Raw genomic sequence first — 51,806 nt, forward strand, 5'->3', positions numbered from 1 at the left:
CCGCTAAAAGCCAGTAAACCAACCAAAATAAGAAAGGCAGCATGGAATGGTGATTTTAGGAGCGAGATTTTCTTTGGTTAAGAGATTTAACAAAGCTTAATCCCGCCCTGGTAAATATTGGGGATTTTCTGGAAAATGAATCAACCCTTGAGCCTGGTGAATATCAATTTTAAGAGCACTCGCCCAAGCTTTGTGTATTCGGTTATACATATTAGCTCGACCCAATTCAAACTTTCCTAAACTTTTATACGCATTACCATTGAAGAACAAACAGACATGGTAATGACACTTATCCCTTCCACTCATCTCTTTAACCCAAATATAAAATAGTTCACTGGCGTGGACCTGACATAAGTCAGTATTTCGTAATTTTGCCAGAAAACCTGCTTTTAACTGGGCTTTTAATGAGTCTAAGAATCGGGTAATTACTGCAGTATCATCCGATTCAAACGTATCAGCAAATCGTAGGTCAACTTATGCTTGAGAGTTTGAGCGTTCTCTGTTGCCGCTTTTAATTTGTTTTCAACTTTAAGTAATTGGGGGTCGATGCCTTCGGCCAAATGTTTTCGCGCTTCAAGTGCTTTATCTCGCGCCTCAGCTAAGGATACGTCAGGGTATGAGCCTAAACCAAAATAGGTGGGTTTGCTGGTGGAGGGGCGTATATATCGAAATTCCCATGTTTTCCCTGCTGTGCGCACATAGAGATAGAGATTGCCACCATCAGACAATCTATAGGGCTTTGCTTCCGCTTTAGCATTGAGCACAGCTTTTGCAGTCAGCTTATTTGTACTTCTTCCCATACCGTTCTCCTCCCTCAAATTAAGCCCCAAAGTAATGCTTGATTTTGGCATTATTTCGCACTCTAAAATCAAGCATTACTTATCACTGAATAAATTCAGATAAATCAGGATATTGCCAAGTTAAATCTGGGCTATAAAATCGAGAAAATCAAGTAAAAAAACGGCATAAAAAATGGGTATTTTTTGAAGTCAAAAGTAATGCCAAAATTTACCAAATTTCCTTGGCATTACTTTTGGCATTACTAAAGATTTCGGATGCTGTAGGATGGTATTAAACAATATAGGATTGTAAGTTATTGATTTTTATAAAAAACAGGTAAGAAAAAAGACGCCCTAGGACGTCTTTAAACTTGAATTTGGCGGTGAGAGAGGGAGTCGAACCCTCGAATCACATCCTTTTCTAACAACCCCTATAAAATCATAGTGTTGTGCACCTTGATTTTTTTAGATTGTACCAGCTTTTTGTACCAGTTAAAACTATAGAGGAGTCAACCCAGCAGAGCGACTCCTCTTGGAGAGTACGCATTGTCGATTAAGACATAATATGAAATTTTTTAAATATTTCAGCCAAAAAATTTAATCTTTCCCTCGCACTTTGGCTGCTCCTGCTTTCTTTATCACTACAAATATCATCAGATGTACAATACTGAGCACATTCCTCTTCCGAACCTTCATAACAAATAGAAAACAGGTCGTATTCATTTTGACTTGTTGACCCTGTATACTCTTCTTTATGAACTAAACCAGAAAAATATGGCCATTCCTGTGGAGATTGACGTAACTGCCTCATAAGCTTATTTTCTATTTGTGTTCGCTCTTCGTAAGTGTCTTTGAAAGATTTAGCAAAGTTTATATAATCTCTATCGATTATAGTGTATAGCACACCTATATTTTTTTCTTTATATTTGATAATAGCAACAGCTTGTTGAACTCCATTATTACTTTCAAGACCATTATTAAATCTAAGCCTTCCGAGGACTTGACCTTCTACTTTAAGGTAAGTTTTTCTCTGAGTTTCTGCTTTTAACTTTTTATGCTCGCTTTCATAATACTTCTTTAATTCTGAATAAGAATTTTTCTCATCAGCATTAAGGCGAACAGCCACTTTGTCAATATCATCAACTGAAATAACCTTATCATTCAATAAAGATAATAGAAATGCATCACCAACACTTTCGGTATAACGAGTAAGAGTATCAGTATCTAGTATATAGAAACCTCTTGAGCTTTTGATACACTGCAAAATATCTTCTTTTTTGATAAACTGATCGCAGAAATTAGATGCACTGAAATGAGGACCATAATCGATGCTACCCATCTTCAGAAGCTCACTTAAACCATTGAAAAAATTATCTATATTTTTTTCAACAAATGCAATTTCTACTATTTTTTTTTGATTTTCAAGTCGTTTTTCCTTACTGTAAGAATCAAAACTTTGCAATAAAAACAGCACTAAAAGAGCTATTGCAGAGCCAATAACAAGATACCATAAATCCTTTTTTACATTAGGGTTATCTAATTTCATTTTCTACACCATTAGAATCCATTAGTTATAATTATCAAGTTTATTTTAAGTATAAGAATACGAGCATAACAGTCACAATAAGCCCTTACATCCATTATCTACCATGAAAAATATATGTATCATAATTAGTTAAGAGAAATCTGTGACTAAGTTCGCCCACAGAACGTAATGCTGAACTAACATTTCCTTAAAACCATAATATCTTGGTATAAACATTCGTTTCGATCACCGTACATCATTGCTCAGGTTCTCTTGATGACTTGGTTTTACATACAGAGACACATATAGAAAGTCTGTAAGTTCCGTGCCATTTACTCAATCACTGCTCTTGCAAGCAAGAAAAACACAGTTCCAGCAAGTGCATAAAGATAACAACATCTTTGGGTTCCCCATATTTCCTCCAAAAAAAAAGCCATCAATTTGCTTGATGGCCTTAGATATTATTTATCGAGATCTACTTGAGCAGACGGTGAGGATTCTTGTGAAGAATTACGACTGCTTTCTAGTTCTTTCTGTTGCTCCATCGTATGGATACATCCCCAAACACCAGCAATAGTGGCAATAAATATCCCCCAACCTGAAAATAAACCAAAGAACCGCTCAATTAGCTCAGCTCCACTTGTCTTATTTAGATGCAAAACAGCCATGAAACTGATAACGCCATAGGCTCCTATAACAGCATAACTAGCAAGAATAGTTTGTAGCTTAAGCTTCTTGCTCCGATATTCTGCTTGTTGTGGGCTTAGATTTGGCGGTGTTTCTTCAAGCCATTTGCGTTTGACAGAAATATTCCACATACCGATTGGAGCAAAGAGTGCCATAGACATAATAATGGCTCCAAAAATAGTCGACCAACCGAATAAGATAGTGGTTGCTATAGGATTCAACGCCATCATTCGCCCACTTTCGCCTACATACAGACACCATGCTAACAACACTAAAGTGCTGATAGCCGACATTCCAGCAAATACCGCATAGTAGGTCTTTAGCTGTTTCTTTGTTTTCTCGCTCATAACTTATCCTTAGATGTTAATTGTTTTGCTATCCGTTGAACGCTGGACAAGCTGATATTCAACCTCTTAGCCACTTCTGGCTTAGGCAAACCTTCCGCAAGCAATGGGGCTGCTTCTTTCGCCTTAGTGATTGCCGTGGGTTTACGTCCTTTATATTTTCCCCGCTGTTTTGCGAGAGCTATCCCTTCTGCTTGCCGCTCTAGCATCAGCTCTCGCTCAAATGTTGCGATGGCACCAACCATAGTCAGCATGAGCTTGCCTGTTGGGGTTGCTGTATCTATGCCTAGATTCTGGATTTGCAGTGAAACCTGTTTCTTGGCCAAGAATTCAGCTATCTCCAACAAGTGACGAGTGTTACGAGCAAGCCTGTCGAGCTTTGTGACAATCACAATGTCACCCTCTCTAACAAACTCGAGCATGAGTTGCAGTTGCGGACGGTCATCCTTTGCACCACTTACCTTTTCTTGGAACACTTTGTCGCAGCTCATCAATGCCTTTAGTTGGGCATCGAGGCTTTGTCCCGTGGTCGAGACTCGGGCATATCCTATCTCTGCCATGTATGACTCCTGTTCAATAGAGCAAGGTATACTGACCAAGCCCTTCAAAAGGTCGAAAACAACCCATGTGACATGGTTTATGAGTCAATCCTCAACGTGTCACACGGGCTTGGTTTATTGACTATGAATACAATGAGTTACTCAGCTTCTTGATCTGAGTCACTCTCCTTGTTTTCCCATCGTTCTTCATCTGCTAAATACCGCTCGACAAAGGCTTGGATGAGGATCGGCACTATGGTCAGTAGTGCGGCTTTAGCGACCTTCTTGAGTAACTCGCTAATGTTGTTTCTCCTGTAGGGTTGGCATTCAGGCAGCCGAAAGCTCACCACATGAACCCATGTAGTGATTTTCTAGTTAATGCTGAATGGAATGGTGTGGTGGGATCAGTCCCAACTGATGGTTATCTGATAGAGATCATCAACCACATAACTTCTGAAGTTGGCTTCCCATAACCGATAAAGACCACTGAAATGGCTTAGCGGGTGAAATCCAACATAAGCCTGATACCCTGAACCCTCTGCGAAGTTGAAGTCGATATCCTTTTCGAGTTCATGGAAGTAACGTCCTTGGTAGGCAAAGTCGGTGATATAGCAAACTTGCCACATGCTGGTGGCCTGTGAGTATTCCAAACGGATTTCGACTGGATGAAAGCCACCAGCATCGGCAGAGTAACTCGGGTCACGAAAGTTAATAGTCACACCATTACTCACAATAGGCGGCAGATTATTGAGCAGCAACCGCCGAATGATTTGCGTCAAACTTAGCGTCATCGGCAATAAGCTTCTCGCGGCTTTGAGGTCAATCTGAATTGTTGTGGTCATATCCAGCCCCTCTCAGCAAAAGACACAACTTCATGGTGACCAATCACAAAATGATCTAAGGCTGCTACATCAATAGTTGCTAATGCTGTTTTTAAACGCTCTGTAATGCGTTTATCGGCCTGTGATGGTTCAGGTATGCCAGAGGGATGGTTATGGGCAAATATCGCGGCAGCGGCGTTTCTATGAAGGACCAATTTTACCACCTCTCGTGGATAAACTGAGGCGGCATCAATGGTGCCAAAGAACAGTTCTTCATAGGCTATCAAACGGTGCTGACTATCAAGCAATAGTACTGCAAAGACCTCCCGTTCATAGGCAGCCATCCTTAGCCTAAGGTAGTCCTTAACAATTTGTGGCGAAGTAAATACCTCATGATTAACTCCGAGGCTATAGCGAGTTTCCAAGATAGCTATCGCCTCCCGGATAACAGAGTCTTGCTCATTATCATGAAGGGGATTGTTGAGTGTTCGAATAGACATATTCTCTCCTGTGTATTTGATTTACATCAGGTTTCTTATGCCTTAGTTCATGGTGAAAAATGACGGTATAAGGGAGTTGAAACGGTTACCCACAGATTAAAATAGAAATATGGGGGTGACATATTATGCCCCACTTAACTTCCATAGGAGAAAAACATGCATAACGAACAAGCTCTACCGTATACAGCATTACTTGTAGAAGGCCGTTTTACCCCCGAAACCAGAGAGCATCAGATTCGAGAAGCCATCAAGAATCAAAGCCCCTTCTTTTCCGTCGAGATAGTCCCTGATAAACGTGGCACCAATCAGAAGATGATGCATCTTCAAGGGGAAGTGGCTATGGGGAACGGTGTCTTTAGGGAACCAGAGGCGATCAGGGCATTTCTAATTGAGCAAGGTTTTATCCCTGAGTCTATCTCAATCACTAAGGGCGGCAATCTCTATGCGACTCATCCTAGAGAACATCTGCCGTATATGCACTGGATTGTCAGGCTGTTAGTCCATTTTCAGGCTTTTGGGGAATGGCTTGCTGTAAAGTACTGGTACGGCGATTACCCTGACAAATAAGCAGATTGGGTGCTTCGCGGGGCAAACAAAAAGGTAGCCGTATAGGCTACCTTTACACAACTCATTGAATACCATTACCGCATTGCAGCGGCTCGTTTCATCACTTTTCGTTGTTTGGTGGAAGTTACTCAACAACCGTGTACATGGTAACGAGTCCCTTTACAGGATCATGTGTTGGGATTTTCTTGAAACCGTGTAGTTCATAATGCTGAATTAATCGGACAACATCTTCACATTCAAGGATTATCACCCGCCCCCCCACTAATGCCCTAGCCTCATCAATCACGGCATAAACTTCATTCAGGATGGTCTCTAGGTCGACAGGATTGTCATCGATTGCTAAGTTTTTCCCAATCTGTCCAATCAAATATGCCTAAACCCGTTCGGCCCGCTTATCGAAGCCATCAAGTTTTTTTATGGCAGTAAGCGAAAGCCCTCTGTCGATCAGCTCTATTTCTTTGAATGATAAAGAAAAATAAGCAAGAATCTGCCCGATATCATCAAGCATCAGGTAGGTTCTGGCAGTATCCCTAACTTCGAATTCAACGGCTTTACTATGCAGGAAAAGTTCAACGTCTTGATTTTTGGGGCAGGTAAATGAACGAAGGAGCTGTGAGATATCCTCTCTAGACAGCTCTTCGTCATTCAATAGGTCACTGATTTTGACAAGCGTCGTTTTAATAGCTTTATTCCTTTCTCGGCATCTTTGCGATGATCACGTTGAGCAACAGTCACTTTCCTTGGTGCTCGTATATCATGCTTGATGTTGGAAATTGCTACGCTATCTTCAACAATAAAGGCTCGGTCAAATGATGCTGTAGACATTTGGCACCTCCTTAGATTAATGACGGCACATCATATAGCAACGACTGATTAATGACCAGACCGTCACTACAATAGTTTTAGCATATAGCACAAACCCAACACCCACAATCACTAACTTCTCAATTCTCGCCCTAGCCCTTTAAGCAAGATATCCAGCAGAATATTTTGAATAGCTTTGGCCGCTTCGGGGCGAGCAAGATAATCCATCGACATCCCATGTTGAATGTCCATTCGTTCAATCACAGCTTGATCGGCCGCTTTAGGGAAGTCCCCCTGCATAATCGATTTACGGTCATTGTTGTGGATCTGGTCCATCACGACCTTATCTTCAGCAATTTTACTCGCCATACCATGGAGCCAATCTAGCTTGTCGCCATCGGTAATGCCTTCGCCAAACAGATCATTCATCTTGGCGAGGATTTCAGAGAGAAAGTCCTTTTTGTCTTTCTTAGGCGTCGCACTACCCAGCCCTGTAATCCCATCAAGTCCTTCACCTCTGCCTTCCCTAAGTTCTAGATCTTGAGTCCGTTTCTCCTTCAACTGGTAATGGCTAAGGACCAATCCATCAAGGTCAATCTCATCATCTTCCAACGCCTCTTCTCGCAGCAATGGCAGTAGATGTTTAGCAAAGGTACTGAGCTGCTCTAAGTCGATAGCATCAAACTGGGTTATCTGTGAGGCAAACTCATAGAAGCGGATATAGCTGTTAAGGTCCTTCTTGAACATCACCAACTGATTTCTAGCCTCTTCCGCTTCAGCAACACGTTTCTCGGCATTCGCTTTATCAACGTCTGTCCCTGCCAGCTTTATCTGCTTGAGTTGCTGCTTAGCGGTTCTCAAGGCATCGGTGGCCAGCAGATAGCGTTTACGGAAACGGTCTCTCGCCGGAGCAAGATAATGCAGCATATAATCGGTGCCCCGTTTGGGGTCGAAGTAACACCCTGCAAAGGCTTCGACTTCACTCCACAGGAATATGCCTTCATTCACCAGCTTGTGCTTCAGGTCATACACCAAGTTAGGATCAGAGACTGTCTCAAGCTCTGCCGTTTCGTAATACTTTTGGAACTCTTCCAACACTTCCTGCGGCTCATTCACAAAGTCGAGTACAAAGGTACGATCCTTGCCCGGATAAGTCCGGTTAAGCCGCGAGAGTGTCTGAATACAATCCACACCGGTTAACTTTTTGTCCACGTACATAGCACAGAGTTTTGGCTGGTCGAAGCCCGTTTGGAACTTATTCGCCACCAGCATCAGTTGGTAGCCATCGGTGTCGAATGCTTTACGCATATCTTGACCATTAAGATTCGGATTCATGCTCCGCTCGGTATGTCCAACAGTAGTCTCAGGGTCAATCACTTCACCCGAAAAAGCCACCATTGCCTTTATCTGGTGATAACCTTGTTCCTTAACGTATTTATCAAATGCGAGCTTATACTTGACGGCCTCAAGGCGACTGCTCGTTACCACCATCGCTTTGGCTTGATGATTGAGTAAATGAGCCACATTTGCCTTAAAGTGCTCAACTATCACTTGCACCTTTTGGCCAATGTTATGTGGATGCAACCTCATCCAACGGTTAAGTGTTTTCTTGGCTTTTTTGCTATCGACTTCCTGTTCGGCATTACCACCTGCCATCGCCATCCGATAAGCCAAGCTGTAACTGGTGTAGTTACGTAGCACATCGAGGATATAGTTCTCCTCAATCGCCTGCCGCATACTGTACACATCAAAAGGCTTAGGTTTGTTGTCATCACTAAGCGGCATCATTGGGTTTTCTGGTCGCCCAAATAACTCTAACGTCTTACCCTTTGGGGTCGCCGTAAAGGCAAAGTAGCTGATGTTTTTGCTGCCACCACGGGCGGCTAGCGTCATGTTCATCACATCTTCAGCACTGAGTTCTTCATTGTCCTCAAGCTGCTCGGCCATCAACACTTCACGCAGTTGTCTTGCCGTGCTGCCGCTTTGGCTCGAATGGGCCTCATCTGCAATTACCGCAAAGGTACAATCCTTTAAGCTGGTGGCTTCCTGAATCGCCTTTAGCACATAAGGGAAGGTCTGAATCGTCACCACAATAATCGGTGTACCACTTGTCAACGAAGCGGCTAACTGTGCCGATTTACTGCCATCACCTTCATCGCGGTTAATCCGGCTAATCACGCCTTCAGCATGCTCAAATTGCGAGATGGTTTCTTGTAGCTGGCTATCGAGCACTGTACGGTCAGTAATCACAATCACCGACTTAAAGATTTTATTGCCATCATGGTCGTATAACGAGGCGAGCTGGTGGGTTAGCCAAGCAATAGAGTTAGACTTACCCGAACCTGCTGAATGCTGAATAAGGTACTTTTGGCCAGTCCCTTCTTGCTCAACCTGTGACAATAGCTTTTGCACTACATGCCACTGGTGATAGCGGGGAAATATCATGGTTTCTTTTTTAGTGACTCGGCCTAAGGCATCTTCTTCCCGCTTCACTTCGAGGTGAATATAACGCCCTAAAATTCGCAACCAGTTATCCGGTGAAAATATTTCACCCCATAAATATTCAGTGGCAAATCCTTGGCCATTTTCGGGCTGTTCGTTGCCCGCACCACCTGCTTTCGTCCCCTTGTTAAAGGGCAAAAAGTACGTGTTTTCGCCAGCCAGCTTGGTCGTCATCGCGACTTCAAACTGATTCACAGCAAAGTGCACTAACGCCCCACGGCGAAACTTCAGTAGCGGCTCATCTTTGTTACCAGTTTTAACTTGGCGATCTTTACGGTACTGCTGCTTGGCATTTTCAAGGCTTTGCTTAAAGCACGACTTGAGCTCTAAGGTCGCAACGGGTAAGCCATTAACAAATAAGGTGAGGTCTAAGCGACCATCATAACCATTAGGGCTGTACACCAGCTCAGGCACCACCCGCAAACGATTGGCGTGATAACGGCTCAGTAACTCAGGGTTCAGCCCATGATCAGGCATAAAGGTGGCTAAACGGAGTCTGGCACCACGGTCTTCAAGGTAATTACGTAACAGCCAAAGCGTACCTTTATCGGCATGGTCTAAATGCCTAACCACCGCATTGAGTAGATGTTTTTCGGTTTCTTGCGGATAAATCTTGGCGTATTTATCCCATGCTTCCGGTTGGCTTTGCAGCACATAAGCGAATACATCTTCAGGGTAGAGAGCACGTTCACGGTCGTAATGGGCAGAATCCCCCAGTAACCATCCCTGCTTTAGCAATGCTTGAATGATATAGTCCTGAAAAGCTTTCTCACGGGCTTTCGCATCCATACTCATCAGTCTTCCTCAAAATCTCTTTTTCATAACGGCTTGGTTTTTCAAGCCAGATAGTAATAAGGGTGCATGTAATCTCTAGCTGATTTCATCTGCTACATTGCTAAACCCTTCAAATCCATGATCTGTGAGCAATTGCTTAAAGGTTATCATCTGTTCTACAACGCAGGCTTTGTCCCTGAGCTGACTAAAATCAAACCTCTGACGATAGACTTGCCAGTCGTCATTACGGTGAAGTCCTAAAGTTAAGTTTGGGACAGACTTAATTCGGTTCTTAGTTACAGACCAATCATTGCCCCAATCATCCCCTTCTGTACGTTGAACCTGATATACAGTGATCTCTAGATAAGTAGCACTCTGAGTGACTTGAGGCATAGACATAGGTGATGGGTCATACCCTTTACCGTGGACGATAAATACATCGTCAGTGATCAGACGGATTTCGACCATCTGTGCCACAGATTGCTTACTGCTCCAATTACCATCCTTTGTATGGCTAAACACTACATCTGCCATGGGTAACGCATCCCAGCTCCAGCGTTGAGGGTGTACGAGATCGTTAGCAGATGTGCCCGGCATACTGAACTGCATCGTGCCCCAGTAGCAATGTTCAACGCCAAGTTCGGTTCGCATCAATAGAATGATATCTTTCACCCGCTGATAGAATGCCACCAGCACCCGCTGGGCCTGACGCACCTCCGCCAGAGCCTTATCTATTGCTATTTTTTCCATCTGCCGAATTCCTTGATTGCCCCACCGCTACTTACCTTGAATCCCTGCTCAACACTGTTTGCCAGCCAATCAACAAACCCCGGCATGTCCCGATAAGGCGTCACGCCATTGGCTGTCATGGCATCGCACAGATCCCTTATCAGGATGGCTTCACCGGCATGTGCAACATCGGTAAACGCGACGATAACTTGATAAAACTGCTGCCAACTCATCCCTTGCACAGGAATTGACTGAAGTGAGGGAGGTAACTTCTGCTTAAGACGAATAACTTCCTGCTCAGGACGTTGCCCTAAGCCACCTATAGCAAACAGGGCTAGTTGCTTATCTGGATAACGCTCCTTGGCGGCATCCAACTCGCCACGCCACTGGCTTGAAGATTGCCAGTTATCTTCATTAACCCGCTTGGCCTCAACCACCAGTGTTAGACTATCAAAATGAAGCACGACATCCGGCTCTATTCCCCAATAGGGCCACAGTTCTATACTTTGAAGTTCATTACACAGGTGCCCAATTTCAGGGAACAAACGGCTTAAGACTCTTTGTAACGAACTTGGACTCAAATAAGCCAAACGACTCCAGACCACTGCCGTCACCAAATCTTCAGAGCGGCGATACAGCGACCGCCAACTCACATTTTGGCCATTTATCTCAACTCGCCGAGCCTTTCCCTTGCTGATAGCGACAAACATGCTTATCCCTCCTTGGGTGGTGTCCAGTCACGGAGGTCGATCTTGCCGGTCACAGCGGCGGAGATCAGAGCTGTGCGGCGTTCTTGCATTAATTCAATTGCTTGCAACGCTTTAGCTTCTATTGTTTCTAGCACATGACATAATCTAAGTGCTGATTCAGTTTCAACCTTTTGTATCTCAAATCCAATAGCCCTTATTGGGAAGCTTTTAATCTGGTCTGGACTAATATGTGGCACACTAACACCGGTTAAATCAGCCTCAACAAACGATTTAAATTCATAGCTGGACAGACACAACTTCACAAAGGGTTGATATGTATTTAAATGAGTGCGGATACGTGCAACACGTTGCAGTAGAAGGCATGGCAAATCAGCACTAGTAACCTCAGCAACCCTTGCTCCGGCAGCAATCCACGGCCTATCCATACCAAAAACAATATCACCGACCTGTAATTCGAAATCCTTTACAATTACCCGGTCTGCTTGAGGCCACCAAACAGTATCGTTCCATTTCAATTTACCAACACCGACATTAACGCCACGCAACAGTGGGATATTCCCGTCTGACTCATTCTTAAAACTGGCACTCGGAAAAGCGTAGCCCGGAAGAAGATCTACGAAATACGATAATTTTGCTGATTTTTCACCTTCACGTATGTTAACAGCATGAGATATCACGGCTTGGCGTTTCTCTTTAAGCAGCTCTATCAGCCGCTGTTGCTTTGCTATCAACTGGTCAATTCTGGCGGTTTCGTAGTCGAGAAAGGCAGCGATGGTACGTTGTTCTTCAATGGATGGGATTGGAATGTATTGCCCCTTGATATCGTCCCAGCTTATTGCCGCTCGATGCACAAGTATTCCATTTCCAAGAATTGCTAAATGTTTCTGAAAAGACTTGTTCTCGAACAACCGAAGAGCGTACCGTTCTTCAACAACGTATTTATTGGCATCAAGAATAATGTAAACAGGGCTGCAAATTCCATCGTAAGGCGACATTCCATACGAGCCAATTGCATAGTTCATACTGTTAATAACAAGGTTTCCCTTACGGACTAGTTTACATTTTGTTAAATCGTCCGGCTTTTTATTTCCAACATCACCTTTATCTTCATACAGTACGATTCCGATGTTCGCCATCAATGAAAGGTAATTGTCTTCCTTTCCATCGGTATTTTTTGCAACCAAATGATTAACGCACGCACGACATGGAAGTACACCCCAATGACTTGGTACTTCCCCTAGCCACTCCACGCCCGAATCCCTATACTCACAATACTCCGCATACTTGCCGCTCAACGTTGCATGCTCACTCATAGCACGGCTCCTAATGAGCATTTTTTGCCCAGAACAAGGCGTGCCTGGGCACAGTGAAGGAGCATAGCTAGCCTATGTGACTGAGCGAACACACCCACAACACAGTTGTCGGTAAAAAAGACCTTCAGGAGAGCCATCAGGAATGTACCTCCGCGAGCAGTTGCATTATCTCCTTCGCCACTTCATCCAAGTCGGCATCAATCTCTTGCATCGACCGTGGTGGTTGGTACTGGTAGAAATGGCGGTTAAAGGGGATTTCATAACCTACAATGCCCACTTGCTCATCCAGCGGGTCGGTCTTGCTGATATCGATCCACGCATCCGGCACATGGGGTAACACTTCCCGCTTGAAGTAGCTGTTAATGTCTTCGGCGAGCGGCACGTTTTCGTAATCCCGCAGCTCAGTCGCTGGCTCTGGCTCACCTTTCGTCTTACAAACCTCGGCAGCTTCATCCTGCTCACCGAGATTACTCAGCAGCAATTTGAGTACCGTTGCGGGTAACTTGCTGGTGGAGCTTGCAGCAAAGGGTTTGTTGAAGGCCTTTTTAAACACTTCGCGGCAGAGATACTTAGGTTCGGGTAAGGCTGAGAGAGCAGTCAGAATAGCTTGTTTAAGCTCCTCATCGAGCTTCTCCCAGGCTTTTTGCTCACTCAAACTACGTAACTTTTCGGCATCGTGCGGATAGATAGCCAGCTTCATAGGCCTCTCAACTGTGATGCGGCGATAGCCAAAGTCGGTAGTATTGAAAATCTTGGCTATGGGGCTTTGCTCATAACGGCTGTAGAGATCGACAATCGTGCTAATGGCATTATCGTCGAGGAACTTACGTTTGCTACCAAGGGATTTACGCATACTGGAATGCATATCGCTGGCGTTGATCAGCAATACCTTGCCTTTGCGTTCTGCTGGCTTATGGTTTGACAGCACCCAAATATAGGTCGCAATGCCGGTGTTATAGAACATATCGGTCGGTAGTGCGATCAGGGCATCGAGTAAATCTCGCTCCAAAATATAACGGCGGATCTCACTCTCACCACTGCCCGCTCCTCCGGTAAATAACGGTGAGCCGTTGAGGATAATCCCAATACGGCTGCCTTCGGATTTATCGGTTACTGGTTTCATCTTGCTGATAAGGTGCATCAAGAACAGCAAGGAACCGTCAGACACACGAGGCAAGCCTGCACCAAAACGGCCATTAAAGCCTTTGAGCTTATGCTCATCGTTAATGCGTTTTTCGACCTTCTTCCAGTCCACCCCAAACGGTGGGTTAGACAGACAATAATCGAAACGCTCAAATTCGAGTTGGTCATCCGACAGGGTATTACCCAGCTTAATGTTGCTGATGTCCTGCCCTTTGATCAGCATATCAGCTTTACAGATAGCGTATGACTCAGGGTTTAATTCTTGGCCATAGGTAGCTAAACGGGCATTCTCATTGATTTCTTTGAGGTATTCCATCCCCGAGGATAAGAAGCCCCCCGTCCCCGCGGTGGGGTCATAGATTGAACGCACTACGCCGGGCTTAGTCAGGGCCGCATCGTCACCGCTAAACACTAAGGAAGTGGTCAAACGGACGATATCTCTAGGGGTAAAGTGTTCCCCAGCGGTCTCGTTAGAACTCTCGGCAAAGCGGCGGATAAGCTCTTCAAACACTAAACCCATATGGTAGTTGTCTACGGCTTCGGGCGACAGGTCAACCTCGCGGAACTTCTGCACAACTTGATAGAGGATGTTGGCATCATCAAGGCCGTAGATAGTGTTGACAAAATTGAAGTGTTCGAAGATTTCCCTTGCATCCTTTGAGAAAGCTCGCACATAGGCGTCAAGGTTATCACCCGTATTGTTTTCACCGAGGCGATTGAGGTTAAGCGGTGATGCGTTATAGAAGTTTTGCCCTGCTGCATTCAGCAGCAGTTTCTCACGGGCATTTTCGGGCAAGGCTTTAGTGGCCTCTACTTGAGCCAGTACATTGTCTTTGGTGGCTTCTAATACGCACTCGAGGCGACGTAACACAGTAAACGGCAGAATGATACGACCATATTGAGACTGTTTGAAATCGCCGCGAAGAAGGTCGGCAACTGACCAGATAAAACTGGCAAGAGAACTGATACTGATATGTTCCATAATGGCCCTGTTGGCTGCTTTGCTTATTCCGTGAGCAGCTCTATAAAAACAATAACAAAAAGTGCAGAGAGTCTATCAATCATCCCCTTGAGTGAACAGTTGTTATTTCACAGTTTGCAGCAAATTTCCCGCTTGATGACTGTTATTTCCTCCCTGCTGATTTCACTGCCGATTTTCCTCAACACCCATTCCCACAAAACAAAGCAATCTAGCCCCTAATGATTGATTTATAGAATTATTATGCTGTTTTTCTATTTGATTTCATAAAAAATACTAAAGGAAAAGTAAGTAGAAATACTTTAGTCAGTCTGCTGATTTATTGGCAGAGGATGGAGCTTAGGGGAATCGATGGTGAAGCCAATGGCAGTAACGCAAATAAACATATAAGTTTCAAATTGATAACCAAGGTATTCCAAAAATGAATAATGATTTTAGTTATCATGAATAAATATCATACCTGACGTCACCCGCAATAATTCGCCACTATCTCAGATTTGTCATTTTTTCGGGAAATCAAGGTGTTTAGCTCACCAAAAGAAACACTAAATTATAGATATGGGTGTGACACATTATGTCATCCAGAGGAGATCCAAGTGCGAAACCAAGACATCAGCGAAGACAACATTATTCATTCCACTAGCAACCATCAGGCTCATTATCGATTGCCCTTTGAGCTGTTCAATGACCAGTTTAGGCAGACCGTTTATGAGATCAGCAGAATGCCGATTATCGATGGCTACTTGTTAGGGGGAGAAGTGAGTCTTGCGAGTGCTTTGGTAAGACGTTGCGGTTACTCATCAAGAACGGCAAGAAGACATATTCGACGCTTGGAACAATCAGGGCTGATTATCAGCACCCCACGACTAAACCTAGATGGGATGAAGGGTACTAATCTCTATCGTCGATTATTCGACTAGGAGATAAATGCCCCGATAGCTCTTTGCAGGAAACATTGAGCTATCGGGGAAGAGCCAAAATGTAGGCTCGACGGCCAAGCAATAGACTAAATCAATTACATATCTATTTTAGTCTGCGGCCATTCTTTTGTACGGAGATGACCAACATGGCATCAGAAAAAGTTTTTTTAGCTAAGAATGAAGTTGTAACACCCTATGACGAAATCGACTTTGCGGAAGTAAAGAGCCAATTCTTTCTACCAGAGGTCATATCAGCCGCTCTTGGCACCAGCTATAAGTCATGTGGGACAGACCTCTATCAACTTGATCCTGACGAATGCCCATTCTGTGGGCATAAAGGATGCTTTAAGTTCCATTGTAGTGATATCGAAAATCAACATTTCAAATGTTATTCCGGCTATTGCGGGAAACGTGGTGATATTTTTGATTTTCTGGTTCATTTCGATCAGGCAAAGCATTCTAGAGATGCTGCTATAAAGCTCATTAATGGTGAGTTCAATGGAGCTACTATTTTACCCGCTTCAAGAGCTAATAAACCCAAAGTTGAAGCTGAAACAGTAGAACTCACAGCAGAGCAATTGGCTCGTCGTCAAGCCCTGTTCGAGGCGGCATATCAATATTACGTAGAGCCTATGTTAGTAGATAACAGCAAGCCTCTTGCTGTTCTAATGGAAAAGCGAAAACTCCGCAAAGAAGTATTGATCGATAACGACGTAGGTTATTCCCACGGCCAACTTTGGAGGGCGTTAAGAGCCAATGGTTTTAGCCTTGAGGAAATGTATGCATCAGGATTGGTTAAGGCAGGTAAATCTAATCCTACAGACTTTTTCCCAAGAGATGTCTATATCTTTCCCCATTATGATGAGGAAGGTAATCTTTGCCGCTTTACTTTTAAAGATCCCAAAAAAGAAAAGCAATATCAACTGCCTAAGCAATATTGGTTGAATAACATTCAGTTTTATGGCCAGCATCTCCTTGGTAACTTTGATAAGGTTGCCATTGTTGAAGGAGAACACGATCTACTTGCGTTGCTTTCACATAATTGGGATGGAGCAGTACTAGCAACCAACGGCCAAATTAACCAAGCACAACTGGCGTGGATTAAGGACAATCTACATGACAGAAATGTAGTGACCTTCTTCGACAGTGACCCAGCGGGTGATAAGTATCGGGAGAAGCTCGCTCTACTGGGCTTACCAGCACTTGTCCAAGTCACCTTACCAGAAGGGCAAGGTAAGGATATTGATGATTATTTGCGGCAAGACAACGCCCTTTCTATTGAGGTATTGGTAGAACAATATGGTGTTGTAGCCCCACAAGCGTCGATAGAGACAACTTCAGAAACGATGCAAGATGGAAGTCCTGCTAGCCACCAGCAAACTAAGTTGTCTATGGACATCATTTCAGCTATTTGGGGTTCGTTCGATGAAGATACGCTAAATGACGTTGGTAATGCGGATAGGCTGACAAAAGTAGCTGACGGAAAATTAGTCTATGTGCCAGAACTCAACTGTATGTACGAGTTTAATGAGCAGTGTTGGAGGCCTATAGGTGATAAAGAATTGGCACTAGCTCGATGTATTGGTGAGGGAATTATTGCTCAAGCGAATCTTATGCTAGAAGATCCCGCGACTCTTAAGGACAAAACGAAGCGGCAACAAGCAGATAAGTTATTAGCATTTGGTAGACAGTCACTAAATCGCAAAAAACTTGCCGATATGTTGGAGATCTTCAAGTCTAGCAACTTGATTTCTGCAAAAGCCTTCGATGCAGACAAAATGCTAATGGGGATTAACAACGGTGTGCTTGACCTCGCAACCGGAAAACTGCTTGCTGCAAATAAGGAGATGTATATCAGCCGTTATAGTGATATCAACTACAAGCCTGATGTCACTTGCCCACGTTGGCTTCAGTTTATCGATGAGATCACCTGTGGCGATGTCGAATACGCTAAGTTTTTGCAGCGAATGGTAGGCTATATCCTAACCGGACGGACTGATGAGCAAGTCTTGTTTTTCCTCTACGGTCATGGTTGTAATGGTAAGAGTACCTTTATGAGTATCATTCAGCGATTAATAGGGAGCTATTACCACCAGATAAGCAGCGATGTCTTACTGCAATCGAATAACAGTGGTAAAGGCCCTAACCCATCCCTAGCCAAGCTGAATGGTAGTCGTCTAGTGGTTGCCAATGAGTTGCCCGAGGGCTCTCGAATGGATGAGAACCTTGTAAAGTCGATGACAGGTAATGATGTGATTGTCGCCCGCCAGCTTTATGCCAAGGTGGAGCTTGAGTATATCCCCATGTTTAAGCTCATCATGGTCGGCAACCATAAGCCCGTCATTCGGGACACCAGCCCAGGCATGTGGCGACGGATGATTTTACTGCCCTTTAACGCCAGTTTCAGCCAGCAGCAAATGGACCCGCAATTAATGGATAAGTTGTATGCGGAGCTATCAGGTATCCTCAATTGGGCACTTGAAGGCGTGCAGATGTGGCTAAAGGATGGCATTAAGGCATCAATCCCTAACTCAATTAAGTCAGGGATTGCGGAATATCGCCACGAGTCAGACTTACTTGCGATGTTCTTAGAGGAATGTACGAGCAAAGGTGATTTTGTGTATACCGATGAGCTTTACGATGCCTTTAGGAAGTGGGCTGAACGGGATGGCGACTGGAAAATGACTCGCAATATCATGACCAAACGGCTGGTGGAGAAAGGCTTCGAAAAAGGCCGTCACAATAGCAAAGCCATGATTAAGGGGATTAAGTTGAAGTCGATTTATGACGATACCTCTGAGCCAATTCCACAAGCTAGCATGGGGATGAGGCACGCGACACCTACAAACCCAAACTCCGAGTATAGCGTTTAGGTATCTGATAACGAAAAACGTAAAGAGAGGCTTTAAGCCTCTCTTTTGCTATCAATCACATCAACACATTGGCTTGTGTATCTACCCATGGAGAAATCACATCAGATCACAAGGGATAAATAACTTACAACCCCTTGAGATACTGAGCATAAAGAATGTCAGCAAAGTCAGTCTCGGTAATCTCTTGAAGCACTAAGTCTCGGATGGCATTCGCTAGCAGTTCATTATCCTCTGTGATTTCATAGTCGTTAAGAGATAAGTATTCGAGTGCTACTGCTAAACCAGTTCGCTTATTTGCATCAGGACAAGCGTGAGATACCGCTATACAAGCAGTGTATTTTGCAGCAATCTCAAACACATCATCTAAGCCTTGGTAGACAATCGCATTGTCAATACGGCTCAACGCTCCCTGAAGTTTGGGAATATCAACCGCACCTTTCATGCCGGGCTCTGTCGAAAGGATTAACGCATTAATTTCGACCACACGTTCAAAAGGAAAACAGATGATATCCATTACATATCAGCCAACTTTTGGAAAGTTTTGGGATGGGTTCTTAATGCTAGTTTGGTTTCTGACTTAACGATTTGACGTCCAAAGTCACCTGATAAATCAAGTTGTTTGGTCGCTTTGATCTTCGGTCTAGTTACCACTTGAACACCATAAACTTCTAATTTTCGACTCATAATCTCATACCTTTATGATCTTCGACTTGCCAACAGTATAGCCTGAGACAACAAGGAAAAATACAGTAACGAGCTAAGGCTCGTACACCCGAGTACTAAGCCTTAGCGATTAAGCTACCACCTTGTTATTATTGAGCACACCACTTCGGAATATCTATCACTGGCATCTTATCTATCTCCTGATGCAACTCTGAGTAGATACCATAGTTACGCCCCGTATTCCCCGCATTTGAGTGCCCTGTTATCGCATTTTGGACATCCTCACGCATGACCTTTCTGGCTTCGGTGATAAAGCGATGGCGGAATGCATGTAGCGGTTTTAGGAAGTCAAAATGCTCGATATCGAGTGTCTTAAAGGCGTCTTTCAGATAACGTGCGACCGCGAGGTGATACTTAGCCTTTTTGTTGGCCTTGAGTATTGGGAATAATCGTCCATCTGCAGGCAAGGTATTCAAGTAATCCAGTAACCCTAACTGAATGAGAGCCTGACAAATTGGCACCCTTCTCGACTCCCCCGTTTTAACGGATTGGTCATCGCGTAGCTCCTGAATATGGAAATACCATCGCTCGCTATTATCGCTATCTTGCTTGATATCTTTCACGTAAAGCTGAGCAATCTCCTCTGCCCTTGCTCCTGTATAGGCCAGAATAACAGGCAACCAGTAAGGAGCTTCACCGTATCTTGCCTTTTGAGCATTGGTACGTTGCCTAAAGAGTGGCAGGGAGAAAATCTTTGTCAGTTCGGCATTTGAGTAGCCCGGATCTCTAATCACCCTCACCGTTTCTTTGCCGGGCGACACTTGATGGCAAGGATTCTTCGGCAAAATGTCTAACTTGACCGCCTGTTGGAAATACCCCGAAATCAGCTTAAGTTCCTTATCAGCAGTATTGATGCTCACACGAGCCAAGCCTCGTTTATCCGCGATATCGATTTGCTTGTTGAAGGGTAATGCTCGAATCTCTTGGCTTGGCTTACTCGGACAGCGAATAATCCAACTGAAGAATTTACGCATATCTAGCTTTTGGATGTCACCAATAGGCTTATCGGCAAAAAACTCTATCAGTCGCTCACAAGGGCGATTGCGGTCACCTTGCCATGATCTGAAGGCAACTTCTGAGCTCAGAGCCTTCTTCTGATTATTCACCCAGTCAATCAACTGCGAAACGCTAGAAGATACGGATAATTCAGCTTCCTTTTGTTTGCTTGGAGCTGTACTGCTGGTGGTCATGGCCGTAACGATAAACCCTAAATCCTTAAGCTGCTGTAACGCATCACCGCTCGGATCTGTAGGTTGGATATTCGTATCAGGTAGGGTCGGCTCAAAGCCTCGGTTTAGCTCCCGCCGAATGAGTCCTTGTTTACGCCGAGCGAGTTCTTCATGGTCGATTGCAGAGTTACAGAGCCTGATACAGGCATTTGCCAATTGGATTGCGAGATACAATCTTAATGAATGGTCGTAAAGTCGGCATTGAGAAAGCTCAAGGGCTTCATCAACGAATGCACTCATATGCCGCACAAAGCGTTGTTCTTCAGTTTGTTGGCGGCTTGTTCCATTAGCCTCATGGAGCACTTCTAGCGGCTCGCTGAACCACTCAGTCATGCTTGCAAGTCCTTCGGGAGTTTCGAGCAGATATCTTGCTTGAATGTCTGCTTGCGTTAGCCGTCCATGCTCATGAGCCACCCAATAGCTGACAATAGCATCTAACTGAGCTGCAGATATTCTCTGCTCGTTCTCTTGATTGTCGAAACGTGACTGAGCACGAGCAATCGCAGACTCGAACTCCGCAATCACTCCAGCAGCCCTTGTTTTGGCTTCATAGGCATCCTTAGTCTCTAGGCTTCGCTTAAGCTCAACTTTGCCATCAAGAAAGGGCCGTAAATGCTTAGGAATACCCTTGCGGATTTTCCAGATTCCAGACTTTGGATCGCTGTATGGTTGAATCATAAATGCCATCGTTTTGTACCACCCTTTTGTACCACCTTAAGGTGCCAAAGGTTGGTGAGCCATTGGATTTAGCAACTATAATTCATAGGTTTATGATAGAAAAGAAAAAACCCGACCATGTGATCGGGTTCTTAGAATGTGGCGGTGAGAGAGGGAGTCGAACCCTCGATACGTTACCGTATACACACTTTCCAGGCGTGCTCCTTCGGCCACTCGGACACCTCACCGTATTTTGTTGATTCATTTAGCGTGTTCATCATTCACGTTTTCGGTTTAGCTTTGACTGGCCGGGAGCACGCTGCGCGTGACTCTTTGTTTACTGCTCTCGACTACATCGATTGCGGCCACTCAGACACCTCACCAGATTGTTGATTTATGTTTACGTGGTTAATCTTTCACGTTTGAACCAGTTAACGAAATATGTGTCTTGCCGATGGACTTTTTACCGTTAACGGAGCGGTACTGTACGCAAAAGCCTTATGGGGGTCAAGTAAAAAAGAATCGATTTCAGGCGGTTGCACAATTGCTAGGCAAACCGCCTTTCCTTTGAACAGTATTTTGAAGTTAACGCATTAATTAACGGTAAATTTATGCGCTTCTTTAAACATAAGATCTGCGTCAAATGTGGCTGCTTTCTATCACCCGACAGTGCCAAGTACAGTTAGCCCAAAATGCGTGAAATGCTCAGAAAATATCAGTGAATATTATGGACAAAAAAACGCCCTAATACTCAACGAGCTGGTGAATATTAGGGCATTTATAGATATAACCAACTGTTTTATCAGTTTAAATTCTAAGTTCGTATTGACAACTTAACTGAATAATTGGGGGAAAAGCCCTTTAATACCCGCGGCGATCACTTCAATACCGATAGATAACATCAGGAGCCCCATCAAACGCGTAATAACGTTAATCCCTGTTTTACCTAAAATTTTATAAATAATGGAGGCCATTCTAAACAGGGCAAAACTCACTAGACCAAAAACAATCACAGTAATAAACATAGCGATAATATTGGACACTGAATTATGCTCTGCAGCAAACACAATGACAGAACTGATGGCACCTGGGCCCGCCATTAAAGGTAATGCTAACGGCACCACAGCAACGGATTCCATCGCCGATGATTCACGATCTTCCTCTTGGTTGCGTTTCACCTCGCCTAACTTACCTTGCAACATCGACATGGCAATAATGGCAATCAAGCTACCACCAGCAATCCTAAAAGCCGAAAGTGAAATACTGAACATATTCAAAATATGCTGCCCAGCTATTATGGTCACCAACAATATGACCACCACGGCAAAGTTAGCCACTTTCCCGGTATAATTACGTTCCGCTTCCGTTTGGTGGCTAGTCAAACTCACAAATACGGGTAGCAATCCAATCGGATTGATGATGGCAACGAGGCCAAGAAAAAATTTGACGTAAAGTGTTAACTCCAAGTTGCGATCCTTATATGCGTGTCACGGCATGTTCATCAAAGTAAGCTCGAGGGCCAGTATAGTATCTCAAGCTCAGATGACTGAATAATGAGATTTTTGAGGTTTAATCACAAGTTTAAATAATATTTGGTTATTATGCTTGAGTAGCTCATAGCGCTAGTTATAGAAACAGATCACTTTTATTGTAGTTTTATTACAAATAAATTGCAGATTGATAGCATGCTCACACTTTAATAGTGAGTTTACGTGTAATTTTCTACCATAAAGAAGATTTAGTGAACATGAGTATTCCCTAAATCTTTTTAGTTTTAGGAGTGTTAATCATGTTAGTGACCAATGCACAAGAACTGGATCTCATGGTCGAGCGTGTCGCCAAAGCACAGGCCGAGTATGCAACCTTCAGTCAAGAACAAGTGGATGCAATATTTCGCGCAGCCGCCCTCGCCGCTGCGGATGCGCGTATCTCGCTAGCCAAAATGGCAGCGGCAGAAACACGTATGGGTGTTATTGAGGACAAGGTGATCAAAAACCACTTTGCCTCCGAATATATTTATAACAAGTATAAGGATGAGAAAACCTGCGGCATTTTGTCTGAAGATCTCACCTTTGGCACAATCACTATCGCCGAGCCCGTAGGCATTATTTGCGGCATAGTGCCCACGACTAACCCAACATCTACGGCAATATTCAAGGCCTTGATTAGCCTTAAAACCCGCAATGCCATTATTTTTTCGCCCCACCCAAGGGCTAAAGCCTCAACCACCACTGCCGCAAAATTAGTACTTGATGCTGCCGTGGCCGCTGGCGCACCGAAAGATATTATTGGCTGGATTGATGAGCCTAGCGTGGCATTGTCGAATCAACTTATGACTCATCCCAAGGTGAATTTGATCCTTGCCACGGGCGGCCCTGGTATGGTGAAAGCCGCCTACTCCTCAGGTAAACCTGCCATTGGTGTGGGCGCAGGAAATACCCCTATCGTTATCGATGAAACCGCAGATATTAAACGCGCGGTGAGCTCTATATTGATGTCCAAAACCTTCGATAACGGAGTGGTTTGCGCATCTGAGCAAGCCGTGATCGTTGTCGATAGTATTTATGAGCAAGTGAAAGAACGTTTCGCAAGCCATGGGGGTTATATCTTATCGGCAAGTGAAACCTCGGCAATGCAAAACGTCATCCTCAAAAATGGTGGCTTAAATGCCGATATCGTGGGTCAAAGTGCGGCGAGTATTGCCCAAATGGCAGGTGTTGAAGTACCACACTGGACCAAAGTGCTGATTGGTGAAGTGAGTGATATTAGTGAAAGCGAAGCCTTCGCCCATGAAAAATTATCGCCACTGCTTGGCATGTACCGCGCCAAAGACTTTAACGATGCCGTCAATCAAGCCGAAGCCTTAGTCGCGCTAGGGGGGATTGGTCATACATCAGGACTTTATACCGACCAAGACACCCAAACCGAACGCGTTAAAACCTTTGGTTTTAGAATGAAAACCGCACGAATTCTAATCAATACTCCAGCTTCTCAAGGTGGTATTGGCGATCTCTATAACTTTAAATTGGCCCCGTCTCTCACACTCGGTTGCGGCTCTTGGGGCGGCAACTCGATTTCAGAAAACGTGGGCCCAAGTCATTTGATCAACAAAAAAACCGTCGCTAAGAGGGCCGAAAACATGCTGTGGCACAAGCTTCCTTCATCTATTTATTTCCGCCGTGGCAGTCTTCCTATCGCCCTTGAGGAATTAAGTGATAAAAAACGCGCGCTTATCGTCACGGATAGATTCTTGTTTAACCAAGGTTATTGCAATGAAACTATTCGCATTTTAAAGGCTCAGGGCTTAGAAACTGAAATCTTCTATGATGTTGAAGCCGATCCAACCTTAGCCATCGTTCGCCAAGGGGCAAAAGTTGCCTGTAGTTTTAAACCCGATGTGATTATCGCTCTAGGCGGTGGCTCACCCATGGATGCCGCCAAGATTATTTGGGTGATGTACGAACATCCTGACGTCGATTTTGCCGATCTCGCATTGCGCTTTATGGATATCCGTAAACGTATCTACAAATTCCCCAAAATGGGCACAAAAGCCATGATGGTGGCGATCCCAACGACCTCAGGCACAGGCTCAGAAGTCACACCTTTTGCGGTAGTTACCGATGAGCAAACAGGCAAAAAATACCCGATTGCCGATTATCAACTGACGCCCAACATGGCGATTGTCGATCCTAATCTAGTGATGGACATGCCTAAGTCACTCACCGCCTTTGGTGGAATTGATGCGGTGACCCATGCACTTGAAGCCTATGTTAGCGTAATGGCAAACGAGTATAGTGATGGTCAAGCACTGCAAGCCCTCGATTTACTGTGCAAATATTTGCCCGATGCCTATAACTTAGGTGCACAATCCCCTGTGGCCCGTGAAAAAGTCCATAACGGTGCCACGATTGCAGGTATCGCCTTTGCAAACGCATTCCTTGGGATTTGCCACTCAATGGCCCATAAACTCGGTGCCGAGTTCCATCTCGCCCACGGCTTAGCTAATGCACTACTGATTAATAACGTTATACGTTTTAATGCAACGGATCTGCCCACTAAGCAAGCGGCGTTTAGCCAGTACGACAGACCCAAAGCCTTGTGCCGTTACGCAGCCATCGCCGACCATTTGAAACTAGGCGGAAAATCGGATGAAGAGAAAGTGGAAAAACTGCTTGAGAAAATCACACAGCTCAAGAAGACGATTGGCATTCCTGCTTCTATCCAAGAAGCCGGTGTCAACGAAGCCGACTTCCTCGCCAAGTTAGATGTACTCGCCGAAGATGCCTTTGACGATCAATGCACAGGTGCAAATCCACGTTACCCATTGATTAACGAGTTAAAACAGTTATTACTCGACAGTTACTATGGTCGCGATTATAGCGATAACTATACGACTAAATAAGTTGTGAGAAGGCTTAACGCGACTGATAGCGAGATTTAAGCGAGAGTTAGAAGTCGCTAAGCCTCAAAGAGAATGAGGTATCCAAAAGTATTAAGCCTGAAAAACCTTAAGCAAAAGCCCTCACTATGAGGGCTTTTTATTAGGGCGTGTTTACTTGATATTGATCCACGCAAAAATAGTAAAAATCTAACGTTAAAAATCTAGCATTAAAAATCTAACGCTGTGTTAGCACGTAATCGATAGCGCTGGTGATTGCCGCTACCTGTGCCAAATTACATTCCGCTGGCGTTGTCGATGGGCTATCAGGGTAAACTTCTGTCGTAGTGTTATAGGCACAACCCGTCACGCTGCTGCATAAGCCTAGCTTTTTCAACGGGTAATTGATCACTCCGTGCTGAACCACAGTCGAGCCGATGATCTCCCTTTTCTCATCGGCGGGTGCAATATGGGTCACTTTGCTCACACCGTCGATAATGGCCTTTTGGAATGCATCCATTGGATTTTCGGTATCACCCACGGCATAAAAACCATCGGGGATAGTACCTTTTTCATATTCAATCCCATCACGGGCGCAAAGCGCTGGGCGAAATTCTAATTCGTCTGAATCTGTAGTTTCATGTAAATCCACATGCAGATCAAAACCTTGTTCGACTGAAGCGACCAGAGCCATCAAGGTTGCCGATTCTTCTGCTGGACTATTGGCATAAAACGAACGATTAGGATCGATAGCCTTTGGATTCCAGCGATTAATCGTCTCGTAACCCCAAGGGCTCACGCACACGGCAACCACTAAATTCACCTGTTGCACATAATTCGTCGCTTCATTTGCTAAGAAGGCTAATGCACCGTGAACGCCACTGGTCTCGTAACCATGCACTCCGCCCGTCACCAGTACGGTTGGTTTTTGGCTATCAAATTGCTGCGTTGTGACTGCAAGCAATGGATAACGCTGTGGATCAATCGAAAGCGAGCCATATTGCACTGTGGCGAGCCCAAGTGCCGTAAGCTCAGCCTCCATCCTCTTAAGTGGCATCACTACATCGTCCTGATATGAACGCTTGATTTGGGTACTTGCAAGCCATGCGGCTTTTTCGGCCTCGCCCCATTTTTCGCCAGCGGTGCCGATGGGATAAAAGGTTAAATTTGCCATAATTCCTCTATTTTTAGTTCTATTAGCTCAAATGAGAGTACTAGTGTTTGGATGAATGAGTGCTGCCAACCTAAAGCGTCAGCTGCATGGGAATATCGCGGATCCCGCCGCGCTCTCGCTCGGGTCCTAGGGGCACAAAGCCAAAGCCTAAATACACAGCTTGCGCATTCAATGCCGAGTTCACGGTAAATACGCCCGGATTGCCTTGGGTTAAACATTGAGTTTTAGCATGTTCCCACAACATTCGCGCTACGCCTTGCCCCTGTGCATGGGAGGCGACAAACAGATGGTATAAGTGGCTATTCGCCTTCATCCCCACCACACCTGCGAGTTGGCCTGAGTCCGTTATAGCGACATGGTACTGATAACCCATAGCAAAGTAGCTACCAATCGCTTCAATCGACATGGCATTAACTAAGATTGCAGCACCCTCTGCAGTGCAAGTTGGGGCGATAAAATCTTGGGTTAATTGAGTGATTAATACGCTTATTTCAGGGATATCAGTTAAGGTTGCGGCTCGAATATTCATCTTAACTCCTTGATTAAAAATAAAGCCATTACATGGCGCAATAAAAAGCCAGAACAAAGTCCTGGCTTTTTAAGACACTTGAAAAATTCAATAGTCACTCACATCAAACAACTCGCCGATGATAACGCTACTAGGGCGAGCCTTGCGTCTTTTATTACACGGTTCAGTAATTGCACTGTCTGTTATTAAACAGTCTGTTATTGCGCTGGCAGTTACTGCTTAGTCCAGCTATCCATCCAACGGAATACATTGGCATACCATTGCTCAAGATTTTCTGGCTTTAAGATCCAGTGATTTTCATCTGGGAAAATCAATAACTCAGATGGAATGCCCTTACGCTGCATATAGCTAAATGACGCTAGCCCTTGACCATAGGGTACACGGAAGTCTTTCTCACCGTGGATCACTAACATGGGCGTTTTCCAGTTTTCAACATAATTTACTGGGTTAAACTTCTCATATAACGCCTTGTTATCAGAGTAAGCACCACCAAACTCGTACTCAGGGAACCACATTTCTTCGGTGACATAATACATGGAGCGCATATCGAACAAACCAGCATGGTTGACGAGGCACTTAAAGCCATCGTTCCAGTTACCTTGGATCCAGTTCATCATGTAACCACCGTAAGAACCACCGAGAGCACAGGCGTTTTGTGGATCGAGCCATTTTTGTTGCTGGCTCACAGCGGCTAAGCCTTTTTGTAAATCTTCTAATGGCTTACCGCCCCAATCTTGGCTGATAGAGTCAGTAAAGGCTTGGCCATAACCCGTAGAACCGTGGAAATCCACCATCACTACGCCATAACCAGCACCCGCCCATAATTGGGCATTCCAACGGCCACTGAAGGCATTACCAAATGAACCTTGCGGCCCACCATGCACTAAGTAAGCAATCGGGTATTTTTTGCCTTCTTGGTAGTTGGCGGGCTTAATCCAATAGCCATAGACATCTTCGTTGTTCCAGCCTTTAAAGCTAAACTGTTGGAACTCACCAAATTTAATCTTGGCTAGCTTCTCTTTGTTTACTTCGGTCAGGCGCTTAAGCCCTTGACCGTCAGTGTTAATACTGTAGAGATCGCCCGGTTCAACTAAGGTTTTGCTATCAAAAATAAGTTGATCGTTTACCACTGCTACTAAGCTATTGGTACCATCGCTGTAGATAGAACGCACATCACCAAACTGGGTATTGACTTCAAAAATAGATACTTGACCGATGTCCTGCGCCGTCACATACAAGGTACGGTTATCAGGGCCAAACATCAGTGAGCTTGGGCTACGATCCCAAAGTGGCGCGACTTCCTTAGACTGACCAGTATTAGTATCACGTAGCATTATCGCGTAACGATCCGCTTCAAATCCGGGCTTTTTCATCGCTAAGTAGGCCATATAACGGCCATCGCTTGAAAATGTCGGCTGCGCGTCCCATGCCAAATTGTCTTGGGTTAAGTTGGTTGCGGTTCCACCAGTAACAGGCACTTGCCATAAATCGTAATTAGTGGTCCACGCTTGATCTTTGCTCGGCGCTTTAGCGCTATAAACCACATATTTACCGTCTGGCGTGAAAGTCACCTCCTCCATACCTGAGAAAGGTTTTGGTGGTGTTTCAGTGTCTAAACCTTGGGTAACATCGATAACTTTAGTGAGTTTTTCACCGTTTAACGCCCCGACAAATAAGTGATTGCGGGCATGATCTTCCCAAGTGTCCCAATGGCGAACCATCAGTTGCTTGTATTCACGGCCAGTCGATTTGCGCTCAGATTCTGCGGTAAATTTATCCTTAGAACAGGCTAAATCTTTACATTCAGGGAAAACGCGCATGCTCAATACGATTTGCTTAGCGTCATTTGATAGCTTGTAACCATCAATATCTAAGGGTAAATCAGAAACTTGTACAGCTTCGCCACCCGTTAATGGCAATTGAAAAAGCTGACTTGAACCGCTGCGACTCGCGAGGAAATAGATCGATTTGTCGTCGGTTGCAAAGCTCACATCGTGTTCAGTACCTGCGGCAGATGTCAGTTGTAGGGGCTTTGCATTCGCTTGAGTCAGATCTAACAAATATAAATCTGAACTGGCCTCTCCCTTTTCATTTACCGTTTTCAGGCCATAGACCAACTTAGTGCCATCGTGGGACACTGTGGTCGAATGCATTTTATTGAGTTTAATCAGCTGTTGCACAGAAAAAGGCGTAGGATCGGCCGCTTGGGCTGAGTACGCCAAACCTGCGGCGCTTAACGCGATGAGGAGAGGAGCTATTTTCATTGTTATGTCCATCTTTTGTTATAAACGTTCGGTATTGCCATCGAACGAATGTTAAAACGATCAGAGATCGTATCTTCGAAGATAAGCTTGCCACACTAACGAAACAAAAACGCTCAAGCAAGCCAAAAGGCAAACCTGAGCGTATTTTTTTGTGACAAAATGTCAGTGGCGACAACACTAAAGCGTTGCTAATCGCCTTGTCACTTTAAACACGGCGGTTTTGCTTAACTTTGCTTAACAATCCGCGGTATTCATCCTTCAATCAAAGCTTAGGCTTTCGCGTTGGCGATATTCACTTTCCAAATCGCTGGGCCAGTTTCATGGGCGTTGACGCCATTGGAGTCCACGGCCACTGTCACTGGCATATCTTGCACATCAAACTCGTAAATCGCTTCCATGCCTAAATCGGCAAAGGCCACCACGCGAGAATGTTTAATCGCTTTCGATACTAGATACGCAGCGCCGCCAACGGCCATTAGATAAACGGCTTTGTGTTTCTTGATAGATTCAACCGTCGCAGGGCCGCGCTCGGCCTTGCCTATCATGCCCATAAGACCAGTTTTCTCTAACATTAAGTCAGTGAATTTATCCATACGGGTGGCGGTTGTTGGACCCGCTGGCCCTACCACTTCAGTGCCAACGGGATCAACTGGGCCAACGTAATAAATAAACTGACCGGTAAAGTCCACGCCTTCTGGCAGACCTTCACCACTTTCAATCAGGCTTTGAATGCGCTTATGGGCAGCATCGCGACCCGTAAGCATTTTACCGCTGAGCAGAATGGTTTCACCGCTCTGCCATTGCTCGATATCCGCTTGAGTGACAGTATCTAAGTTAACACGGCGCACATCATCACCCACTTCACGGGTAATTTCTGGCCAATCGGCGAGTGACGGCGGCATTAATTCCGCAGGACCCGAGCCGTCTAAATGAAAATGAACATGGCGAGTGGCCGCGCAGTTGGGGATCATCACCACAGGTTTTGAGGCCGCGTGGGTTGGCGCCGATTTGATTTTAACGTCTAACACTGTGGTTAAACCGCCAAGACCCTGCGCACCTATGCCTAAGTTATTCGCGCGCTCGAAAATATCTAAACGCAGTTTTTCTTCGGTCGTTTGGGCACCGCGCGCCAGCAACTCATGGATATCCACGCTTTCCATCAATGCTTCTTTGGCTAATACGGCCGCTTTTTCCGCCGTGCCGCCGATACCTATGCCTAGCATTCCCGGAGGGCACCAGCCTGCGCCCATGGTCGGTAGCGTTTTTTCTACCCAAGCGGCGATATCGTCAGATGGGTTTAACATCACCATCTTAGCTTTGTTTTCACTGCCGCCGCCTTTAGCCGCAATCGCCACTTCGATGTGGTTACCAGGCACCATGTCGATATGCACCACAGATGGGGTGTTATCTTTGGTATTTTTACGGCTACCAGCAGGATCAGACACTATCGATGCACGCAATGGGTTATCAGGATTGGTATAGGCACGACGAACACCTTCATCGACCATTTGCTGAATGGTCATATCGGTCTTGTCCCACTTTACACCCATACCCACTTTAACGAAGGTGGTCACAATTCCAGTGTCTTGGCACAAAGGACGCTTACCTTCGGCCGACATACGTGAATTGATCAAGATTTGGGCAATCGCATCCTTAGCCGCAGCACTTTGTTCACGCTCATAAGCTTCGCTCATGGCATCGACAAAATCCTTCGGGTGGTAATAGGAGATGTATTGCAGGGCATCTGCCACACTTTCAATAAAGTCGGCTTGTTTAATCACAGCGTTTTCAGACATTTTAGGGTGAGATGACATAGTAGGAGCGCTCCAGCAGCCTATGTGGCCTTACTTGTTTTTGTTTAATTCTTTCTGGGCCAATATGATACTCTTTCACATCTTTTTGGGCTACATCACATTTTGATAGGATTAATCGATGGCAATTAGGGCGTCAAAACAGCTTGCATTACGCCAACTTGACTGGACATTAAGCACCGCAGAACTGTTCGAATACTTTGCTAAAGACGAGTGGGCAATTCTGCTCGATTCTGCTAACGCGCCGCATCAAGATGCTAAATTCGATATTATTTGCACGGCGCCTATTGCCACTTTAGTCACCAAGGGTGAACGAAGTGAGATAACCCTTAAGCAGACTGAGCTCACTTTACCTGTAAACACCAGCCCGAATGATGACCCATTTGAACTCGTTAACTCATTATTAAATCATTGGTATCCAAACGCCCTTGAAAGTGGCTTCCCCTTTGCGGGAGGCGCCATGGGTAGCTTTAGTTACGATTTAGGGCGTCGTATCGAAACGCTGCCAACAACGGCCAAGCAGGATATTCAACTGCCAGAAATGAATATCGGCTTTTACGACTGGGCGCTTATCTTCAATTACCAAACCCAGTGTTGGCATTTGCTACACTATTTAGGTGAAGCAGCCCTCGGCACTGAGTTGAAAAAAATTCAAGTAATTATCGCTAAAAAGCAAGATGCCGCCATATTTAAGCTCACTAGCCCATGGGCAGCACAAATCGATAAAGCCCAATACACGGCAAAATTTGAAGCAGTACAAGCCTATTTGCACAGTGGCGATTGCTATCAAATAAATTTAACTCAAAGATTTGAGGCCAGTTACCAAGGTGATGAATGGGCGGCGTACTGCAAATTACGTAAGGCCAATAAAGCGCCCTTCTCGGCCTTTATGCGTCTACCCCAAAACGCTATTTTGTCTATTTCACCCGAGCGTTTTATTCAGCTTCGCGGCGATAACATTCAGACCAAACCCATTAAAGGTACAATGCCGCGACATACCGATCCCGCACTGGATGCTAAGGCCGCCAGCACGCTTGCAAACTCGCCAAAGGATCGAGCAGAGAATGTGATGATTGTCGATTTGCTGCGTAACGATATCGGTAAAGTGGCCGCAGCAGGCTCAGTACGTGTACCGCATCTTTTTGAGATTGAAAGTTTTCCTGCTGTGCATCACTTAGTCAGTACGGTTACCGCCAAACTCGATAGCCAATTTACGGCGAGTGATTTACTGCGCGCCGCATTCCCAGGCGGTTCGATTACCGGCGCACCCAAAATTCGCGCCATGGAAATTATCGAGGAGCTAGAACCGTCACGCAGAAGTTTATATTGTGGCTGCATGGGTTATTTAAGCCAAGACGGACAAATGGATACCAGCATCACCATTCGCACTATTGTTGCCGAACGGGGTAAACTCTATTGTTGGGCGGGTGGCGGTATAGTGGCGGATTCACAAGTGAATGCGGAATATCAAGAAAGCTTTGACAAGATCAGCCGAATTTTACCCTTGCTTGGTGCTGAGTGACAAAAACCTTAATATTTGATACTGAATAAATACGAGAAAGTCGATGGATCAAGCAGAATTTAGATTGAGATTTAATCTGCATCCTTTAGCCGAGCAAGATCCGGCGGTCCTGCCTCACCTTGGCTTACGCAAAGCCGCGGTATTAATTCCACTTCAAGATATTGCTGGTGAACTAAATTTGATCTTGACCCAAAGGCCTATGCACCTGCGCGCCCACCCAGGGCAAATCAGTTTCCCAGGGGGTAAAATTGAGCCAAGTGATATCGATGCGATTGCAGCTGCGTTAAGGGAAGCGGAGGAGGAAATTGGTCTTTTACGGCACAATGTGGATGTTGTAGGCACTTTTCCAGCACACAATACTTTTACCGGATTTGAAATTACCCCCGTGGTGGGTATCGTCAAACAAGCATTTGTGATGAGACTCGATCCGGGTGAAGTCGCCGATTGTTTTTCTGTACCTTTAAGTTTTTTTATCGATCCAACCCATCGCCATCAGAAACGTTTTTTACGCCAAGGTCGTTATTACAATGTGCATTTTATCCCCTACCAACAGCGATTTATTTGGGGAGCAACGGCGGCCATTATCGATCATCTTTGTCGCCATTTAAGTATCCCAGCGCAAACTTGCCGTAGCTAAATCACAAAACGGCTAAATCACAAAACGAATGTATAAACCTGTAACGATTGATGTTAGCAGTAATAGAGGAATATTAAACCAATAGCCCAATTTACTGTGTTGGGCGACATAATAGTTGAAGGCTAAACTCAATAGACTGATCCCTCCGCAGGTCCAAATTAAATATTCCAACAGCTGAGTTCTGTGGGGATCCCACTCGACGCGTAAAGAAGCACCACGGCTAAGGTAAGTCCCTACCTCGCGATCGGGTCTCGCTTCTCCAAAAACCAATAATGCATATACGGCTAATATCCAGCCCAAAATGGATAATATTGCGAGGATAATCTGAAATGTTCTGACTTTACTCATATCGCCTCCTGCCATTTGAGTCACCATATCACTAAATATTAGCAATATTAACCTCAGGATACCTTTTTCAGCTTGAGAAAAGCCACCAGCAAGGTAATATAAACCTCCAAAATTTTCATATAAAACGTTTCGTTGGAGAACTAAGCAACAATGAGCATTGCATCTGTCGCTTCTGTATTTAAAGGTGAGCACGCGGTCGGTTCTACAGTCACTGTACGTGGCTGGGTCAGAACTCGTCGTGATTCTAAAGCTGGCATTTCTTTTTTGGCTGTCTATGACGGTTCCTGCTTTAATCCGATCCAAGGTGTCGTGCCAAATAGCTTAGAAAATTACGACAACGAAGTGTTAAAGCTGACCGCGGGTTGCTCTGTCGTGATGACGGGCGATGTCGTTGAGTCCCCGGGTGCTGGCCAAGCATTTGAACTGCAAGTCACGCAGCTTGAAGTCGCAGGTTGGGTTGATGATCCTGACACTTATCCAATGGCGGCTAAACGCCACTCGATTGAACATCTACGTGAACTCGCCCATTTACGCCCACGCACTAACCTTATTGGTGCCGTTGCCCGTGTACGTAACTGTTTATCCCAAGCGATTCACCGTTTCTACCACGAAGAAGGCTTTATTTGGGTTTCTACACCACTTATCACCGCATCGGACTGTGAAGGCGCTGGTGAGATGTTCCGCGTATCGACTCTGGATATGGAAAACCTGCCACGCACCAGCGAAGGCAAAGTCGATTACGACAAAGACTTCTTCGGTAAAGAGGCCTTCTTAACCGTATCAGGCCAGTTAAACGGTGAAACCTACGCCTGTGCACTGTCAAAAATTTATACCTTTGGCCCGACATTTCGAGCAGAAAACTCTAATACTAGCCGTCACTTAGCTGAGTTTTGGATGGTTGAGCCAGAAGTGGCCTTCGCTAACTTAAGCGATATCGCAGGTCTTGCCGAAGCTATGCTGAAATACGCCTTCAATGCCGTATTAACCGAGCGTATGGATGATTTACAATTCTTCGCCCAGCACGTAGATAAAACGGTAATCGAGCGTTTGCAATCCTTTGTATCAAGCGATTTTGCCCAAGTGGATTACACCGATGCGGTTGAAATTCTGCAAAAATGTGGCAAAACCTTTGAATTCCCAGTTTCTTGGGGTATTGACCTTTCTTCTGAGCACGAGCGTTATTTAGCCGAAGAACATTTCAAAGCCCCAGTTGTGGTGAAGAACTATCCAAAGGACATTAAAGCCTTCTATATGCGCCTAAATGAAGACGGCAAAACCGTTGCCGCAATGGACGTACTAGCCCCCGGCATTGGTGAAATTATCGGTGGTTCTCAACGTGAAGAACGTTTAGATGTGCTGGATATGCGTTTAGCCGAAATGGATCTGAACAAAGAAGATTACTGGTGGTATCGTGACCTTCGCCGTTATGGCACAGTGCCACACGCGGGCTTTGGTTTAGGTTTTGAGCGTTTAGTGTCTTATGTGACTGGCGTATCTAACATCCGTGATGTGATCCCATTCCCACGTGCGCCACGCACTGCAAACTTCTAATTCACTTTGATAACGCTGTTTATCGGCAAACAAAACTGAATTGATATTAAAGCGCGCTTCGGCGCGTTTTTTATTGAGTTTGAAGTACGGATCACTTGAAATACCCTGATGAATAACGCGGCAGGGTAATTAAGCATCAAACAATATTAAGTTAGCAACTTACTCCAGCTCGGCCGACAAACCATAGAAATCATAGATCTCTTTTACTCGCCCCGTATTCACCATTTCAACTAATACCTTATTTAATGACTCAAAAGCAGCAAAATGAGCCGACTTACGTGACATCCCAAAATAGTTTTCAATTTTGTTCATCTGTCGATATTTTGCATAACTGAAATGATGAAAACCAAGCTTATTTAACTGGTATTCAATCGAGGCTCGATCGAGAATAATCATGGTGTCAAAACGACCTTTAATGAACATTTTTGCCATATTTTCATCATCAATAGAGTCAATTTTATGGATAGCAGTATCATCATTAAAACGCTCAAAATAGATGGTTTGGCGTTTTACTCCCACGCTCAATTTATATAAATCCTCATAAACTTGAATGCTCGACTCTTCACCTGCTTTGACTAAAAATAAAATATCTCTGGTTTGAGTAGATATAGGGCCAAGAAAACTGGCAAAAGTTTCCCGTTCTGGCGTTCTTATTGTCCGTGGAACGATATCGACCTTTCCCACTTGCAAATCATGGAGACTGCGAGCAAAAGGACTAATAATCCAATGAATGCGATAACCAATTTTCTCTGCGGCCTCCTCAATAATATCTTTTAAAGGGCTCGACATCGTCATGGTACGTTCATCAACGATCATTTCGGGAGGCCTATGACGAAAGTGGGCGTATAAGACTTTAGATTCAACAGCGGCAAAAGCAGGGACTAAAGCGCTACACACCGCAATACCCAATAGCAATAAAAAGATTAAATGTTGTTTAAAATACATACAGATGTGTCGTATTGTGTATGAATAGAGCTATTATAGTCACCATTTTTAGCATTGCTTTGAATATCATCTAAGTTAGCAAACAGCAATGCGTGATCTAAATATCAAACAATACAAATATAAGTAAATTTACAGACACCGATTAAACAGTTTGAGTTTGAGTTTGAATTAAGCAAATACCTAAGTGTGGTTAGCCAAAAGTGATTAATGCGCTAAAAATCACCACTTGGTTACGATTCAATACTGCAGAACTTGCACTAATAGGGATAAGAAAACTAAGATGGCAACGGCTATTTTATAGGATGATTGACGAGCACACGGACTCTCATCTGATTTTGCTCAACTGAGGAATGACAATGTCTAAAATTAACTTACTTTTGCTGTGCGGTGGCGGAAGTGCAGAACACGATATTTCCCTAATGTCGGCTAACTATTTTGAATCCTCATTGGCAAAATCCGATCAGTTTTCCGTGTTACGGGTAGAACTTGATAAATTGGGTCAGTATCGCACCGCGGCAGGCGATGACTGTGAGCTCACCAATAATCGCGAAATCCGCTTTCGCGATGAGACTAAAACACCTTGGCCTGTGGATTATGTTATTCCTTGCATCCATGGTTATCCCGGTGAAACTGGCGATATTCAGTCCTATTTCAACCTTATCCAACTGCCCTACTTCGGCTGTGAATCCGAAGCCAGTAGCAATTGTTTTAATAAAATCACCGCCAAAATGTGGTTTTCAGCCTTAGGGATCCCTAATACGCCCTATATTTTTCTGCACCAATACGATGATGAAGCCATAACTCAGGTACAAACAGCCTTAGCCAATTGGGGTTCAATTTTTATTAAGGCCGCCTCGCAAGGATCATCCGTTGGTTGCTATAAAGTGGATGACAGCAGCAAAGTGGCGCAAGTACTCAAAGATGCCTTCGGCTATGCACCCTATGTTGTAGTGGAAAAAACCATTAAAGCCCGTGAATTAGAAGTAGCGGTATACGAATACAATGGTGAGATTGTGGCAACCCTGCCGGGTGAGATTATTTGTGACAGTAACACCTTTTATACCTTTGATGAGAAGTACGCCAAAAACAGTAAAGCGCGCACAGATGTAGTTGCACAACATGTTTCAGCTGAGATCAGTGAACAGATCCGTGCTTATGCTATCAAGGCATTTAAGGGGATGAAGCTGCGCCACCTGTCGCGTATCGACTTTTTCTTAACCGCTGACAATGAAATTCTGCTCAATGAAATCAACACATTCCCGGGTTCGACGCCGATTTCAATGTTTCCTAAAATGCTGCAGAACCACGGCCATGACTTTACCGAATATTTAAGCTTAGTGATCAAAGGCCAGTTGCCGACAAAGAATTAAATCAGGTTTATAGAGGTTATCAAAAGAGCGCCCTAGGGCGCTCTTTTGATATTATCGTGCTGACTAATAATGCTTAAACTCCGCAAACACTACTGTGGCTTAGCCTGTTTAGCCTGTTTAGCTTGCTTAGCCAGTAGTTCAAAAAATGCGGCTTTGGGCATAGGTTGGTAGTAGAGATAACCTTGGATTTCTTGAATGTCATTTGCCATCACAAACTTCAACTGGGACTCTGTTTCGACCCCTTCTGCAGTCACACTCAAATTTAAGGCACGACTTAAGCGTACTATAGCCTCGACCAAAGCCTCATGGCGCTCACCTTCTGCTAATCTATCGATAAAGCTTTTATCTATCTTAATTTGATCGATAGGAAAATTCGCTAAATAGGACAAAGAGGAATAGCCAGTACCAAAGTCATCCAAGGCAATTTTCACACCACGGGCGCGTAATTCATTCAACACTTTGATTAAATGCATATGTTGTTTCATCAATAAAGACTCGGTAATTTCCAGCGTGAGCAGCTCATAGGGAAAATCCACTAAGCCCAATTCTTCAATAATGTCAGCAAAGGAGTCACAAAATGTATCTTGCAATTCATGGGACCAGAATTCGAAAGTAGAAACATTCACCGCTAAGCTAATACCCCAGCCATGGGTTTGCATCTCATTGATCGTTTGCATCGCACAACGACGTACATTTCGGCCTATATCTACAATTAATCCGCTATTTTCAGCGATGGGAATAAACTCATTCGGAGCAATAAACTGGCCTTCATGTTGCCAACGTAATAGCACCTCGGCACGCACTATCAGGCCCGTTGTCGCATTGACTATTGGCTGATAATAAAGCTCAAAGGCTTGTTGATCTAAGGCTTGCTTAAGCAATGTATGTAAATTAGCTATTCGCTCAGCATTCTGCTGCATTTGCTCAGTAAAAAAATGATACCGATTGCGTCCATTCGCCTTAGAGATATACATGGCTTGATCAGCACAGTTAAGTAATTGCTCCAAATTAAGCGCATCCTCTGGGAAGCGCGCAATCCCGATGCTCACCGAACTGTAAACACCTTTATCCTTTGATAATTCATAGCGCCGATAGACGTTTTTAATGATTTTTTCGGCCAATAGTGAGAGCGCTTTCTGAGTGACTACCCCGGGTAAAAGTAATGCGAACTCATCGCCACCTAAACGCGCAAATATCATACTCTCGTCTAAACAGGTTTTTATTTGTCCGACAACCTGTAACAACAAGGTGTCACCCTTATCGTGCCCATAGGTGTCATTGACTTGCTTAAAGTTATCTAAATCCATCAACATAAAGCTAAAGCCTGGCGTTAAGCTGTCTGAGGTGACCAGTGTTTGGATATGTCTGAATAATGCATTACGATTTGCAAGTCCCGTCAGTGAATCATTGTTAGCTTGATACTTAATTAACTGTGCGGCTTTTTTACGTTCACTGATATCTGAGAATAACCAAGCAAAGCCATTGTGATTGCTGTGAGGTTCACGAAATACCGTCACTGTGAGGTCAAGGTAGAAGGTTTCACCATTTCCCCTTAGGCCAATTAATTCCCCTTGCCACATTTTTCCTGCAGATAGGTGCTGAAAAAGCATATCAAGTTCATGGGGTTCAGACGGAGAAAGAAAGGTTTTGGGGTGAAAATTAGATGATTCAGATGTCTGCGGTTGTACGATTTGCTTAAATGCCTCATTCGCATATAACACTGCATCGAGGGAATTTGTGATGACAAGTGCTAAAGGTAAACGATCAAATATTTTCACCGCTAAACGCTGAAAGTCCATCGAACGACTACGTTCAATGGCGAGGCTTGCCAATCTTGCGGCTTCGGAAATGAGGGTTAAATCCTGCGACGTGGGCGATTTTATGACGTCATAGTACATGGCGAAAGTCCCCAACACTTTCCCGTGACTATCTTTGATGGGTTCAGACCAACAGGATTTAAGACCCGCACTGAGTGGAATAGCTTTAAACTTTTCCCAAAAAGGATGGTGTGCGATATCTTCAACAATAACACGTTCACCCATGTAAGCCGCGGTACCGCAAGAACCTACATCAGGACCAATTTCAATCCCATGAATGACTTGATTATAGTTGTCGGGCAAGTGGGGAGCCGCACCAAAAAGTAGCCGTTTACCATCATCACTTAGTAGCAGGACGGAGGCTCGTGTACCGATCTGTTGAGCTTCAATCTTAAGCACTAACGCATAAAGAATTTCTGCTAACGGTGCGCCATTTAGTAGCATGGATAAAATGCCGCTATAGCAATCTAGGCTAACATCATGCCCCAGTTTAAGTGAGGGTTCGACAAGTCGTCCCAGAACATTAGTGCCTTCGTCCATACATTCCTTCGTCGTTTAGCAATTAGCTAAACCGTTTGGCTCAAGTAAAAAACGTTATAACTCTGAAATAATTCTAGGCACTAAGATGCCCCAAAGCAACTAAGCCTCAAATAGACTAAAAGTGCTTTAGGGCAGTATTGAAAGGAGTTTATTCTTGAATTCGTTCAAGTTTAGCGAGATAAAAACCATCAAAGCCCGTCTCTGCTGGGCTGATCGTTTCATCTTCTATTAGACGAAAGTTTGGATTTCCCGCCAGAAATGCATCCACTTGACCGCGGTTCTCACACGGAAAAATAGAACAAGTGGCGTATACGACGATCCCGCCCACTTTCACCATACGGCTGTAACTGTTCAAAATATGTTTTTGCAGTTCCATCAAAACGGGTAAACGCTCAACAGTATCGCGCCACTTAGCATCAGGGTTGCGTTTTAGCACCCCAAGACCCGAACAAGGCACATCGAGCAACACACGATCCGCACTGAGCTTTAAGCGTTTAATGGTTTTACTGCCAGCAATTAAACGCGTTTCAACATTGTAAGCCCCATTACGACGGGCACGCTCTTTGAGTTTATCGAGCTTCCATTGCTCCACATCCATAGCCAGCAAACGCCCTTTGCCCTGCATTTGCGCGGCTATGTGTAAGGTCTTACCGCCCGCACCAGCACAAGCGTCGATGACTTTCATACCGGGTTTGGCATCAAGTGCGGCAGCCACGCGCTGAGAACCCGCATCCTGCTGCTCAAACAAACCCTCTTTAAAACTCTGGGTGCGAAATAATGCTGAATCTGAGGTGACTTCTAGCGCAGAATTAACTGTCTCAACGGGGAGCGTACTCACATATTCTGCGGCAAGTTTTGCCATTAACTCATCACGGGTGACTTTGAGGCCGTTAGCGCGTAAAAAACGCTTAGGCGCAGTGCTTAATGCAGCGCGCTCCTTCTCCCAAGACTCACCAAGTTGCTCGCGCCCCATAGTATCAAGCCACTCGGGGCAACCGTCCCAGAGCGCAGGCTTAGTTTTAGCTTGCTCAATACGCTCAGCCAGACGTAGTTCATCCACTGGCAAGGAATATTGCATCTTGGGTAAGGCCAAATCATGGAATAAATGCCAAGCGTTGAGTAGCTTTGAGCCATATCGTTCCATTTCATCAGGGCTGATTTCCGCCAAATAACAGTACAGATTTAAGCGCCTGAGAATATCGCCAGTCACAAACGCAATACGCGCCTGTTCGGCAGGCACCAACTGTAACCCAGAAAAATGCTGAGAATAGGCCCGATCTAAGGGTTTCCCTTGGCCCAACACCATAGTTAAGATACTGATCACTAATTCGTTCGAACTGGCAGAAAGCGGAGAATTCAACATTTAAAGGTTACCGTGAATAATAAAACCGAGGGATCATAGGAGGTCAAGCCCGAATACGCAAGCACACTGGCACCGAGTTAAGGCTAAAGCCATAAAAAAGCGACCCAGATGGATCGCCCTTATGTCTATCAAAAACGCTAACGGCTACATTTTCGAACCCTTAGCACCATAGAACAGAATAAAGCCATAACACATAATAGGCAGGATAAAGGCCTGTTGTATGCTTAAGCTGTCGGCTAACATGCCTTGGAATAAAGGTAAAATTGCACCGCCAACAATGGCAAGACACAAAATACCACTGCCCTGGGAAGTATGAGGGCCGAGATCGCGTAACGCTAAACTGAAAATGGTTGGGAACATAATAGAGTTGAATAATCCCACGCCTAAAATTGCCCACATAGCAATGCTACCACTGGTCGTCATAGCTACAACCACAAGTAATGCGGCCATAAAGGCATTAAAAGCTAAAACGGTTCCCCCGGGAATTTTTTGCATCACCGCAGAGCCAATAAAACGCCCCACCATAGCACCGCCCCAATAATAGGCAATATAATGAGCCGCTTGTTCCTCTGGCATTCCAGCAATATGCGACTCACCTAAAAAATTGACCAAGAAGCTGCCGATAGACACTTCCGCGCCCACGTAAACGAAAATACCCACAGCGCCTAATACTAAATGTTTGCTTTGTAAGGCACTGGTTTTCCCTAAATGGGTTTGGATTTCGCCTTGACTGGCCTCGGTATGTTCACGAATAACAGGTAAGTTTAACTTTGCAAAAATAATCGCGAGTACGGCTAATACTGCGGACAATAACAAATAAGGCAATTTAACCACTTCGGCTTCAGCATTTGCTTGCGCTAAATCCGTAGAAATCGTCGCCGCCACAGATAGAATTAAGATGGAGCCAAAGAATGGCGCAACAGTTGTACCTAACGCGTTAAATGCCTGGGTTAAATTTAAACGACTCGATGCGGTTTCGCGGCTCCCGAGAGCATTAACATAGGGGTTGGCAGCGACTTGTAAAATGGTGATCCCTGAGGCCAATACAAATAAAGCCCCAAGAAATAAACCATAAATCGCCAGCGTGGCTGCGGGGTAAAACAGTGCGCAGCCAATACTCGCAATCACAAGTCCGGTAACAATTCCCTTTTGGTAACCTATTTTTTTTACAAGATTACCCGCTGGAATGGAGACTAAAAAATACGCGCCAAAAAAACAAAACTGGATCAACATCGCCTGCGTGTAATTGAGTGAAAATACCGCTTTAAGGTGAGGGATTAAAATATCGTTTAAACAAGTGATAAAACCCCACATAAAAAACAATGAAGTTAATGACACGAGGGCAAAACGATAATTACCATTCCCTGTATCGCCCACACTGCTGGTATGGTTGCTAGTATTGATTGATGACGCCATAGTTATGCTCTCTATTGTTTTTTATTATTCGGGATAAATCAGCCCGACTTCCCAGTGAGACTTGCCCTTAAATGTTTGCTACTGCGGTAGTGTTTGGAGCTGCGATAAAAAATTAAGGTCTGTACCTATAACATCCTATCTAAATAAAGATGAAACATTTTTACTTCAAAATAGCGTAATAACTGGCAAATGCTGAAAACTTAAGCTCACGACCGACTAATTGCGCGGTTTTTAGACCATGCCCAGTCAGTTCCACCTGCAATTCGATCCCGGTTAAATCAAACTTGGTATCCACGTCTTGTAAGTTAAAGCAGATAAGAACCCGCTTCTGACCTAAACTGCGCACAAATACTAATAGCGGCTCTGTGGTATCAACAAATTGGATATCACCTTCAACCAATATTGGGTGCAATTTGCGCCAAGCGAGGAATTGACGATATCCGTGAAGTATTGAGTGTTTGTCGGCTTCTTGCACCTCTACTGCCAATTTTCGATGCGCGGCAGCAATCGGTAACCAAGGGGATACTTCACTAAAACCACTAAAGTCCTCACGCTGTAACCAAGGCATAGGAGTACGACAACCATCTCGTCCTTTAAACATCGGCCAAAAGGTTTTGCCAAAGGGATCCTGTAACTCATGGTATTCAATGGGCGCCTCGGTTAAACCAAGCTCTTCACCTTGATAACTGCATACACTACCACGTAATGAGCTCAGCATAGCGTTGAACATTTTTACCATATCGGGCTTACCTTGCCCCCAACGACTAGCGACACGCTGTACATCATGATTACCTATGGCCCAACACGGCCAGCCATCACCAATGCTAGCCTCCAACGCCTCAACCGTTTGGCGAATATAAGCCGCGCTATAATCGTCAGTCAGCAGTTCAAAACTGTAGGCCATATGCAGGTGTTCTTCGCCCTGAGTGTAAGCCGCCATCACAGCCAAAGAGTCTTCTGCTGACACTTCGCCTAAGGTAACGGCTCCGGGATAACGATTGATAAGTTGACGTAAATCTTCAATAAAAGTGATAGTTTGCGGCCGATCATTATTGTAGTAATGGTACTGGTACGCATAAGGGTTATCTTCACTAAAGCCGCGGCCTTGGCGTTTATCCTTAGGTTTTGGCGGATTATCCCTAAGCTGCTCGTCGTGATAACAAAAGGTAATCGCATCTAAACGAAAACCATCGACACCTTTCTTAAGCCAAAATTCGACATTATCGAGTACGGCCTGACGCACCTCTGGATGATGAAAATTGAGATCAGGCTGACTACGCAAAAAATTATGTAGATAATATTGTTGCCTGCGCGGCTCCCATTCCCAAGCACAACCACCGAAAATGGCTAACCAGTTGTTGGGCGCGGTACCATCGTCTTTCGGATCGGCCCACACATACCAATCTGCCTTTGGATTAGTACGACTTTCACGGCTCTCGACAAACCAAGCGTGTTGATCTGAGGTATGGCTTAGTACTTGGTCAATAATCACTTTAAGCCCGAGCATATGGGCTTTATCAATAAGATCGTCAAAGTCATTCATGGTACCAAATAACGGGTCGACTTGACGGTAATCACTGATATCGTAACCAAAATCTGCCATAGGAGATTTAAAAAAAGGTGAAATCCAAATTGCATCGACATTCAGGCTGGCGATGTAGTCCAGCTTAGTAATAATGCCTCGTAAATCACCCACGCCATCACCATTGGTATCCAACAGGCTTCGGGGATAAATTTGGTAAATCACAGCCCCACGCCACCAAGTTAACTCACTCATTGTTGCCCCTTTATGATTATTCTAAGCAAGCATCACCCGATACATGCAAGCAAGCAGTTGTAACTTTGTTACTGTAAAGTTAATGGTGCTGCAGCTTATTTTGTAATGCCGAGCATACGTGAATAGGGAAATCAGGTTCAATACGTCTGCATACGTATGCAATAAATCGTAAGGTAAGCCCTCCTATGGGTGAGTAAATTTAATAATTAAATAACAACAATTTACACATAAAATCCATTCATTTCACCCCTTAAAACTCCCACCAAAAATGACCTTTTATTGTGCTAAGCATTAACTGAATACGTATGCATAACATTGTTACAACAAGAAGCTGGAGAGTAGTATCTTCACCGTTGCATAACAATTTGGTCATAAACACAGCACTTATGCAGTCAATTAAGCGCCGAGATACCAAAAAAGCCGCCCAAAAGCGGTAATAACGATAAAACGCTCGATAAAGCAACTCAAAGGGGAAGAGAGATATGATGCGATTTAAACCCAGTTTGCTAACCCTAGCGCTCGTCGCTGCAGGTGCTAGCATGTATTCCTACGCAGCCGATGATGTAACAGATAAAGAAACAAAAGCAAAAGAGGCTGAAATAGAAGTTATTGAAGTCAAAGGTTTTAGAACCAGTGTTATTAAATCTCTAAATGAAAAGCGCTTCGGCGATACTGTTTCTGAATCTATATCCGCAGATGATCTTGGCGCCCTTCCCGACCAGTCAATCGCTGATGCGTTAACCCGTTTGCCGGGTGTTACGGCCGTACGTACCGGTGGACAGGCAAGCGGTCTCAATATTCGTGGTCTTGATGGTGATTTCGTGTTTGCAACACTTAACGGACATGAGCAAGTCACCACTGGCGGTAAACGGGCAATTGAGTTTGACCAATATCCATCCGAATTAATTAGTCAAGCCGCTGTATATAAAACACCAAAAGCCTCGCTGATTGAAGGCGGCGTTGCGGGTACTGTGGAATTAAAAACCGCAGACCCACTAAAAAGCGATAAAGACCAATCATTTAATATTAATGCTCGCGGTAGCTTTAATGATAGAGCCGATGAAATTTCCGATGCCGATCAATACGGCAACCGTCTTAGCTTTGCCTATCAAGGCAAATTCCTTGAAGATACGCTCGGTGTCGCCCTAGGCTATGCCCATTTATACCAACCTTATGTTGCCAGTCAATTCATTGGCTTACGTTTCAATGATGATAAAAAAGATGTCAATGGCGATGGTGTCAACGAGTCCATCAGTGAAGGTTTTGAGTTACAGCAAAAAGGCGGTGACGATACTCGCGATGGTTATATGGCGGCTATCCATTGGCAACCAACGGATAGCCTTAGCGTAAAAGGCGATTTATTCCATTCAAAATTTACTTCCGAAAACTTTACCCGTGGTTTTCGCGTTAAGTCATTAAAAAATGGCACGATCAGTGATGCTACTGTCGAAAATGGTTCTATGACGGGTGGTACAGTTTCAACTGGCGTTAATGATACATTTTCCGTTTTTGTTATTAATGATAACGACTCTAAATATTCAGAAATGACGTCAGGCTCGGTCAATATGGAGTGGAATAATGGTGGCGCATTGACGGTTGCGGCCGATGTTAGCTATTCAAAAGCCGATGGCGAGTTCGTCAATGGGGGGACCCGCGCCGTTCTATATGATGATATTGGTAATGAGGTGCGATCAGCCGAATCAATCAATTATCAACTCAATGGCTTAAGCCCTGCTAATGTCAGTTTCTCAAACGACTATACCAACACGGCAACGTTGGGTTTAAAAGAAGTGGGTATGTGGCCATACGATCAACAAAATGATCTGGTTGCCTATAAGTTAGACTTTAACTACGTGTTAGATTCGAGTTTCTTATCTTCGGTCGATTTTGGCCTGCGCTACTCAGAACGTGAGTTTAACGCGCAGCGTTCACAGGCGGGATATGGCTTTGAATTTGGTCAAAACCCAGATAACCAACCAGTCCTTACAATGAACGATGATATGACAAATGTGGTCAACTTTGGCGGAGAATTGTCTGGTTACCCAAGTTTTCTCGCGATTGACTTTAATAAAGCACTTGAACTGGTCAACGCACAGTTAGCAGCCACAGGACAACCCCCTTTTACCCCGACGGCGAATTGGGTTGAAAACTGGACTATGATCCAAAGTGGTTCGGTCAATGAAGATGTATTAGCAGGTTACATTCAAGGCAATCTCGATTTTGACTTAGGCGATATTAAAGTCACGGGTAACCTAGGTGTGCGTGTTGTTCATACAGATCAAAGCAGTAAAGGTTTGCAACAAGTGGGTTATGGATTAGGTGAAGCCATAACTGATGAGCTTGGCGTGATCAGTAACGATTATATCCGTAACGAAATTGGTAAAACCTATACCGATTATTTACCGTCACTCAACTTAACTTTCCACCTGACGGAAAATGATCAACTGCGTTTTGCTGCAGCTTCTGTGATGTCACGTCCCCCAATCAACAAATTAAAGTCTGGTAGGGGCGCTTGGTATGATGATGCCGACACCACAGGTTATAAGAGATATAACGCTTGGGGTAATACCAGCCCACTACTCGATCCGTTTTACGCCGATCAATACGACTTATCCTACGAGCATTATTTTGAAGACTCAGAAGGTGCGGTTGTCGTAGCTTTGTTCTACAAAGATATCAAATCTTTTATCAATGACTTTACAATTCAATCATTTGATTTTGAAGGTAATGGATTTATCGTTCCCGACACTATTATCGATAACGGGGTTGAGTTCCCAGTCGTGAAAGATGAAGGTCAGTATCAAACGGCTATCAACAACGATAATGGCGGTTACATTCGTGGTATCGAGTTAGGTTACACCCAAGTTTTTGATTTTCTCCCATCACCACTCAGTGGCCTTGGCTTCACTGGCAGCTACTCGTATTCAGACAGTGAAGTGGAGTTTACAACGGACTTAAGTGGTTCAAACTTAACGATTCCATTACCGGGTTTGTCGGAAAGCGTTCTGAACACCACCTTATTCTATACACTGGATGGTTTCGATACTCGCGTCAGCATGAGATATCGTAGCAGCTACGTTTCAGAGCAAGTGGCAGTAGAGTCGCAACTGGCCTACTTCGCTGCCGAAACGATTGTGGATTATCAAGCCTCGTATGCACTGGATAATGGACTTAAGTTCTTATTCCAAATTAATAACTTAACCGATGAGCCAAGTAAAACCTATTTTGGTGAAGAACATCAAACAGGAACGATTCAATACTTCGGTAGACAATACTTCCTAGGGTTAAATTACTCTCTATAAGGTGCAAAAAACTAAGCCTGCTTCAATTTAGAAGCAGGCTTTTTTATTTCAATACCAGTCCACGATACCAAGGTCAAACATGACTAGCGCATTAAACTTAACCTATCTAAAAGGCTGACATTATGATCCGTTTATACTTAGCGATAGTCGTTTCCTGCTGCTTAATTTATTCATCGATTAAAATGGTGAACGCTGAAAATCTTAAACCTGAGATCACGATAGAACCCTCGTCTTGGTGGGCAGGCATGCAAAATCCTGAGCTGCAATTAATGCTCTACAGCCGCGCTTTTCCTCGTGAGTCTAAGTCGTTAAAGGTCAACATTAAGGGCGATGGCATTAGCCTAAAAAAGCTTGAGTCTACGGACAACCCCCACTATCTGTTTATCACCTTAGATCTCAGCCAAGCGGCGCCACAAACCTTTGAGCTTTCAATTTTAAACCAAGAATCGATTTCAAACACAGATTCACTTTCAAGCACAGCAGCACTCTACCACCTGCCCTACACATTACATCCGCGGGCGAAAGGCAGCCGTGAGCGCCAAGGGTTTAGCAATAAGGATGTGATTTACCTTATCACCCCGGATAGATTTGCCAATGGCGACCCCAGCAATGACAATCATGCGCAGATGCTAGAAAAAATTGCGCCGAACCATCCCGATGGACGCCACGGCGGTGATATAGCCGGTATCAGCCAACAGTTAGATTATCTAGCGAAACTTGGAGTCACTCAGCTATGGATCAACCCGTTACTCGAGAATAACCAGGCCCAATATTCCTACCATGGTTACGCAATTACCGATCTATACCGCGTCGATCCCCGCTTTGGCAGCAATGAGGAGTATAAAGCCTTAGTCGCTAGGGCAAATAAACTCGGCCTTGGGGTGATTAAAGATGTGGTGGTCAATCATATCGGTTCGAATCATTGGTGGCTTAAAGACTTGCCAAGCCAAGACTGGTTAAATTATCCCGCGCAAACCCAGACAAACAATCGCGAACGCAAGCCAGAGTTGACGAGTCTCAACGATACTGACCCCGCCCATACCAAGCCCAGCTTTACCAGCCCCCGTTTTACCACCCATAGGCGCACCACAGTGCAAGATCCCTACGTCGCGGCGCAGGATCATCTCGATTTCGTCGACGGTTGGTTTACCGATACCATGCCAGATCTCAATCAAGCCAATCCCAAGCTGGCGACCTATCTGATCCAAAACAGCATTTGGTGGGTCGAGTACGCCGCACTTTCGGGGATACGCGAAGATACTTACTCCTATGCCGACAAAGGGTTTCTCGCTAAATGGTCCAAGGCCTTGATGGCGGAATATCCTAATTTTAATATTGTGGGTGAAGAATGGACCGCAAACCCCATCACGGTATCCTATTGGCAAAAGGGCAAACTCAATGCCGATGGTTACACCTCAGATTTACCCAGTTTGATGGATTTTCCGTTGTATGAGAAATTGATTGCCAGCCTTAATGAGCCAGAGGCGTGGGACACAGGATTTATAACACTTTATGAGATGTTAGCCAACGATGTGGTTTATGCCTCACCCAGTCAGTTAGTATTATTTGAGGGCAATCACGACACAAATCGTCTCTTTAGTTTAATGAAGCAAAATTTGAGCTTATACAAGATGGCGCTCACCTATGTGCTTACCGCCAAACGTATTCCGCAGTTGTTTTACGGTACTGAAGTGCTAATGACAAGCCCAACCGAAGATCGTCACGATGGTGTCGTGCGTAGTGATTTCCCCGGTGGTTTTGCCAACAGTGCCATTAACGCCTTTACGGGAAAAGGACTGAGTAAACCTCAACAACAAGCCCAGCAGTTTGTCAGTACGCTACTAAATTACCGTAAACAATCCTCCGCGCTGCAATCGGGCGATCTGCTGCATTTTGTGCCACGGGAGGGCGTATATGTGCAATTTCGTTGCCTATTGAATCAAGCATTCTCAGATAAACTGCAAGCCGAAGAGCTAACGTCTATAACCCAACATAACGCCTGTACTCAGCCCTCGGCCGACAAAGTCATGTTGATCTACAACAAAAATGAAAAGACAGTCGAGCTAGACTTAAGCCGCTTTGCTAGCGTGCTTGGTGGTAGCCGTGCAGCAAAAGACATCATCAGTGGCAAAACGGTTTCACTCAATCATGCGATAACATTACCCCATGCAGGTGTCACTATCCTTGAGCTTAAACCAACCTCTCAGCTCGCTGCAGGCTTGCCTAGCAGCTAAACACACGAGTCACCAAGCTAGCGCTTTAACTCAGGCTCAAACTAACAAATAAGGATAGGCCGCGCGTAACCGCGACCTATTCTTATTTGTTAAATTTTGACACGCTATGCCTATTTCTAAATTGACTGTTCAATAATACTAACCCATTCATCGTATGATTCTGCTCGCCAGTTATTATCTATTTTCAGTCTCTCTGCTGGATAAGGTCTCTTTGTGCCGCCATACCAATTAAAATACGAAACTGATTTACCATCTATGCTTGGCTCCTTAGATAAAGGCAAATCCCATTCAAAAATATAGAATTCGGTACCTGTAGGAAAATCTGATCTTTTTGGTAATTCGCCACGCTTATACATAAATTGGCCGCATAAAAATTTAACGTCTTAGTATTTATGCGTTGCGCTGTTTGCAGGGCATAAATCGCATGTTGGATTTGAACTTTTGTATAGTGCGCATGCGCGTTTACCTCATTAGACCAGCAAAAACGCACATAGTTAACTATCTGTATTTGCAAGAACTTACCAGCTTTCTATCACTTTCATATACAAGAATCTATCAGGCAAAACGCACATGTGCAGTTTCCAAGCCTATTACCTAAATCTGTAAAAAGAAGTTACGGATAATAAATGTTAAATTTATGCACCTATGTGTAAATGCGCACAAATATTTGTATTTTGTTCCTTGAAATGTGGCTAAAACCAATAACGCTTTATAAATAACCAGCATTAACAGTGTGCCATCATGACCACAAAAAGCCCGTTTCTACATCTTGTTCAAGAAGAAATGCGTATGGTGGTAAAAGGATTAGAACCAAAATATCCTATCTGTATTAGATCAAGCAGCCTTTATCTCACCTTTAAATATCTCGATTGGTGCTTAACCTTTTATCCGCGGCAAATAGTTAAACGGCGTGCTGCAAATATACCGAGTAACCACAGGGTCAATATCGTTAAACTGCCACCGCCGCTGTAACCTTGTTTATGTTCTATGGTGGCAACCTGCTCTTCTTTAACCCTTGTCTTAAAGCGCGCTAACTCATCATCTAAGTTAACGATCATATCGTTCACCGCAAGATCAAAGCCTTCATAGGATTTATCCCTTAAAGTCGTCGTCACGCCAACAGCGGTTGAACTTTCGGTTAACTGATTAATGCCTGGCGCCCTAAATAACATCTTCTGGCTACGCATATCGAAAACGGCTGTATCAACAAAGGTTTGAATCGCATTTTCATTGCCAGGAATTAAGTACATTCCCACAATGGTCCAGTACAGGATTGCTGATTTGTTCTCATGGCTTTGCATTAGCTGATCATAAGAAACCAATGCCATGACATCGACATCATGCAGGCGAGCAACCTGCTGCAGGGTTTCAAACCCTTTACCGTTTCTAAGATAGGTACTTGGGATCACTTCGATACGATCGATATAGTCATATTTGACAAAGGATTTTTTGACTTTATCAAGTAATGCCACTTGAGTACGACTATCAATGGCATTGGCTTGCCAATGGGATGACGGCAAAAAAGCAATGCCAACAGTGATAGGTAAACGCAGCACAGGTAAAGCAGGCTGGTGAGCCTGACGACTCTTTTCATCGGGGTGACCCGTCCTAAATAGCGTTGACACTTTTCAAACTCATTTTGGAGAGTGTAATGACTTCAACAATTAAACGAACTCAACGTGATTATTCCCTCGCTTTTAAATTGGCCGT

Annotated in this window: 41 protein-coding genes, 1 tRNA gene and 2 pseudogenes; 10 read left to right on the forward strand and 34 right to left on the reverse strand. The window is 44.5% G+C overall.

What is annotated here, in order from left to right:
* Positions 1–96: 96 nt before the first annotated feature.
* From L2744_RS15245 to radC, 9 genes and pseudogenes are all read right to left on the reverse strand, one after another.
* The gene (locus tag L2744_RS15245) at positions 97–426 is read right to left on the reverse strand and encodes an inovirus Gp2 family protein (RefSeq protein WP_248992760.1); all 330 of its coding nucleotides are present in this window, start codon (positions 424–426) and stop codon (positions 97–99) included.
* Positions 426–851, reverse strand: a complete 426-nt coding sequence (locus L2744_RS15250) for an Arm DNA-binding domain-containing protein (protein ID WP_248992724.1) — start codon at positions 849–851, stop codon at positions 426–428. Before L2744_RS15250 ends, L2744_RS15245 begins: the two co-directional genes overlap by 1 nt.
* 306 nt (positions 852–1,157) lie before the next feature.
* Positions 1,158–1,281, reverse strand: a pseudogene (locus tag L2744_RS15255).
* Positions 1,282–1,332: 51 nt separating this feature from the next.
* On the reverse strand, positions 1,333–2,325 hold the full coding sequence (locus tag L2744_RS15260) for a hypothetical protein (RefSeq protein ID WP_248992725.1): 993 nt from the start codon (positions 2,323–2,325) through the stop codon (positions 1,333–1,335).
* Between the two features lie 440 nt (positions 2,326–2,765).
* The gene (locus tag L2744_RS15265) at positions 2,766–3,338 is read right to left on the reverse strand and encodes a hypothetical protein (RefSeq protein ID WP_248992726.1); all 573 of its coding nucleotides are present in this window, start codon (positions 3,336–3,338) and stop codon (positions 2,766–2,768) included.
* The gene (locus L2744_RS15270; protein WP_248992727.1) at positions 3,335–3,895 is read right to left on the reverse strand and encodes a recombinase family protein; all 561 of its coding nucleotides are present in this window, start codon (positions 3,893–3,895) and stop codon (positions 3,335–3,337) included. The genes L2744_RS15265 and L2744_RS15270 overlap by 4 nt, the downstream gene beginning before the upstream one ends.
* A 137-nt stretch (positions 3,896–4,032) precedes the next feature.
* Positions 4,033–4,221: a hypothetical protein gene (locus L2744_RS15275; RefSeq protein ID WP_248084413.1), complete on the reverse strand. Its 189-nt coding sequence runs from the start codon at positions 4,219–4,221 to the stop codon at positions 4,033–4,035.
* A gap of 57 nt (positions 4,222–4,278) precedes the next feature.
* Positions 4,279–4,716 (reverse strand): DUF2787 family protein, encoded by a 438-nt coding sequence (locus tag L2744_RS15280; RefSeq protein WP_248992728.1) that lies wholly within the window; start codon positions 4,714–4,716, stop codon positions 4,279–4,281.
* Positions 4,713–5,195 carry a RadC family protein gene (radC, locus tag L2744_RS15285; protein ID WP_248084411.1) on the reverse strand — a complete coding sequence of 161 codons (483 nt, stop codon included), beginning with the start codon at positions 5,193–5,195 and terminating at the stop codon, positions 4,713–4,715. The genes L2744_RS15280 and radC overlap by 4 nt, the downstream gene beginning before the upstream one ends.
* 156 nt (positions 5,196–5,351) lie before the next feature.
* Between radC and L2744_RS15290 the strand changes: the two genes are divergently transcribed.
* Positions 5,352–5,762, forward strand: coding sequence for a hypothetical protein (locus L2744_RS15290; protein WP_248992729.1), 411 nt, complete (start codon positions 5,352–5,354; stop codon positions 5,760–5,762).
* 124 nt (positions 5,763–5,886) lie between these two features.
* On the opposite strand, the gene L2744_RS15295 is transcribed toward L2744_RS15290, so the two are convergent.
* The 8 genes from L2744_RS15295 to L2744_RS15330 form a co-directional block, all read right to left on the reverse strand.
* Entirely contained in the window at positions 5,887–6,129 is a 243-nt protein-coding gene (locus L2744_RS15295; RefSeq protein ID WP_248992730.1) for a hypothetical protein, read from the reverse strand.
* Positions 6,130–6,135: 6 nt separating this feature from the next.
* Positions 6,136–6,411, reverse strand: a complete 276-nt coding sequence (locus L2744_RS15300) for a hypothetical protein (RefSeq protein WP_248992731.1) — start codon at positions 6,409–6,411, stop codon at positions 6,136–6,138.
* Positions 6,408–6,587 carry a hypothetical protein gene (locus L2744_RS15305; RefSeq protein ID WP_144345513.1) on the reverse strand — a complete coding sequence of 60 codons (180 nt, stop codon included), beginning with the start codon at positions 6,585–6,587 and terminating at the stop codon, positions 6,408–6,410. Before L2744_RS15305 ends, L2744_RS15300 begins: the two co-directional genes overlap by 4 nt.
* Positions 6,588–6,698: 111 nt before the next feature.
* A complete protein-coding gene (locus tag L2744_RS15310; RefSeq protein ID WP_248992732.1) occupies positions 6,699–9,863 on the reverse strand; it encodes a type I restriction endonuclease subunit R in 3,165 nt (1,054 codons plus the stop codon).
* Positions 9,864–9,938: 75 nt separating this feature from the next.
* Positions 9,939–10,592, reverse strand: coding sequence for a PM0109 family protein (locus L2744_RS15315; protein ID WP_248992733.1), 654 nt, complete (start codon positions 10,590–10,592; stop codon positions 9,939–9,941).
* The gene (locus L2744_RS15320; RefSeq protein ID WP_248992734.1) at positions 10,580–11,281 is read right to left on the reverse strand and encodes a hypothetical protein; all 702 of its coding nucleotides are present in this window, start codon (positions 11,279–11,281) and stop codon (positions 10,580–10,582) included. Before L2744_RS15320 ends, L2744_RS15315 begins: the two co-directional genes overlap by 13 nt.
* Before the next feature lie 2 nt (positions 11,282–11,283).
* Entirely contained in the window at positions 11,284–12,594 is a 1,311-nt protein-coding gene (locus L2744_RS15325; RefSeq protein WP_248992735.1) for a restriction endonuclease subunit S, read from the reverse strand.
* Between the two features lie 136 nt (positions 12,595–12,730).
* Entirely contained in the window at positions 12,731–14,719 is a 1,989-nt protein-coding gene (locus L2744_RS15330) for a type I restriction-modification system subunit M (RefSeq protein ID WP_248992736.1), read from the reverse strand.
* Between the two features lie 593 nt (positions 14,720–15,312).
* Here L2744_RS15330 and L2744_RS21665 point away from each other — a divergent pair.
* A complete protein-coding gene (locus L2744_RS21665) occupies positions 15,313–15,636 on the forward strand; it encodes a winged helix-turn-helix domain-containing protein (protein ID WP_248992737.1) in 324 nt (107 codons plus the stop codon).
* Between the two features lie 146 nt (positions 15,637–15,782).
* The gene (locus tag L2744_RS15340; RefSeq protein ID WP_248992738.1) at positions 15,783–18,509 is read left to right on the forward strand and encodes a phage/plasmid primase, P4 family; all 2,727 of its coding nucleotides are present in this window, start codon (positions 15,783–15,785) and stop codon (positions 18,507–18,509) included.
* A 124-nt stretch (positions 18,510–18,633) separates the two neighbouring features.
* Here L2744_RS15340 and L2744_RS15345 read toward each other — a convergent pair whose 3' ends face one another.
* From L2744_RS15345 to L2744_RS15365, 5 genes are all read right to left on the reverse strand, one after another.
* On the reverse strand, positions 18,634–19,023 hold the full coding sequence (locus tag L2744_RS15345) for a type II toxin-antitoxin system death-on-curing family toxin (RefSeq protein ID WP_172591132.1): 390 nt from the start codon (positions 19,021–19,023) through the stop codon (positions 18,634–18,636).
* Positions 19,023–19,193 carry an acetyltransferase gene (locus tag L2744_RS15350; protein WP_248992739.1) on the reverse strand — a complete coding sequence of 57 codons (171 nt, stop codon included), beginning with the start codon at positions 19,191–19,193 and terminating at the stop codon, positions 19,023–19,025. Before L2744_RS15350 ends, L2744_RS15345 begins: the two co-directional genes overlap by 1 nt.
* 128 nt (positions 19,194–19,321) lie before the next feature.
* Complete coding sequence (locus L2744_RS15355) at positions 19,322–21,139, reverse strand: site-specific integrase (RefSeq protein WP_248992740.1); 1,818 nt, start codon at positions 21,137–21,139, stop codon at positions 19,322–19,324.
* A 139-nt stretch (positions 21,140–21,278) separates the two neighbouring features.
* A tRNA-Ser gene (locus tag L2744_RS15360) sits at positions 21,279–21,366 on the reverse strand.
* A gap of 585 nt (positions 21,367–21,951) precedes the next feature.
* Entirely contained in the window at positions 21,952–22,584 is a 633-nt protein-coding gene (locus L2744_RS15365; RefSeq protein WP_248992741.1) for a YchE family NAAT transporter, read from the reverse strand.
* Between the two features lie 323 nt (positions 22,585–22,907).
* Between L2744_RS15365 and adhE the strand changes: the two genes are divergently transcribed.
* Positions 22,908–25,520 carry a bifunctional acetaldehyde-CoA/alcohol dehydrogenase gene (gene adhE / locus L2744_RS15370; protein ID WP_248992742.1) on the forward strand — a complete coding sequence of 871 codons (2,613 nt, stop codon included), beginning with the start codon at positions 22,908–22,910 and terminating at the stop codon, positions 25,518–25,520.
* A gap of 214 nt (positions 25,521–25,734) precedes the next feature.
* Here adhE and L2744_RS15375 read toward each other — a convergent pair whose 3' ends face one another.
* The 4 genes from L2744_RS15375 to L2744_RS15390 all read right to left on the reverse strand — a co-directional run bounded on the left by L2744_RS15375 (position 25,735) and on the right by L2744_RS15390 (position 31,277).
* Entirely contained in the window at positions 25,735–26,670 is a 936-nt protein-coding gene (locus L2744_RS15375) for a M14 family metallopeptidase (RefSeq protein WP_248992743.1), read from the reverse strand.
* A 70-nt stretch (positions 26,671–26,740) separates the two neighbouring features.
* Positions 26,741–27,199 (reverse strand): GNAT family N-acetyltransferase, encoded by a 459-nt coding sequence (locus L2744_RS15380; protein ID WP_248992744.1) that lies wholly within the window; start codon positions 27,197–27,199, stop codon positions 26,741–26,743.
* Positions 27,200–27,411: 212 nt separating this feature from the next.
* Positions 27,412–29,463, reverse strand: a complete 2,052-nt coding sequence (locus L2744_RS15385) for a dipeptidyl-peptidase 5 (RefSeq protein WP_248992745.1) — start codon at positions 29,461–29,463, stop codon at positions 27,412–27,414.
* A gap of 269 nt (positions 29,464–29,732) precedes the next feature.
* Positions 29,733–31,277: a fumarate hydratase gene (locus L2744_RS15390; protein WP_248992746.1), complete on the reverse strand. Its 1,545-nt coding sequence runs from the start codon at positions 31,275–31,277 to the stop codon at positions 29,733–29,735.
* Between the two features lie 118 nt (positions 31,278–31,395).
* On the opposite strand from L2744_RS15390, the gene pabB reads away from it, so the two are divergent.
* Both pabB and L2744_RS15400 read left to right on the forward strand, forming a co-directional pair.
* Complete coding sequence (gene pabB / locus L2744_RS15395) at positions 31,396–32,796, forward strand: aminodeoxychorismate synthase component I (protein WP_248992747.1); 1,401 nt, start codon at positions 31,396–31,398, stop codon at positions 32,794–32,796.
* Between the two features lie 43 nt (positions 32,797–32,839).
* Positions 32,840–33,433: a CoA pyrophosphatase gene (locus tag L2744_RS15400; RefSeq protein WP_248992748.1), complete on the forward strand. Its 594-nt coding sequence runs from the start codon at positions 32,840–32,842 to the stop codon at positions 33,431–33,433.
* Between the two features lie 12 nt (positions 33,434–33,445).
* On the opposite strand, the gene L2744_RS15405 is transcribed toward L2744_RS15400, so the two are convergent.
* A complete protein-coding gene (locus L2744_RS15405) occupies positions 33,446–33,781 on the reverse strand; it encodes a hypothetical protein (RefSeq protein ID WP_248992749.1) in 336 nt (111 codons plus the stop codon).
* 150 nt (positions 33,782–33,931) lie between these two features.
* Here L2744_RS15405 and asnS point away from each other — a divergent pair, with 150 nt between their 5' ends.
* A complete protein-coding gene (asnS, locus tag L2744_RS15410) occupies positions 33,932–35,332 on the forward strand; it encodes an asparagine--tRNA ligase (RefSeq protein ID WP_248992750.1) in 1,401 nt (466 codons plus the stop codon).
* A gap of 159 nt (positions 35,333–35,491) precedes the next feature.
* Here asnS and L2744_RS15415 read toward each other — a convergent pair whose 3' ends face one another.
* Complete coding sequence (locus L2744_RS15415; RefSeq protein ID WP_248992751.1) at positions 35,492–36,277, reverse strand: substrate-binding periplasmic protein; 786 nt, start codon at positions 36,275–36,277, stop codon at positions 35,492–35,494.
* Between the two features lie 356 nt (positions 36,278–36,633).
* On the opposite strand from L2744_RS15415, the gene L2744_RS15420 reads away from it, so the two are divergent.
* Positions 36,634–37,647, forward strand: a complete 1,014-nt coding sequence (locus tag L2744_RS15420) for a D-alanine--D-alanine ligase (protein WP_248992752.1) — start codon at positions 36,634–36,636, stop codon at positions 37,645–37,647.
* Positions 37,648–37,736: 89 nt separating this feature from the next.
* Here the strand turns inward: L2744_RS15420 and L2744_RS15425 are convergent, their stop codons facing one another.
* The 4 genes from L2744_RS15425 to L2744_RS15440 form a co-directional block, all read right to left on the reverse strand.
* Entirely contained in the window at positions 37,737–40,004 is a 2,268-nt protein-coding gene (locus tag L2744_RS15425; protein WP_248992753.1) for a sensor domain-containing phosphodiesterase, read from the reverse strand.
* A 148-nt stretch (positions 40,005–40,152) separates the two neighbouring features.
* Positions 40,153–41,367, reverse strand: a complete 1,215-nt coding sequence (locus L2744_RS15430) for an RsmB/NOP family class I SAM-dependent RNA methyltransferase (RefSeq protein WP_248992754.1) — start codon at positions 41,365–41,367, stop codon at positions 40,153–40,155.
* A gap of 144 nt (positions 41,368–41,511) precedes the next feature.
* Entirely contained in the window at positions 41,512–42,783 is a 1,272-nt protein-coding gene (locus L2744_RS15435; protein WP_248992755.1) for a sugar MFS transporter, read from the reverse strand.
* A gap of 160 nt (positions 42,784–42,943) precedes the next feature.
* The gene (locus L2744_RS15440; RefSeq protein WP_248992756.1) at positions 42,944–44,560 is read right to left on the reverse strand and encodes an alpha-amylase family glycosyl hydrolase; all 1,617 of its coding nucleotides are present in this window, start codon (positions 44,558–44,560) and stop codon (positions 42,944–42,946) included.
* 482 nt (positions 44,561–45,042) lie between these two features.
* Here L2744_RS15440 and L2744_RS15445 point away from each other — a divergent pair, with 482 nt between their 5' ends.
* Together L2744_RS15445 and L2744_RS15450 are read left to right on the forward strand one after the other, a co-directional pair.
* On the forward strand, positions 45,043–47,862 hold the full coding sequence (locus tag L2744_RS15445; protein ID WP_248992757.1) for a TonB-dependent receptor: 2,820 nt from the start codon (positions 45,043–45,045) through the stop codon (positions 47,860–47,862).
* A gap of 122 nt (positions 47,863–47,984) precedes the next feature.
* Positions 47,985–50,096, forward strand: a complete 2,112-nt coding sequence (locus L2744_RS15450; RefSeq protein ID WP_248992758.1) for a glycoside hydrolase family 13 protein — start codon at positions 47,985–47,987, stop codon at positions 50,094–50,096.
* 116 nt (positions 50,097–50,212) lie between these two features.
* On the opposite strand, the gene L2744_RS15455 is transcribed toward L2744_RS15450, so the two are convergent.
* Together L2744_RS15455 and rhlP are read right to left on the reverse strand one after the other, a co-directional pair.
* The gene (locus L2744_RS15455) at positions 50,213–50,452 is read right to left on the reverse strand and encodes a hypothetical protein (protein WP_248992759.1); all 240 of its coding nucleotides are present in this window, start codon (positions 50,450–50,452) and stop codon (positions 50,213–50,215) included.
* A 528-nt stretch (positions 50,453–50,980) separates the two neighbouring features.
* A pseudogene (rhlP, locus tag L2744_RS15460) lies at positions 50,981–51,718 on the reverse strand (rhombotarget lipoprotein); the annotation flags it as partial.
* Positions 51,719–51,806 lie beyond the last annotated feature (88 nt).

The organism is Shewanella profunda, from assembly GCF_023283765.1.
GTDB classification, from domain to species: Bacteria; Pseudomonadota; Gammaproteobacteria; order Enterobacterales; family Shewanellaceae; genus Shewanella; species Shewanella profunda.

Excerpts from the sequence above, each read along its gene's own strand:
- L2744_RS15350 (WP_248992739.1), bottom strand. The coding sequence starts at position 19,193 with ATGAGTCGAAAATTAGAAGTTTATGGTGTTCAAGTGGTAACTAGACCG.
- L2744_RS15325 (WP_248992735.1), bottom strand. The coding sequence starts at position 12,594 with ATGAGTGAGCATGCAACGTTGAGCGGCAAGTATGCGGAGTATTGTGAG.
- L2744_RS15455 (WP_248992759.1), bottom strand. The coding sequence starts at position 50,452 with ATGTATAAGCGTGGCGAATTACCAAAAAGATCAGATTTTCCTACAGGT.
- L2744_RS15270 (WP_248992727.1), bottom strand. The coding sequence starts at position 3,895 with ATGGCAGAGATAGGATATGCCCGAGTCTCGACCACGGGACAAAGCCTC.
- L2744_RS15415 (WP_248992751.1), bottom strand. The coding sequence starts at position 36,277 with ATGTATTTTAAACAACATTTAATCTTTTTATTGCTATTGGGTATTGCG.
- L2744_RS15400 (WP_248992748.1), top strand. The coding sequence starts at position 32,840 with ATGGATCAAGCAGAATTTAGATTGAGATTTAATCTGCATCCTTTAGCC.
- L2744_RS15320 (WP_248992734.1), bottom strand. The coding sequence starts at position 11,281 with ATGTTTGTCGCTATCAGCAAGGGAAAGGCTCGGCGAGTTGAGATAAAT.
- L2744_RS15375 (WP_248992743.1), bottom strand. The coding sequence starts at position 26,670 with ATGGCAAATTTAACCTTTTATCCCATCGGCACCGCTGGCGAAAAATGG.
- L2744_RS15440 (WP_248992756.1), bottom strand. The coding sequence starts at position 44,560 with ATGAGTGAGTTAACTTGGTGGCGTGGGGCTGTGATTTACCAAATTTAT.
- L2744_RS15315 (WP_248992733.1), bottom strand. The coding sequence starts at position 10,592 with ATGGAAAAAATAGCAATAGATAAGGCTCTGGCGGAGGTGCGTCAGGCC.
- L2744_RS15310 (WP_248992732.1), bottom strand. The coding sequence starts at position 9,863 with ATGAGTATGGATGCGAAAGCCCGTGAGAAAGCTTTTCAGGACTATATC.
- L2744_RS15380 (WP_248992744.1), bottom strand. The coding sequence starts at position 27,199 with ATGAATATTCGAGCCGCAACCTTAACTGATATCCCTGAAATAAGCGTA.
- adhE (WP_248992742.1), top strand. The coding sequence starts at position 22,908 with ATGTTAGTGACCAATGCACAAGAACTGGATCTCATGGTCGAGCGTGTC.
- L2744_RS15445 (WP_248992757.1), top strand. The coding sequence starts at position 45,043 with ATGATGCGATTTAAACCCAGTTTGCTAACCCTAGCGCTCGTCGCTGCA.
- L2744_RS15330 (WP_248992736.1), bottom strand. The coding sequence starts at position 14,719 with ATGGAACATATCAGTATCAGTTCTCTTGCCAGTTTTATCTGGTCAGTT.
- L2744_RS15340 (WP_248992738.1), top strand. The coding sequence starts at position 15,783 with ATGGCATCAGAAAAAGTTTTTTTAGCTAAGAATGAAGTTGTAACACCC.
- asnS (WP_248992750.1), top strand. The coding sequence starts at position 33,932 with ATGAGCATTGCATCTGTCGCTTCTGTATTTAAAGGTGAGCACGCGGTC.
- L2744_RS15260 (WP_248992725.1), bottom strand. The coding sequence starts at position 2,325 with ATGAAATTAGATAACCCTAATGTAAAAAAGGATTTATGGTATCTTGTT.
- L2744_RS15385 (WP_248992745.1), bottom strand. The coding sequence starts at position 29,463 with ATGAAAATAGCTCCTCTCCTCATCGCGTTAAGCGCCGCAGGTTTGGCG.
- radC (WP_248084411.1), bottom strand. The coding sequence starts at position 5,195 with ATGTCTATTCGAACACTCAACAATCCCCTTCATGATAATGAGCAAGAC.
- L2744_RS15290 (WP_248992729.1), top strand. The coding sequence starts at position 5,352 with ATGCATAACGAACAAGCTCTACCGTATACAGCATTACTTGTAGAAGGC.
- L2744_RS15390 (WP_248992746.1), bottom strand. The coding sequence starts at position 31,277 with ATGTCATCTCACCCTAAAATGTCTGAAAACGCTGTGATTAAACAAGCC.
- L2744_RS15425 (WP_248992753.1), bottom strand. The coding sequence starts at position 40,004 with ATGGACGAAGGCACTAATGTTCTGGGACGACTTGTCGAACCCTCACTT.
- L2744_RS15420 (WP_248992752.1), top strand. The coding sequence starts at position 36,634 with ATGTCTAAAATTAACTTACTTTTGCTGTGCGGTGGCGGAAGTGCAGAA.
- L2744_RS15435 (WP_248992755.1), bottom strand. The coding sequence starts at position 42,783 with ATGGCGTCATCAATCAATACTAGCAACCATACCAGCAGTGTGGGCGAT.
- L2744_RS15430 (WP_248992754.1), bottom strand. The coding sequence starts at position 41,367 with ATGTTGAATTCTCCGCTTTCTGCCAGTTCGAACGAATTAGTGATCAGT.
- L2744_RS15405 (WP_248992749.1), bottom strand. The coding sequence starts at position 33,781 with ATGAGTAAAGTCAGAACATTTCAGATTATCCTCGCAATATTATCCATT.
- L2744_RS15265 (WP_248992726.1), bottom strand. The coding sequence starts at position 3,338 with ATGAGCGAGAAAACAAAGAAACAGCTAAAGACCTACTATGCGGTATTT.
- pabB (WP_248992747.1), top strand. The coding sequence starts at position 31,396 with ATGGCAATTAGGGCGTCAAAACAGCTTGCATTACGCCAACTTGACTGG.
- L2744_RS15305 (WP_144345513.1), bottom strand. The coding sequence starts at position 6,587 with ATGTCTACAGCATCATTTGACCGAGCCTTTATTGTTGAAGATAGCGTA.
- L2744_RS15345 (WP_172591132.1), bottom strand. The coding sequence starts at position 19,023 with ATGGATATCATCTGTTTTCCTTTTGAACGTGTGGTCGAAATTAATGCG.
- L2744_RS15280 (WP_248992728.1), bottom strand. The coding sequence starts at position 4,716 with ATGACCACAACAATTCAGATTGACCTCAAAGCCGCGAGAAGCTTATTG.
- L2744_RS15355 (WP_248992740.1), bottom strand. The coding sequence starts at position 21,139 with ATGATTCAACCATACAGCGATCCAAAGTCTGGAATCTGGAAAATCCGC.
- L2744_RS15250 (WP_248992724.1), bottom strand. The coding sequence starts at position 851 with ATGCCAAAATCAAGCATTACTTTGGGGCTTAATTTGAGGGAGGAGAAC.
- L2744_RS15450 (WP_248992758.1), top strand. The coding sequence starts at position 47,985 with ATGATCCGTTTATACTTAGCGATAGTCGTTTCCTGCTGCTTAATTTAT.